This window comes from Mycolicibacterium vaccae NBRC 14118 = CIP 105934 (assembly GCF_001552715.1).
GTDB classification, from domain to species: domain Bacteria; phylum Actinomycetota; class Actinomycetes; order Mycobacteriales; family Mycobacteriaceae; genus Mycobacterium; species Mycobacterium vaccae.
Genome location: NZ_BCRS01000033.1, coordinates 1 through 40,458, shown reverse-complemented (window position 1 = coordinate 40,458; position 40,458 = coordinate 1). Strand labels below are relative to the sequence as shown.

Annotated in this window: 37 protein-coding genes and 1 pseudogene; 18 read left to right on the top strand and 20 right to left on the bottom strand. The window is 68.4% G+C overall.

The genetic code is table 11. From position 1 onward, the window contains the following. From MVA01S_RS09135 to MVA01S_RS30320, 3 genes are all read left to right on the top strand, one after another. Nucleotides 1–1,130: ATP-dependent DNA ligase (locus tag MVA01S_RS09135; RefSeq protein WP_060941580.1), on the top strand; the 1,130-nt coding region annotated here is incomplete at its 5' end. Between the two features lie 113 nt (nucleotides 1,131–1,243). Beyond that, nucleotides 1,244–3,550, top strand: coding sequence for a carbon starvation CstA family protein (locus MVA01S_RS09130; protein WP_003928779.1), 2,307 nt, complete (start codon nucleotides 1,244–1,246; stop codon nucleotides 3,548–3,550). Then, a complete protein-coding gene (locus tag MVA01S_RS30320; RefSeq protein ID WP_003928780.1) occupies nucleotides 3,550–3,687 on the top strand; it encodes a YbdD/YjiX family protein in 138 nt (45 codons plus the stop codon). Before MVA01S_RS09130 ends, MVA01S_RS30320 begins: the two co-directional genes overlap by 1 nt. A 79-nt stretch (nucleotides 3,688–3,766) precedes the next feature. On the opposite strand, the gene MVA01S_RS09125 is transcribed toward MVA01S_RS30320, so the two are convergent. Both MVA01S_RS09125 and MVA01S_RS09120 read right to left on the bottom strand, forming a co-directional pair. After that, nucleotides 3,767–5,005 (bottom strand): cytochrome P450, encoded by a 1,239-nt coding sequence (locus MVA01S_RS09125; protein ID WP_003928781.1) that lies wholly within the window; start codon nucleotides 5,003–5,005, stop codon nucleotides 3,767–3,769. Between the two features lie 14 nt (nucleotides 5,006–5,019). Further along, the gene (locus tag MVA01S_RS09120) at nucleotides 5,020–6,051 is read right to left on the bottom strand and encodes an LLM class F420-dependent oxidoreductase (protein ID WP_003928782.1); all 1,032 of its coding nucleotides are present in this window, start codon (nucleotides 6,049–6,051) and stop codon (nucleotides 5,020–5,022) included. Nucleotides 6,052–6,129: 78 nt separating this feature from the next. On the opposite strand from MVA01S_RS09120, the gene MVA01S_RS09115 reads away from it, so the two are divergent. Then, on the top strand, nucleotides 6,130–7,626 hold the full coding sequence (locus MVA01S_RS09115) for an acyl-CoA carboxylase subunit beta (RefSeq protein WP_003928783.1): 1,497 nt from the start codon (nucleotides 6,130–6,132) through the stop codon (nucleotides 7,624–7,626). A gap of 55 nt (nucleotides 7,627–7,681) precedes the next feature. Here MVA01S_RS09115 and MVA01S_RS09110 read toward each other — a convergent pair whose 3' ends face one another. The 3 genes from MVA01S_RS09110 to MVA01S_RS09100 are packed head-to-tail and all read right to left on the bottom strand — an operon-like array spanning nucleotide 7,682 to nucleotide 10,190. After that, a complete protein-coding gene (locus MVA01S_RS09110) occupies nucleotides 7,682–8,725 on the bottom strand; it encodes a TIGR03857 family LLM class F420-dependent oxidoreductase (protein WP_003928784.1) in 1,044 nt (347 codons plus the stop codon). Beyond that, nucleotides 8,722–9,096, bottom strand: a complete 375-nt coding sequence (locus tag MVA01S_RS09105; RefSeq protein WP_003928785.1) for a nuclear transport factor 2 family protein — start codon at nucleotides 9,094–9,096, stop codon at nucleotides 8,722–8,724. The genes MVA01S_RS09110 and MVA01S_RS09105 overlap by 4 nt, the downstream gene beginning before the upstream one ends. Beyond that, nucleotides 9,093–10,190: a phosphotransferase gene (locus MVA01S_RS09100; protein ID WP_003928786.1), complete on the bottom strand. Its 1,098-nt coding sequence runs from the start codon at nucleotides 10,188–10,190 to the stop codon at nucleotides 9,093–9,095. Before MVA01S_RS09100 ends, MVA01S_RS09105 begins: the two co-directional genes overlap by 4 nt. Before the next feature lie 67 nt (nucleotides 10,191–10,257). Here MVA01S_RS09100 and MVA01S_RS09095 point away from each other — a divergent pair, with 67 nt between their 5' ends. Further along, nucleotides 10,258–10,872: a TetR/AcrR family transcriptional regulator gene (locus MVA01S_RS09095; protein ID WP_040540093.1), complete on the top strand. Its 615-nt coding sequence runs from the start codon at nucleotides 10,258–10,260 to the stop codon at nucleotides 10,870–10,872. On the opposite strand, the gene MVA01S_RS09090 is transcribed toward MVA01S_RS09095, so the two are convergent. Beyond that, nucleotides 10,869–11,987 (bottom strand): alpha/beta fold hydrolase, encoded by a 1,119-nt coding sequence (locus MVA01S_RS09090; protein ID WP_003928788.1) that lies wholly within the window; start codon nucleotides 11,985–11,987, stop codon nucleotides 10,869–10,871. The genes MVA01S_RS09095 and MVA01S_RS09090 overlap by 4 nt on opposite strands. Then, nucleotides 11,984–13,612 (bottom strand): flavin-containing monooxygenase, encoded by a 1,629-nt coding sequence (locus MVA01S_RS09085; RefSeq protein WP_003928789.1) that lies wholly within the window; start codon nucleotides 13,610–13,612, stop codon nucleotides 11,984–11,986. The genes MVA01S_RS09090 and MVA01S_RS09085 overlap by 4 nt, the downstream gene beginning before the upstream one ends. 117 nt (nucleotides 13,613–13,729) lie before the next feature. Between MVA01S_RS09085 and MVA01S_RS09080 the strand changes: the two genes are divergently transcribed. From MVA01S_RS09080 to MVA01S_RS09070, 3 genes are all read left to right on the top strand, one after another. After that, nucleotides 13,730–14,752 (top strand): aromatic ring-hydroxylating oxygenase subunit alpha, encoded by a 1,023-nt coding sequence (locus MVA01S_RS09080; RefSeq protein ID WP_040540201.1) that lies wholly within the window; start codon nucleotides 13,730–13,732, stop codon nucleotides 14,750–14,752. Next, complete coding sequence (locus MVA01S_RS09075; protein WP_003928791.1) at nucleotides 14,749–15,363, top strand: cysteine hydrolase family protein; 615 nt, start codon at nucleotides 14,749–14,751, stop codon at nucleotides 15,361–15,363. Before MVA01S_RS09080 ends, MVA01S_RS09075 begins: the two co-directional genes overlap by 4 nt. A gap of 69 nt (nucleotides 15,364–15,432) precedes the next feature. Continuing rightward, on the top strand, nucleotides 15,433–17,085 hold the full coding sequence (locus MVA01S_RS09070; RefSeq protein ID WP_003928792.1) for a medium-chain acyl-CoA ligase Mig: 1,653 nt from the start codon (nucleotides 15,433–15,435) through the stop codon (nucleotides 17,083–17,085). Here the strand turns inward: MVA01S_RS09070 and MVA01S_RS09065 are convergent. Beyond that, nucleotides 17,072–18,553 carry a coniferyl aldehyde dehydrogenase gene (locus tag MVA01S_RS09065; RefSeq protein WP_003928793.1) on the bottom strand — a complete coding sequence of 494 codons (1,482 nt, stop codon included), beginning with the start codon at nucleotides 18,551–18,553 and terminating at the stop codon, nucleotides 17,072–17,074. The two genes, MVA01S_RS09070 and MVA01S_RS09065, sit on opposite strands and share 14 nt — an antisense overlap. Nucleotides 18,554–18,677: 124 nt before the next feature. Here MVA01S_RS09065 and MVA01S_RS09060 point away from each other — a divergent pair, with 124 nt between their 5' ends. Both MVA01S_RS09060 and MVA01S_RS09055 read left to right on the top strand, forming a co-directional pair. Then, nucleotides 18,678–19,487, top strand: coding sequence for a 3-alpha-hydroxysteroid 3-dehydrogenase (locus tag MVA01S_RS09060; protein ID WP_003928794.1), 810 nt, complete (start codon nucleotides 18,678–18,680; stop codon nucleotides 19,485–19,487). Between the two features lie 43 nt (nucleotides 19,488–19,530). Then, the gene (locus tag MVA01S_RS09055) at nucleotides 19,531–20,709 is read left to right on the top strand and encodes a cytochrome P450 (RefSeq protein ID WP_040540207.1); all 1,179 of its coding nucleotides are present in this window, start codon (nucleotides 19,531–19,533) and stop codon (nucleotides 20,707–20,709) included. Between the two features lie 59 nt (nucleotides 20,710–20,768). On the opposite strand, the gene MVA01S_RS09050 is transcribed toward MVA01S_RS09055, so the two are convergent. Then, complete coding sequence (locus tag MVA01S_RS09050) at nucleotides 20,769–22,232, bottom strand: aldehyde dehydrogenase family protein (protein ID WP_086006019.1); 1,464 nt, start codon at nucleotides 22,230–22,232, stop codon at nucleotides 20,769–20,771. Nucleotides 22,233–22,437: 205 nt separating this feature from the next. Between MVA01S_RS09050 and MVA01S_RS09045 the strand changes: the two genes are divergently transcribed. Continuing rightward, on the top strand, nucleotides 22,438–23,652 hold the full coding sequence (locus MVA01S_RS09045; protein ID WP_003928797.1) for a CaiB/BaiF CoA transferase family protein: 1,215 nt from the start codon (nucleotides 22,438–22,440) through the stop codon (nucleotides 23,650–23,652). Between the two features lie 108 nt (nucleotides 23,653–23,760). After that, nucleotides 23,761–24,135, top strand: a complete 375-nt coding sequence (locus MVA01S_RS09040; RefSeq protein ID WP_003928798.1) for an NYN domain-containing protein — start codon at nucleotides 23,761–23,763, stop codon at nucleotides 24,133–24,135. A gap of 3 nt (nucleotides 24,136–24,138) precedes the next feature. Here MVA01S_RS09040 and MVA01S_RS09035 read toward each other — a convergent pair whose 3' ends face one another. Beyond that, nucleotides 24,139–25,362 carry a cytochrome P450 gene (locus MVA01S_RS09035; RefSeq protein ID WP_003928799.1) on the bottom strand — a complete coding sequence of 408 codons (1,224 nt, stop codon included), beginning with the start codon at nucleotides 25,360–25,362 and terminating at the stop codon, nucleotides 24,139–24,141. An 88-nt stretch (nucleotides 25,363–25,450) separates the two neighbouring features. On the opposite strand from MVA01S_RS09035, the gene MVA01S_RS09030 reads away from it, so the two are divergent. The 5 genes and pseudogenes from MVA01S_RS09030 (at nucleotide 25,451) to MVA01S_RS09010 (ending at nucleotide 28,928) form a co-directional block, all read left to right on the top strand. After that, a complete protein-coding gene (locus MVA01S_RS09030) occupies nucleotides 25,451–26,260 on the top strand; it encodes a thioesterase family protein (RefSeq protein ID WP_040540210.1) in 810 nt (269 codons plus the stop codon). Nucleotides 26,261–26,286: 26 nt separating this feature from the next. Then, nucleotides 26,287–27,432: a thiolase family protein gene (locus MVA01S_RS09025; protein WP_003928801.1), complete on the top strand. Its 1,146-nt coding sequence runs from the start codon at nucleotides 26,287–26,289 to the stop codon at nucleotides 27,430–27,432. Nucleotides 27,433–27,500: 68 nt separating this feature from the next. Beyond that, the gene (locus MVA01S_RS09020) at nucleotides 27,501–28,127 is read left to right on the top strand and encodes a TetR/AcrR family transcriptional regulator (RefSeq protein WP_040540097.1); all 627 of its coding nucleotides are present in this window, start codon (nucleotides 27,501–27,503) and stop codon (nucleotides 28,125–28,127) included. Nucleotides 28,128–28,294: 167 nt separating this feature from the next. Further along, nucleotides 28,295–28,537, top strand: a pseudogene (locus tag MVA01S_RS30315) (phosphotransferase); the annotation flags it as partial. Between the two features lie 13 nt (nucleotides 28,538–28,550). After that, a complete protein-coding gene (locus MVA01S_RS09010) occupies nucleotides 28,551–28,928 on the top strand; it encodes a hypothetical protein (RefSeq protein WP_003928804.1) in 378 nt (125 codons plus the stop codon). Here the strand turns inward: MVA01S_RS09010 and MVA01S_RS09005 are convergent. From MVA01S_RS09005 to MVA01S_RS08970, 8 genes are all read right to left on the bottom strand, one after another. Beyond that, on the bottom strand, nucleotides 28,898–30,091 hold the full coding sequence (locus MVA01S_RS09005) for an acyl-CoA dehydrogenase family protein (RefSeq protein WP_003928805.1): 1,194 nt from the start codon (nucleotides 30,089–30,091) through the stop codon (nucleotides 28,898–28,900). The genes MVA01S_RS09010 and MVA01S_RS09005 overlap by 31 nt on opposite strands. A gap of 3 nt (nucleotides 30,092–30,094) precedes the next feature. Next, nucleotides 30,095–31,135 carry an acyl-CoA dehydrogenase family protein gene (locus tag MVA01S_RS09000; protein WP_003928806.1) on the bottom strand — a complete coding sequence of 347 codons (1,041 nt, stop codon included), beginning with the start codon at nucleotides 31,133–31,135 and terminating at the stop codon, nucleotides 30,095–30,097. Between the two features lie 2 nt (nucleotides 31,136–31,137). Further along, nucleotides 31,138–32,025 (bottom strand): amidohydrolase family protein, encoded by an 888-nt coding sequence (locus tag MVA01S_RS08995; protein ID WP_435405963.1) that lies wholly within the window; start codon nucleotides 32,023–32,025, stop codon nucleotides 31,138–31,140. Further along, complete coding sequence (locus MVA01S_RS08990; protein WP_003928808.1) at nucleotides 31,974–33,599, bottom strand: acyl-CoA synthetase; 1,626 nt, start codon at nucleotides 33,597–33,599, stop codon at nucleotides 31,974–31,976. Before MVA01S_RS08990 ends, MVA01S_RS08995 begins: the two co-directional genes overlap by 52 nt. A 2-nt stretch (nucleotides 33,600–33,601) precedes the next feature. Further along, entirely contained in the window at nucleotides 33,602–34,852 is a 1,251-nt protein-coding gene (locus MVA01S_RS08985; protein WP_003928809.1) for an amidohydrolase family protein, read from the bottom strand. After that, nucleotides 34,849–35,688, bottom strand: a complete 840-nt coding sequence (locus tag MVA01S_RS08980; RefSeq protein WP_040540212.1) for an enoyl-CoA hydratase — start codon at nucleotides 35,686–35,688, stop codon at nucleotides 34,849–34,851. Before MVA01S_RS08980 ends, MVA01S_RS08985 begins: the two co-directional genes overlap by 4 nt. Nucleotides 35,689–35,860: 172 nt before the next feature. After that, complete coding sequence (locus tag MVA01S_RS08975) at nucleotides 35,861–36,658, bottom strand: SDR family NAD(P)-dependent oxidoreductase (protein ID WP_003928811.1); 798 nt, start codon at nucleotides 36,656–36,658, stop codon at nucleotides 35,861–35,863. A 32-nt stretch (nucleotides 36,659–36,690) separates the two neighbouring features. Further along, nucleotides 36,691–37,452, bottom strand: coding sequence for a crotonase/enoyl-CoA hydratase family protein (locus MVA01S_RS08970; protein WP_003928812.1), 762 nt, complete (start codon nucleotides 37,450–37,452; stop codon nucleotides 36,691–36,693). A 255-nt stretch (nucleotides 37,453–37,707) separates the two neighbouring features. On the opposite strand from MVA01S_RS08970, the gene MVA01S_RS08965 reads away from it, so the two are divergent. Next, on the top strand, nucleotides 37,708–38,466 hold the full coding sequence (locus tag MVA01S_RS08965) for a TetR/AcrR family transcriptional regulator (RefSeq protein WP_003928813.1): 759 nt from the start codon (nucleotides 37,708–37,710) through the stop codon (nucleotides 38,464–38,466). Nucleotides 38,467–38,573: 107 nt separating this feature from the next. Here MVA01S_RS08965 and MVA01S_RS08960 read toward each other — a convergent pair whose 3' ends face one another. Further along, nucleotides 38,574–39,749, bottom strand: coding sequence for a thiolase family protein (locus MVA01S_RS08960; protein ID WP_003928814.1), 1,176 nt, complete (start codon nucleotides 39,747–39,749; stop codon nucleotides 38,574–38,576). Nucleotides 39,750–39,826: 77 nt separating this feature from the next. Beyond that, a partial coding sequence (locus MVA01S_RS08955; protein ID WP_169801750.1) for an enoyl-CoA hydratase/isomerase family protein occupies nucleotides 39,827–40,458 on the bottom strand: 632 nt, incomplete at its 5' end.

Here is a 40,458-nt window from a genome sequence, read left to right as displayed (position 1 = left end):
CCGCCGCGGTGCGCCGCGCCGCGATGCTGGGCGGGGACCTGCCCTCGGTGGCCGCCGCGGCCGTCGCCGACGGTGAGCCCGCGCTGCAACAGTTCACCCTGCAGGTGGGCCGGCCGGTGGGCCCGATGCTGGCGCAGACGGCCTCCGGTGTCGCCGACGCCCTCGACCGCCTCGGCGGGCCCGCGCTGTTCGAGGCCAAACTCGACGGCGCACGCGTGCAGATCCACCGCCGCGGCGACACGGTGTCGATCTTCACCCGCAGCCTCGACGACGTGACCGCCCGGCTGCCGGAGGTCGTCGACGCGACGCTGGCGCTCCCGGTCACCGACCTGATCGCCGACGCCGAGGCGATCGCACTGCGCCCCGATGGCCGTCCGCACCGCTTCCAGGTCACCGCGTCGCGCTTCGGCCGCCGCGGCGGCACGCCGGACCCGATGCAGCAGCGCCTGTCGGTGTTCTTCTTCGATCTGCTGCACGCCGACGGTGTCGACCTGCTCGACCTGCCCTCCCGCGAGCGCATCGCCAGGCTCGACGCGACCGTGCCTGCCGCCCAGCGTGTCGACCGGCTGGAGACCTCCGACCCCGCCGCGGCGCAGGCCTTCCTCGAGGCGACGCTGGCCGCGGGTCACGAAGGCGTGATGGCCAAGTCCCCGTCGGCGCCGTACGAGGCCGGGCGGCGCGGTGCCGGCTGGCTCAAGGTCAAGCCCGTGCACACCCTCGATCTCGTGGTGCTCGCCGTGGAATGGGGTTCGGGGCGGCGCACCGGCAAGCTGTCCAACATTCATCTCGGCGCGCGTGATCCGGCCACCGGCGGCTTCGTGATGCTCGGCAAGACGTTCAAGGGCATGACCGACGAGATGCTGACGTGGCAGACGGGGCGGTTCCTGGAACTGGCCGACGGAGCGGCGCCGGCCGCGACATCAGATCGAAGCCCCACAGATCAGTACGTCGTGACGGTGCGGCCCGAGCAGGTCGTCGAGATCGCATTCGACGGAATCCAGACGTCGTCGCGCTACCCGGGCGGGATGGCGCTGCGGTTCGCCCGTGTGCTTCGATACCGCGACGACAAGACCGCCGCAGAGGCCGACACGATCGACACCGTGCGCGAAATCTACGATCGCGGAAGCTGAGGTCCCAAACGGGGGTTTCCCCACATGTGCGCTCCGTCCGGTGCCAGTATCGAGACGAGGCATGGATCCAGGGCAGAAACGCAGTCGAGCCGACGAAGGAACCGGGAGACACCGTGGCCACACCCACCGCCGCACCATCGGAACGCGTCGAAGAGACCGATGGGGACATCACCTACATCCGGACGGACAAGGACCTGCCGCCTGTCGCGATCATCGACAGATCACCGATCACCGTCAAGCACCGGATCATCTTCGCCGTCGTCGCTGTGCTCGGCGCCATCGCCTGGGCGATGATCGCGTTCTTCCGCGGAGAGACGGTCAACGCGGTCTGGTTCGTCGTTGCCGCGGTCTGCACCTACGTCATCGGTTTCCGGTTCTACGCCCGGCTCATCGAGATGAAGATCGTCCGCCCGCGCGACGACAACGCCACGCCGGCAGAGGTTTTCGAGAACGGCACCGACTACATGCCGACCGACCGGCGGGTGCTCTTCGGTCACCACTTCGCCGCGATCGCCGGGGCGGGACCGCTGGTGGGCCCGGTGCTGGCCACCCAGATGGGTTATCTGCCGGGCGCGATCTGGATCATCATCGGCGCCGTGGTCGCCGGCTGCGTGCAGGACTACCTGGTGATGTCGATCTCGGTGCGGCGGCGCGGGCGGTCCCTGGGGCAGATGGCGCGCGACGAACTCGGTGTCGTGGGCGGTGCCGCCGCGATCATCGGCGTGCTGGTCATCATGGTGATCCTGCTGGCGGTGCTGGCGCTGGTGGTGGTCGGCGCGCTCGCCGAAAGTCCCTGGGGCGTCTTCTCCATCGCGATGACGATCCCGATCGCGATCTTCATGGGCCTGTACCTGAGGTACCTGCGGCCGGGCCGCGTCTCGGAGGTCTCGCTGATCGGCGTGGCACTGCTGCTGCTTGCGGTCGTCGCGGGCGGCTGGGTCGCCGACACCGCTTGGGGCGTCGAGTGGTTCACGCTGTCGAAGGTGACGCTGTCGTGGTGCATCATCCTCTACGGCCTGGCCGCGTCGGTGCTGCCGGTGTGGCTGCTGCTGGCCCCCCGCGACTACCTGTCGACGTTCATGAAAGTCGGCACGATCGCGCTGCTGGCGATCGGCATCCTGCTGGCCCGGCCGGTGATGGAGGCGCCGGCGATCTCGTCGTTCGCCGCCAGCGGCACGGGGCCGGTGTTCGCCGGTTCGCTGTTCCCGTTCCTGTTCATCACCATCGCCTGCGGTGCGCTGTCGGGATTCCATGCGCTGATCTCCTCGGGCACCACGCCCAAGCTGCTGGAGAAGGAGAGCCAGATGCGGCTCATCGGCTACGGCGGCATGCTGACCGAGTCGTTCGTGGCGATCATGGCGCTGATCACCGCCGCGATCCTCAACCAGCACCTGTACTTCGCGATGAACGCCCCCGCCGCCTCGACGGGAACCACCGCCCAGAGCGCGGCCGACTACGTCAACGGCCTGGGCCTGTCCGGTGCGCCGATCACCGCCCAGGAGATCACCGATGCCGCCGCGGGCGTCGGTGAGGAATCCATCGTGTCCCGCACCGGTGGCGCCCCGACGCTGGCGTTCGGCATGTCCGAGGTGCTGCACCAGGTCTTCGGCGGCGCAAGCCTCAAGGCGTTCTGGTACCACTTCGCGATCATGTTCGAGGCGCTGTTCATCCTCACCACGGTCGACGCCGGTACCCGGGTGGCCCGGTTCATGTTGTCTGACGGCCTGAGCAACCTCGGCGGTCCGTTCAAGAAGCTGCGCAACCCCAGCTGGCGGGTCGGTGCGTGGATCTGCAGTGTGGTGGTCGTCGCCGCGTGGGGCAGCATCCTGCTGATGGGGGTGACCGACCCGCTGGGCGGCATCAACACGCTGTTCCCGCTGTTCGGTATCGCCAACCAGCTGCTGGCGGCCATCGCGCTGACCGTGGTGACGGTCGTGGTGATCAAGCGCGGATTGTTGAAATGGGCCTGGATACCCGGGATTCCGCTGCTGTGGGATCTGGTGGTGACCATGACGGCCTCCTGGCAGAAGATCTTCTCCGGGGATCCCAAGGTCGGTTACTGGACGCAGCATTTCCAGTACCGCAACGCCCGTGACGGCGGCGCGACGAGTTTCGGTGCGGCCAAGGACGCCGGTCAGCTCGACGCCGTCATCCGCAACACGTTCATCCAGGGCACGCTGTCGATCATCTTCGCGGTGCTGGTGATCGTCGTGGTCACCGCCGGAGTGATCGTGGCGCTCAAGGCGATTCGCGGCAACGCGGGCCCGACGAGCGAGGACGACCCGATACCGTCGCGGATCTTCGCCCCGTCCGGCATGGTCATGACCCCGGCAGAGAAGGAGGTGCAGAAGCAATGGGACGCATTACCGCAAGTACACGGGCGGCCCTCGGTCAGCTCGGCTGGTACTGCAAATCCTTGATGGGCGACAACCATTACCAGCGTTACCTGGACCATCACGCCCGCACCCACCCCGGTGAACCGCCGATGTCCGAACGCGAGTACTGGCGGCACCGGCATGCGGCGGCCGACGCCAATCCGGGAGCCCGTTGCTGCTGACGCCTTCTTTCGCGCCGAAACCGCATTCCACGCGGCCAGAACCCGCCGGCGGCCGCGTGGAATGCACGTTCGGCGGACCTCAGCGGGTCAGCGTGTACCGGATCGGGAGGTGCTTGAGCCCACCGACGAAGATCGTGGCGATGTGCTCGGGCCGCCCGGCCAGCTCGACCGAGGTCAGCCGCGGCAGCAGCTCGGCGAAGAAGCTGCTGATCTCCATGCGTGCCAGCGCCGCCCCCAGGCAGAAGTGCACGCCGTAACCGAACGCGACGTGCTTGTTCGGGTCACGCCCGACGTCGAACCGGAACGGATCGGTGAACACATCCTCGTCCCGGTTGCCCGACGGGTAGGACAGCAGCACCGACTCCCCCGCCGCGATCGGCACACCGCGAACCACGGTGTCCTGCTGCGCCGTTCGCATGAACTCCTTGACCGGGGTGACCCAGCGGATCATCTCCTCGACCGCCAGCGGCAGCAGCTCGCGGTTCTGCTGGAGCCGCTGCAGCTGGTCCGGGTTCTCGATCAGCGCCTGTAGGCCACCCGAGATGGTGGCGCTGGTGGTGTCGTGACCGGCGGTGGCCACGATCAGGTAGTAGGACACCGTGTCGATGTCGGACAGCGGTTCCCCGTCGATCCGGGCGTTGGCGATCGCCGAGGCCAGATCCTCGGTGGGGTGGGCGCGTCGCGCGGCGGTGATCTCGTTGAAATAGTTGAACATGTCGAACAGTGCCAGCCCGCGCTCCTCCATGCTCGCCCCGCGCTGCAGTTCGGCGTCGTCGTTGCCGAACAGTTCCTGGGTGTAGGTCAGCATCCGCGGGAAATCGGACTCCGGGATGCCGAGCAGCGACATGATCACGTACAGCGGGAAGTTCACCGCGACCTCCTGAACGAAGTCGCATTCGCCACCGCGGTCGTACATCTGATCGACGAAGGTCTTCGCGAGCTCGTCGACCCGGACTTTCAACGCGCGCATGGCTTTCGGCCGGAACCAGTCGGCGCCGATCGCCCGGACCTTGCGGTGCTGGGGATCGTCGAGGTGGATCAGGGTGCTGATGCCCATCGACTCGTGCTGGGCGTCACCTTCGGCGGTCGTCAGCACCGGTCGCGGCGAGTTGGTGAACACCGCGTTGTCTCGTTCGATCGCCATGATGTCGGCGTGCTTGGTGATCGCCCAGAACGGGTTGTACCCCGGGGCCTCCACCCACGACACCGGCGCGTTGCGGCGCAGGTGCGTCATCGCCGCGTGCAGTCGGGTTTCGTCGGCGTACGCGCTGGGATCGGCGAAGACCCCGGCCGCTCCGTCGGCGATTCGAACAGTCATCGGTGTCTCCTTCGTCATGCGCCGTTGCGCAGATCGGTGACCAGGTCGACGACCGTCGCCTCGTCGATGGACGGCGGAAAGCCCACCAGCACACGGTCGATCAGTCCGTCGCAGCGCGCCCGGATCTTGTCGGCCAGGTCGTCGACCGGTGCGACGACCGCGAACTCTTCGAGGATGGCGTCGTCGATGAGGGACCCCATCGAGTCCCACTCACCGGCACGGGAGAGCCGGTGCAGCTCGCCGTGCAACTCGCCCCAGCCGTGCAGGTCCAGCACACTGCGGTAGGCCGGCGTGGACGCGTAGAACGCGATCTGCTTACGGGTGGCCGCCGCCGCGTCGGCCATCTGGCGCTCATCCTGGCCCGTGACGACGAACAGCGGGCAGGCCACTTCGACGTCACCCCGGGTGCGTCCGGCCCGCTCGATGCCGCGCGTCAACGTCGGGATGGTGACCTCGCGGACGTAACGCTGCGTCGAGAAGGCATGCGCGAGAAGGCCGTCGGCCACCTCACCACACATCTCGGTCATCCGGTCCCCGACCGCGGCGACGAACACCTTGGGATCGCCGTGCGGCTGCCTGGGCGGGACGAACATCGGCGTCATCAGCGTGTGCCGGTAGAACTCGCCGACGAAATCCAATCGGGTGCCGTCGCCCCAGCACCCCCAGATCGCGTGCAGCGCCAGCACGAACTCCCGCATCCGGGCGACGGGTCGGCCCCACGGCATGCTGAACCGCTTCTCGATGTGCGGTTTGATCTGCGACCCGAGACCCAGGATGAACCGGCCCTGCGAGTAGTCCTGCAGATCCCAGCCGATCTGGGCCACGGTCATCGGGTTGCGTGCGAACGCCACCGCGATGCTGGTGCCGAGCTCGATGGAGTGGGTGTGCTCGGCCGCCAAGGTCAGCGGCAGGAACGGATCGTGGTTGATCTCGGCCGTCCAGCAACCGTCGTAGCCCCGCTGTTCCAGCGTCCTCGCCGCGGCGGGAACGTGGGACAGTTGACTGACGACGGCAGCGTCCACCTTCAGGCCGCCTTCAGCACCCATGTTGAACGAAGCTACAGTAAGCAATTCAGTAAGGTCAACGTTGCGAACCGCGTGCCGCCGGAGGACAGGAGTCTGCGCATGGCCAGTGCCGAGGATTGGCAGGACACTCTCGCCGAGCTCGCCCGCAGGCGCGGGGTGTCCACGTCCATGGGCGGCGAGGACCGCCTGGCCAAGCACCACGGCAAAGGCAAACTGGACGCCCGCGGCCGCCTCGGGCACCTGCTGGACAAGGGCTCGTTCCGGGAGTTCGGCACGCTGGTCGGCGGCGACATCGCCGCCGACGGCATCGTCACCGGGTCGGGCCTGATCGACGGCAGGCCGGTGCTCGTCGGCGCCGAGGACTTCACCACGCTGGCCGGCAGCATCGGGCCCGGCGGCAACGCCAAGCGGTACCGGCTCGCCGAGCTGGCACTGCGGGATCGGGTACCGCTGGTGATGCTGTTGGAGGGCGCGGGATTCCGGCCCAGCGGGGAGCATTACGGGCGCGCACCGACCGACCTGCTGGCCCAGGCCCGCTGCTCGGGCCTGGTGCCCACGGTCAGCGGGCTTTTCGGGCCGTCGGCCGGGCACGGCGCGCTGGTCGCGCCGGTCTGCGACTGGACGATCATGACCCCCCAGGGTGCGATCTTCACCGCGGGCCCGCCGGTGGTGAAAGAGTCCACCGGCGAGGAGATCTCGAAGGAGGACCTCGGCGGGCCGTCGGTCGCGCTGGCCAGCGGGGTGATCCACAACCTCGGGCGAGACGATGCCGCGGTGCTCGACGACATCCGCCGGTACCTGGCGTACTTCCCGTCCAGCGCGTGGTCCTACCCGCCCTCGCTTCCGGGGGGCCCGGCGACCGCGCGCCGGTCGACGCCGGAACTGCTGGACATCGTGCCGCGCGGCAACCGCCAGGTCTATGACATGCGCGCAGTGCTCGACGTGGTCTTCGACGACACCGACTGGTTCGAGGTACAACCCAGGTTCGGAAAGGCCATGATCACCGCGCTCGCCCACCTCGGCGGGCATCCGGTGGCGGTGGTTGCCAACCAGCCCAAGGTGCTGGCCGGCTCCATCGACGCCGATGCCGCCGACAAGGCAGCGCATTTCATCATGGTCGCCGATGCGTTCCACCTGCCGATCGTGTTCCTGGCCGACAACCCGGGGATGCTGCCCGGCAGCCGCTCGGAGAAGACCGGCGTACTGCGCAGCGGCGCCCGCATGTTCGCCGCCCAGACCACCGCGACCACGCTGAAACTGCATGTGACACTGCGCAAGGCGTACGGCTTCGGGTCGATGGTGATGTCGCTGCTGGGCTTCGACAACCAGAGCGCGACGTTCGCCTACCCGGGCGCGACCATGGGCGCGATGAGCGCGGCGGCGCTGAGCCGGGCCTCGCACGCGAGCGAGGACATCGAGGCCAAGCTGCGTCAGGCCGAGGTGGATGCGTCGTTCCGGTCGGCGGGGCACCTCGGCTTCGACGACCTGATCCACCCGCAGGAGACGCGCGACGTGCTGCTCGACGCGCTCGAGCGGGGTCTCCACAGCCGCCAGGCCGCCGCCGAACCGGTGACCCGCACGGCGATCACCCCCTAGCCCCCTGCGGATCCGGCGCGCACAGGCACCCTCGGTGTCGCATAGCGCGCCGGATTCACCCCATCGCGCGGTAGGCGGCGACGACCGGGGCCAGTTCGTCGGGCGTGGCGCCGTGCATGATCACCGCGTCCGCGCCATAGTCGAACTCCTTGCGCACCCGCGCCGCGCACTGCTCCGCCGATCCGGTGGCGGCAGGCTCGAGCCATTCGTCGGGGATCAGCGTGGCGATGTGTTCGATCTGCTCGGCGGTGGCCTTGTGGTCGATACCGCCGCCGACGGACTGGACCACCTTGTCGTCCCGGAACCGTTGCAGCACAGCTGGATCCCACCCGTTGGTGGTGACCAGCAGGTCGCCGTACCCCTGCAGGTAGGTGGCCAGCCGGGCCACGGTCTTCTTCAGCCGCAGCTCCTCGGGCAGGTGGTCGCCGACGGTCGCGAAACACGACCACACGCGCACCGAGGCCGGATCCCGGCCGGCCTGCTCGGCGGCGTCCTTGACCGTCTTGACCGCACGCTGCAGTGTTTCGGGGGTGAAGTAGGTGTGCAGGATGACGTCGTCGAACTCCCGGCCGCCCAGCGCGAGGGTCTGCGGTCCGAACGCGACGATGGCCAGCCGGATATCCTCCCGGAAGTCCGGGTCGAGGAACAGCACCGGATACTTGCCCAGGGGCCCGTCGTGGTTGAAGATCAGCTCGCCGTGCCAGAGCTTGCGCATCACCTGCGCGAAGTCCTCCATCTGCGCGGTGGTCACCGCGGGTATCCCGAACGCGCTGTAGATCGCGCCGATCCCGCGGCCGATGCCGAGTGTGAACCGGCCGCCGGAGAGCCGGTGCATCGTGGTCGCCCACGAGCCCGTGATCAGCGGATGGCGGGTGTTGTGGTTGGTGGCCGCGGTCGCGATCTGCATGCGATTGGTCACCGCCAGCGCCGCCCCCGTCAACGACGACGCTTCCTTGACGTTCCACCGTTCGGAGATGAACCCCGTCCCGAAGCCCAGTTCCTCACCACGGCGGGCCTCGTCCATCAGCGTGGCGGGACCCTCACCCCCGGCGCCGGCCAGCAGGTAGTAGCCCAGTTCATCCAGCGTCGCACCCGTCATGACCAAATCCCTTGCTTGTAGCCGCAATTCCAGACTTCGGTGATCCTGCCATCGACGACGCGGAAGATCTCCATACTGCTGATCGTCGTCTCGGTGCCGTCCTTGAGAGTCATCGGCGACTGGTACACGATCGCCACGTGCTCTCCGTCGTCGCCGGCGACCACGAGGTTGAGGTCGAAACGGATGGCCGAGAACATGTCCCAGTGATCGACGATGCGGGCCACCGCCTGCTCGTGGGTCAGGGTGGACGACTCCCCCACGTCGTGGCGGATCACACTGTCGCCCATCAACTCCTCGGCGAGTGCGAAGTCCCGTTGATTCCAGACCACCAGGTTGTACTGCTCGACCACCTCACGGGCGGATCGGGTCACGCGAAGACCTCCGTCGCGTCGATGTCGTCCACCGCGGCGACGGCGCGGGCAGTCAGTTCCAGACACAGCGCCCGCGAGCGTTCCGGCAAGGTGTCCCAGCCGATCAGCGTGATGACCGGGAGCATCATCAGATAGGCCACCGCGAACCGGTAGTGCCGCCAGGCGTCGTCGAAGCCGTAGGAGGTGAGGCCGCGGTCCCGCAACGCCCCGAGGTACTCCCGCACCAGCGACTGGTCATGGCCCCGTCGCACCGCGGTGGGCAGACCCTGGCTGACCAGGTAGCCGATGTCCGCGGCGCCGCAACCCACCGACGCGAACTGGAAGTCGACGATCTTGAGCCGGTCGCCGTCGAAGAACATGTTGTCGGCCCGGATGTCGCCGTGCAGCAGCATCGAGTGCTCGGTCAGCGCCGACAGCGCCTGGGGTGCCGACTCGGCAAACCGCTCGGCGAACCGCGCCACCCGGCGCGGGACGGCAGCGCCGGACCTGTCGCGGTACACCTGCCACCCCGGCCCGAACGCAGGCACCAGCAGTTCCCGGACCACCGGTGTGGACAGACTCGGAAAACTCTGCAGCGCAGAGCAGTTGACGGGATCGGCCGACCAGGCGTGCAGAGCGGCCAGGTTCGCGATGGCCAGCCGGGTCCGGTCCATCGACAAGCCGGCGAGATGGTCGGCGTTGTCCCAGTCGCGCAGGTCTTGCAGCAGCAGCACGAAATCGACCGAGTGCTCGGCGATCCGCGCGGCATAGACCCGCGGCGTGTCCATCGGCGCGCGGCCGGCCACGTCGCGGTAGAACCTGAGTTCGCGCCGGTAGCCGTCCAGCAGTTCCATCGCGCCGCGGGCCTCGGATTCGGCGGGCAGCTTGGCGATCAGGGTCGCGGGCACGTCGTCACCGGTGAGGTGCAGGCGGTAGAGCAGCGACGAGAACCCGGAGTCCTCGGCGATCCGCTCGGCGCGGACGTCGGTGACCAGAGCCGTGCGCGGCAGCCCGGCATCGGTGTGCAGGACATCGGTCAGCCACTGCGGCGTCAGGCCCGCGACGCTGCCCGGCACCGCGGTCGCGTTGCCCGCGTCGGTCGTTCCCGAAGTCACCGTTGACCTCCCACAGTTATTTGACGCCGCGCAACTAAGTTAGAGGTCGGGCGATTAACATGCAAGGGTGCCTTCCCCCGCCAGAGGGTTGACCCAGCCTCAGCGCCTTGAGCTTTCGGCTCACCGGCTGCTCCGGGCCGCCGTCGCGCTGATCGGCGAGAAAGGCTGGGAGGCAACGACGGCGGCGGAGATCGGCCAGCGCGCCGGCTACAGCCGGGCGATGGTGCACGCCCGCTACGGCAGCAAGGACGCGCTGCTGGAGACGTTGTTCGCCGTCGAGTACGAGAAGAAGTTGAGCCCGGCACCTGATCCCGGCTCCGACGGGATGACGCAGGCCCTCGCACACGTCGACCGGATCGCGTTGCTGTACGCCGAGGACCCGGACCTGTGCCGCGCGGTCTTCGTGCTGACCTTCGAGGCGGCCAAGAAGACGTCACGGGCCCACCCGTACATCCGCATGTGGCTGGAACGTGCGGCCGGCACCGTGGAAGCGGGGCTGCGCCACGGCGTCACCGACGGATCCGTGCGAGAGGATGTCGATATCGCCCGGGCGGTCAACGATTTCGGCTCCGCCGTGCTGGGCGCGGCCTATCAGTGGATCATGCAGGCCTACCCGTACGAGTTCGCCGACGAGCTCGCCTACGCGCGGGCGCGCCTCGTCGGCGCCTACGGCGCAGGCTAGCCGGAACCCGGGCGTGTCCGCGCGACGACGGACCGCAGGAACTCCTCCGACGCCTTCTGCACCCCGCCGGCGAACAGGTGCCCGACGTGGCTGCCGCGATGCCAGTGCAGCCGCCCTCCCCACCGGTCGTGCAGCGCGAGCGCGGGTTCCCTGCGGGCCATCTGGTCGTGCCAGGCGCCGACGATCAGGCGGCGCTCGGGCGGCGCGGTGGGTGCGACGGCGTGGTAGTCGACCGCGGCGGCCGCCTGCTCGGCGGCCGTCGACCGCAGCACCGCAGCGGTGTCGGCCACCGAGGGTCCCCAGCGACCCAGGTGGGCGGCGATCATCGCGTTCAGCCCGGAGATCGGGGTGTACACCGCGACCCCGTCGACCGTCTCCAGATGCGAAACCAGCCCTGCCACCGGGCTTCCCATCGACACCCCGGCCACCACAACGGACTCGGCCCTGGGTCGCAGCCATCGCACCAGTGCACGTACCTCCGAGACGGCCCGCATCATCCCCGCGATGTTGGCCAGCGGATCCATGTTCGGGTACTCCGGCCACACGTCGCGCCGGACTCCGCATCCCGGTTGTACGGGAAGCGCGACGTTGAACCCCAACTCGTCGTGCAGGTGGCGTGCCCGCGACACGAGCAGGTCGACGGGCTGCCCCTGTCCGGCGCCGTGCACCCACACCAGCCAGGGCCTGCCGGCCTCGCCGGAACGGCACAGGTGCACGACGGCCTGCGCCTGCCCGCCGAATGCGGCCAGGGATGCGGGCAGTGCGGGGTCGTGGTCGAAGCGCAGTTGCTCGTAGACCTGTCGGCCGAACCGGCGGCGTCGACAGGCCTGCACCCGCAGCGGCGCCGGGTCGGCGTGGGCACCGCGCACCCCCAGCATCGACAGTTCGGCCGCCGCGGCCGCGCACGAGTCCACCGACCGTTGCGGCTTGGGCGGCGGCGCGGTCAGCGTCATCCCGGTCAGCGCCAGCTCGTCGAGGACGACCTCGCTCAACTGTCGGATCCCCAGGAGCGACAACGGGTTCCACCCGGTGTCGGAAGCCACCGCGGAATGGGCCCGGGGCACCACGCCGGCCAGGTCCCCGGCGATCCGCACGATCCGTTCGGCCGGCCTCACGTCAGTGCGAACCCGCGGTAATCGGCCTGCGCGATCTCGTCGCACCGCCGGCGGTACTCGGGGATTCCCGCGGTGTAACCCATGTACATGCGCTTCTTGCCGGGCACATTGCCGCCGTTGTACCAGGAGTTGCACGACGGGTGCACGAGGACGGTGGTCGCCACCAGCGCGGTGGCCTCCTCGATCCACTCCTGCTGCGCCTCCGGCAGCGCCTCGATGGTGCGGTAGCCGTGCGCGCGCAGGTAGCTCACGCAGGCGCCGATCCACTCGACGTTCTGTTCCAGCGCGGCAACGAAGTTCGACGCAGCCGCGGGGCTGCCGGGCCCCTGCACGGTGAACAGGTTCGGGAAGCCGGCGACCGCCAGCCCGAGGTAGCTCAACGGCCCCTCCTCGGCCCAGAACCGCCCGAGTGACGCGCCGCCCCGGCCCCGAACGTCGATCCGGCTCAGCGCCCCGGTCATCGCGTCGAAGCCCGTCGCGTAGACGAGCACGTCGAGTGCGTGCAGCCCGCCCCGGGTCTCCAGCCCGCGGGGCCGCACGGCCACGATCGGGTCCTCGCGCAGGTCGACCAGCGAGACGTTGTCGCGGTTGAAGGTCTGGTAGTAGCCCTGGTCGATGATGGGCCGCTTGCACGCGAACGGATGACTCGGTGTCAGCGCCCTGGCCGTGTCGGGGTCGTCGACGATACGCGCGACCGCTTCGCCGTAGAGTTCGGCCGCCATCCGGTTGGCGTCGATGTCGAAGAAGAGGTCGCCCCAGTCGAGGGCGCCCATGATGCCGCGTTCCTCGACGGCCCGCGTCCGCTCCTCGCGGGACGCGGACTTCAGCGGAGGCTTGACCAGCATCTCCAGCAGCACCGAGAACGCGCTCAGCCGCGCCGCGCCCACCGGGTGCTCGCGCTGAGCGGCGCGGATCTCGGGATAGCGGGCCTTGAGCGCGTCGAGCTCGCCCGGCGCGAAAGCGCGCACCTCCCACGGCAGCGTGTAAGCGGGCGAACGCTGAAAGACCGTGAGCTGTCCGGCTTCCCGGGCCACCTCCGGGATGAGCTGAACCCCGGTGGAACCGGTGCCGATCACCCCGACGCGCAGGCCGGCCAGGTCCACGCCGTCGGCCGGCCAGCGGCTGGTGAACAGCGATCTGCCTGCGAAGGTGTCCATCCCGGGGATCGACGGTTCCAGCGGCACCGACAGGATCCCGGTGGCGGCGACGAGGAACGGCGCGACGAACGACTCCCCCGCCGAGGTCCGCACGGCCCACTCGGCGGTGTGCTCGTCGAACGTCATCGCGACCACGTCCCTCCCGAACGCGATGTCCCGCCGCAGGTCGAGCCGGTCGGCCACGAAGTTCAGGTACGCCTCGATCTCGGGCTGGGTCGGCATCGTCTCCGTCCAGACCCATTCCTGCTGGATCTCGTCGGAGAAGCTGTAGGAGTACTCGATGCTCTCGATGTCGCAGCGCGCGCCGGGATAGCGGTTGAACAGCCAGGTGCCGCCGACGCCGTGGGCCCGTTCCAGGACGCGCACCCGGAGTCCGCGCTCGCGCAGATGGTGCAGCGCGTAGAGGCCGGAGAAGCCGGCGCCGACGACGATCGCGTCGAACCGGGCAGCGCCATCGTCGATCGTCACGGTTCCTCCGGGCTCAGGATACTGTTGCTGTTACAGTATCGACGTCTACAGGAGCGCGTGGGGGATCCGGCCGATCCGCTGCCGCGACCTCCGTTCGTGACACCGGAGGGAGTCGTGATGAAAGTCCCGTTCACCTGGAAGGTCACCGGGTGGTTCATGATCGGCTGGTCCGCGGAGTACGAGGTCGGTGACGTCAAGGCGCTCAGGTACTTCGGTGAGGATCTGGCCGCATACCGGGACGAGTCGGGCCGGTTGCACGTCCTGGAGGCGCACTGCAAGCACCTCGGCGCCCACATCGGCCACGGCGGCAAGGTCGTCGGCGACTGCGTCGAATGCCCGTTCCACGGCTGGCGGTGGGGGCCCGACGGCGCCAACACCTACATCCCCTACCAGCCGGACCGCCCCAACCGCGGACTGAGGTTGCGGTCCTACCCGGTCAAGGAGCAGTACGGCTGCATCTTCATGTGGCACCAGCCCCAGGGCGAGGACCCGCAGTGGGAGCTGCCCGACATCTTCTGGAAGTTCCCGCAGTTCGACACCGACGCGAACGCCTACTACCGGCCGTATCCGGAGTTCTCCAGCCGCGCGGACGCCATTCCCGTCCACCCGCAGATCGTCGCCGAGAACGGCCCGGACAGCTCGCATTTCCGGTACGTGCACGGTGCCACCGTGACCCCGGTGTGCCTGCACTGGGAGCACGTCGACGAGGAGTGGCGGTTCCTGACCGGCTGGCCCGACGCGCGCAGCGAGGACCCCGACGTGATGGCACTGAAGATCCACAGCCACTTCTCCGGCCTCGGCTTCGCGATGAGCGCGTTCGAGGGATCGTCGAACCACCGACTGATCTTCGCCTGCACGCCGGTCGACGACGAGGTCTCGGACATGTTCTATTCGATCTGGTGGCCGAAGCTGCCCGGCGAGACGTCGGACGTGCCGCCACCCGAGGTGATCGAGAAGGTCCAGCGGCAGTTCCTCAAGACCGTCTGGGAGGACTGCGACATCTGGCGCTATCAGAAGTACGTGGAGAACCCCCCGCTGGCCAAGATCGACGCGAAACCGTACATGGCGATGCGCAAATGGGCGCTACGGTTCTACGAGGTTCCCGCCGAGGTACCGCCCGCCGGCGCGACCACCGCATGAGGATTCCGCTCGCCGAGCTCGTCGCCCCCGCCCACACCGCAGTGGTGACGCAGGAGTGCCAGGGCGCGGTGGTGGGACCCGACGCCGGGCTGGCCGTGCTGGCCGGCGAGGCGCGCCGGGAGGCGCTGCCCAACATCGCGCGCCTGCTGCCTGCGGCCAGGAGCGCGGGCACGTCGGTGGTGCACTGCCTGGTGCAGCGGCGCGCCGACGGGCGCGGAGCCAATCGCAACGCCAAGCTCTTCGCACTCGGCGCGTCCGGGGTGGACCTCACCCCGGGCAGCCCCGGCACCTTGCCGGTTCCCGAGGTCGGGCTGCAGCCGACGGATCTCGTGCTGCACCGCTGGCACGGCGTGGGACCGATGGGCGGCACCGACCTCGACGCCATCCTGCGCAACCTCGACGTGCGGACCATCGTGGCCGTCGGCGTGTCGGTGAACGTCGCGATCATCAACCTGGTGATGGACGCCGTCAATGCCGGCTACCGGGTGGTCCTGCCCCGCGACGCCGTCGCCGGAATACCGACGGAGTACGCGACCGCGGTCATCGACAACACGCTGTCGCTGCTGGCAACGGTGACCACCACCGACGAACTGCTCGACGCGTGGCGGTGACCCGACGATGGGCATACAACTTTTGGACAACTGTCCACTCGATCGGGGCTTCCGTCTAGAGTCGCTCGCATGACCGAGTCGATTCAGTTCACCGTCCCGGCCGCCGCCGATGCCGTCACCGCCGTGATCGGCGATCGCGAGTTCATCGTCCAGGGCGATCGCCGCTACACCTACGCGCAGGTCGTCGCGCGCGCCAACCGGCTCGGCGCCTACCTGCATGCGCAGGGGTTGGGCTGCCACACCGAGCGATCCGAGCTGCCCGGCCATGAGGTCGGCCAGGATCTGCTGGGCATCTACGCCCACAACGGACCCGAGTACGTCGAAGGCATGCTGGGCGCGTGGCGGGCCCGGGTGGCCCCGTTCAACGTGAACTACCGCTACGTCAAGAGCGAGCTGCAGTATCTGCTGGCCGACTCCGGCGCCACCGCGCTGCTCTACCACGCCGCGTTCGCCCCCCGGCTTGCCGAGGTGCTTCCCGGGCTGCCCGACCTCAGGGTCCTGATCCAGATCGCCGACGACTCCGCCAACGAACTGTTGCCCGGCGCAGTCGATTACGAGTCGATCGTGGCCGAGGGCCCGTCCGATCCGCCACCCGTGGAACCGTCCGCCGACGATCTGTACGTGCTCTACACCGGCGGCACCACCGGCATGCCCAAGGGCGTGTTGTGGCGCCAGCACGACATCTTCATGGCCTCCTTCGGCGGCCGCAGTCTCTATACCGGCGAGCTGATCTCGTCGCTGGACGACGTCGCACAGCGGTGCGCCGAATCCCCGGGCAGCACGCTGATGGTGCTGCCGCCGCTGATGCACGGCGCCGCGCAGTGGGCGGTCTTCACCGCGATGAACACCGGCCAGACCGTGGTGTTCTCGCCGATCACCAGCCACCTCGACGTCGACGACGTGATCGCCACCATCGAGCGCGAGAAGGTTCTCGCGGTCACCGTGGTCGGTGACGCGATGGCCCGCCCGCTGGCCGAGGCGTTCGAGCGCACCGGTGCGGACCTGTCGTCGCTGGCCGTGGTCGCCAACGGCGGCGCGCAGTTGACCCCGACCGCCAAGCAGCGCCTGATCGACGCCAAGCAGAACCTGATCGTCGTCGACGGCGTCGGGTCCTCCGAGACCGGCGCCCAGATGACGCACATGTCGGCTCCAGGAGCGGTGTCGACGGGCCGGTTCACCGCAGGGCCGGACACCTTCGTCGCCGCCGAGGACCTCGGGTCGATCCTGGAACCGGGCCACGACGACATGGGCTGGCTGGCCCAGCGCGGCTATGTGCCGCTGGGCTACAAGGGCGACGCCGCCAAGACCGCGGCGACGTTCCCCGTCATCGACGGCGTGCGCTACTCGGTGCCCGGCGACCGGGCCCGCCATCTCGCCGACGGGGCGATCGAACTGCTCGGCCGCGATTCGGTCACCATCAACTCCGGCGGCGAGAAGATCTTCGCCGAGGAGGTCGAGTCCGCGATCGCGTCGCATCCCGCGGTCGCCGACGTCGTGGTGGCGGGACGGCCCAGCGAACGCTGGGGCCAGGAGGTGGTTGCCGTGGTGGCGCTCGCCGACGGCGCGAGCGTCTCCGCCGAGGAACTGGTCGAGCACGCCTCGACGGTGGTCGCCCGGTACAAGCTGCCCAAGGCGGTGGTGTTCCGTCCGGTGATCGAGCGCAGCCCGGCCGGCAAGGCCGACTACCGGTGGGCGCGCGAGCAGGCCGTCAGCGGTTCCTGAGCCGCCTGCGCGTCCGGCGCTGCACCAGCCGCAGCGCCAGCGTGGTGGTCATCGTCGTCGAGCGGGTGAACGGTGGCGCCGCGCGGCCGGTGACGGTGAACGGCAGATCGCTGCCCACCACCGTGCGGTAGTGGCTGAACGCGTCGAACCCCGCCTTGCCGTGGTAGGCGCCCATGCCGCTGCGCCCGACGCCGCCGAACGGTGCCGCCGACGGGATCATCTGTGCGGCAAAGTCATTGCGCGCGACGCCACCGCTGCGGGTGCGTTCGACGAACCACCGGAAGTCGGCGTCGTCGGGACCGAACCAGTAGGCCACCAGCGGCGCCGGGCGCGCGTTGACGTAGTCGACGACGTCGGCGAGGCGTTCGTAGGGCCGGACGGCGAGCACCGGACCGAACGTCTCCTCGTCGGCGATCCGCATGCCGTCGTCCACGTCGAGCAGCAGCGTCGGCGCGATCTTGCGCGTCCGGCGGTCGGGAAGGGACTCGTGCGGCGGCGCCACCGATTCGACCCTCGCGCCCTTGGCGCGGGCGTCCTCGATCAGGCCGACGACGCGGTCGAAGTTGGCCTCGTTGACCGACGAGCAGTAGTCGTCGTTGTCCACGATCGAGCTGAACATGCCGCGCAGAGTGTCCCGGGCGATCGCGACGAACTTCTCCACCCGATCGGCCGGGACGAACACGTAATCCGGGCACACGCACACCTGGCCGCCGTTGATCATGCGGCCCTGCGCGATTCGCCCGGCCGCGCGCTCGACATCGGCGGCGGGCCCGACCACCACCGGGTTCTTGCCGCCGAGTTCCAGGGTCACCGGCACCAGATTGGCTGCGGCCGCCCGTTGCACCAGCGCCCCGACGTCCGGAGACCCGGTGAAGAACAGGTGGTCGAACGGCAGTGCCGCGAAATCCGCGGCGACGTCGGCGCCACCGGTGATCACCGCGAGTTCGGCGGCGTCGAAGTACGCGGGTGCGACGGCCGCCATCAGGTCCGCGGTGCGGGGCGTCACCTCCGACATCTTGATCATCGCCCGGTTGCCTGCGGCGAACGCCGCCACGGCGGGCAGCACCACCAGGTTCAGCGGGAAGTTCCACGGGCCGATGATCCCGACGACCCCGAGCGGTGACGGCCGCACTTCGGCCCGCAGGCCGAGCGGACGGGCCGGGCGCATCAGCTTGGCGGGCTTCATCCATTGCCGCACATGGGCTCTGGTGTGTTCGATCACCGAGATCATGCCCATGATCTCGGTGAACAGCGATCCGGCGCGCGGCCGGGTGCCGAAGTCCGCGGTCATCGCGTCGACGAAGTCGTCGGCGTTGTCGAGAACCAGAGCCAGCATCCGGTCGATGCGGTTGCGCCGCAGCGCCGCATCCGGTGGTCCGTCGGCGATGAACGCCGCCCGCTGCCGTTCGAGGATCGCCGACATCGGTTCCTGCCGGCTGGCGGTCATGCCGCCCAGCAGCACTGCCATGCGCGACTCCTCTGTCCGACACCGCCTGCGGTATCGGCAACGGTAACACCCGCTGCGGCATTGTCGACCGCGGTACAGTCATGCTTACTGTCGTTATTACGGGACGTGACGGGAAGCGGTGCGCATGCAGGCGGACAAGCGCAGGATCGTCGTCGTCGGAGCAGGTTCCGGCATCGGCGCGGCCGTGGCCGCGCACTTCCACCACAGCGGTGACCACGTGCTGGCCGTCGATCTGCGCCCCAATGACACACCGGCTTCGGCGCATGCACAGTGCGATCTGCGCGACCCGCACAGCATCGCCGCACTGCTGGACGGCCTGGGAACCGGGTGGGACGTGCTCGCGCACGTGGCCGGCGTCCCCGGCACCGCTCCGGCTGACGATGTACTGACGGTCAACTACCTGGGCATGCGCCTGATGGTCGAGGGCATGCTGCCGCGTATGCGCCGCGGCGGTGCAGTGGTGGCCGTCGCGTCGATCGCCGGAATCGGCTGGGAGCAGCGCCTCGACGAACTCTCCGAACTGCTCGCCGCCACCGACGCCGAGGCCGTCGCCGCCTGGCAGGCCCGCCAGGACCCGTCCTATCCGGTGTACACGTCGTCCAAACAGGCGGTGATCCTCTACGCCAAGCGGTTGGCCGGTTCGGCGCTGTCCCGCTACGGGGTTCGGGTCAACACCGTCAGCCCCGGGCCGGTGCAGACCCCGATCCTGGCCGATTTCGAGCAGACGATGGGCAAGGAGATCCTCGACATGCTGCGCGACACCTACGGCAGGCACGGCACCGTCGAGGACGTCGTGCCCGTCATCGCGTTCCTGGCCTCCGACGCCGCGCAGTGGATCAACGGTCAGGACCTGCACGTGGATTCGGGGTTCGTCACGGCGATGACGGCCGGTGCGCCGATCGCGCTGGAGGCACTGTACACAGCATTACCGTAAGGATTACAGTACCTTCGTGGAGACGGATGCGCAGGACCTCGCGATGGACGAGCCGATCGATCTGCGCGATCCCTATCCGATGTTCGCGCGCCGCAGGGCCGAGGGCGGGGTCTTCCGCGGATCGGTGATGGACTGGTCGAAGACACCGGACTCACTGCGTCCCGAAAAGCTCTATGCCGCGGTGTCGTTCGACGCGGTCAACAGGGTGTTCCGCGACGGCAAGGTGTTCAACTCCAAGATCTACGACTCCACCATCGGGCTGTTCATCGGCCCGACCATCCTGGCCATGGAGGGCAGGACCCACTGGGATCACCGCAACCTCGTCTCCGCGGCGTTCAAGACCAGATCCCTGGCGCGGTGGGAGCCCGAGATCGTGCGGCCCGTCGTCAACGGCCTGATCGACGAGATCATCGAGCGCGGCAGGGCAGACCTGATCCGCGACTTCACCCTGGAGTTTCCCACCCGGGTGATCTCCCGGCTGCTCGGCCTGCCCGAGGAGGACCTGCCGTGGTTCCGTCGGCGCGCGGTCGAGCTGATCAGCTACACCGTCAAGCACAAGAGAGCGTTCGAGGCGTCCGCTGCGTTGAAGGACTATTTCCTCGGTCAGATCGACCGGCGCCGGTCCGCCCCCACCGAGGACATCATCGGCGACCTGGTGTCCGCCGAGATCGACGGCGAACGCCTCACCAACGAGGCCATCTACTCGTTTCTGCGTCTGCTGCTGCCCGCCGGCCTGGAGACCACGTTCCGCTCGTCGGGCAATCTGCTCTACCTGCTGCTCACCCACCGCGACCAGTTCGACGCCGTCAACGCCGACCCCGCTTTGATCGAACCGGCCATCGAGGAGGGGCTGCGCTACGAGACACCGCTGACGACCGTGCAGCGCTTCGCCACCGAGGACACCGAGATCGACGGCGTGCAGATCCCGGCCGGTGCGGTGATCGACGTGTGCATCGGGTCGGCCAACCGCGACGAGGCCCGGTGGGAGCGGTCCGAGGAGTTCGACATCTTCCGGAAAAGGATGCCGCACCTGTCTTTTGCCGCCGGCGAGCACACCTGCATGGGTCTGCACCTGGCCCGCATGGAGACTCGGGTCGCCCTCGAGACGCTACTGACCCGGCTGACCGACATCGAGCTGCTCACCGACGACGACCCGCACATCCACGGTCAGCCGTTCCGCTCCCCGACCGCCCTGCCGGTCACCTTCACCCCCGCGGAATAGCATTCCGGGTCGCGAAGCAGGCTCTCATCACAGCCCTGGTTTCACGCTCGCGGAGATGATCAGCTCTGGCGTCGCTCGCGCCGGGCGATGGTCTTGGTTTCCAGGTACTGCTTGAAACCCTCGATGCCGCACTGCCTTCCGACACCGCTGCTCTTGTAGCCGCCGAACGGGGCGTCGGCGCCGTAGAACATGCCGCCGTTGACTCCGAAAGCGCCGGTGCGCACGCGCCGGGCGATGTTCATCCCCCGCTCGGCCGACCGCGACATCACCGCACCGGCGAGGCCGAAGGCGCTGTCGTTGGCGATGCGCACCGCGTCGTCGTCATCATCGAAAGGCAGCAGCACCAGAACCGGTCCGAACACTTCCTGCTGCGCGATCGCGGCGCTGTTGTCGACGCCGGTGATCACCGTCGGCGCGACGAAGTGCCCGCCGGCCAGATGCTCGGGCAGTCCCTGCACCTCTCCCCCGCCGGCAATGATCTCCGCGCCGTCGCGGCGCGCGCCCTCGATCGCGGCGAGCACCCGGTCCTTCTGCGTGGCGCTGATCACCGGCCCGACGAGCGTGCCCGGGTCGACCGGATCCCCAACGGGCAGAAGCTGATACGCGGCGGTGATGTCGACGACGGCCTGCTCGTACAGCGACCGGTGGATCAGCATCCGGGTCGTTGCGGCGCAGGCCTGCCCGGCGTGCACGCAGACACCCATGGCTGTCGGGACGATCACCGCCGGGTTCGCGTCGTCGAGCACGATGGCCGCCGACTTGCCGCCGAGCTCGAGGAACATGCGCTTCATCGTGTCCGCGCCCTGGCGCATCAGCAGCTTGCCGACCGCGGTCGACCCGGTGAACGACATCAGGTCCACCCGCGGGTCGGTACCCAGCAGGCCGGCGACGCCGTTCGAGGGTGTCGTCACGACGTTGACCACACCCGGCGGGATGTCGGTCTTCTCGGCGATCAGGCGTCCCAGCCGGGTCGCATTCCACGGGGTGTGCGGGTCCGGCTTGAGGACGACGGTGTTGCCCGCCGCCAGCGCCGGGCCGAGCTTGTTGAGGATGACCTCGATCGGAAAGTTCGACGGTGTCACTGCGGCGACGACACCGACCGCCTCCTTGACGACGGTCCGGATGTTGCGCTCGCCGAACAGACCGCCGCCGTCGAGCACGCGTTCCCATTCGAAGGTCTCGATCAGTTGCGCCGGGTAGCGCAACGCTTCGGCGAGCGGCCAGTCCAGCTGCGCGGATTCGGTCGTCATCACCGGGCAGCCGACCTCGGCGACGAGTTCGGTTCGCAACTCGTCCTTTTCGGACTCGATCGCTGCCTGCAACTGGTCCAGGCACCGCCTGCGCAGGTCCCGGTTGGTCGACCAGTCGGTCGTGTCGAATGCCGTGCGCGCCGCGGCGATCGCGCGGTTCATGTCCTCGCCGCCCGCCGCGGCCGTCACCCCCAGCACGGTGCCGGTCGCGGGGCTGTGGTTGTCGAACCGCGCCCCGGAAGCCGCCTCGACGAGATCACCCGCGATCAGCATGCGGGGCTCGGCACGCTGTGCCGCGCGCCTGCCCCACTCCACACTGGTCTGGGTACCGTCGACCGTCCCGGCCCGCGCTTCGCTCACTTGGCACCTCCGCGGCCACCGCTCCCGGATATTCAACGGTAAACATTACAGTATTGGCGCTCCGCTAGACTCCCCCGAAAGACACCGTCGTCGGAAGGGATCGCACTTGATCAAGGTGATGGAGGGCGTCCGCGTCCTCGAGGTTGCGCAGTTCACGTTCGTTCCCGCGGCAGGCGCAATCCTCGCCGACTGGGGCGCCGACGTCATCAAGGTCGAGCACCCGGTGCGCGGTGACACCCAACGTGGCTTCATCAACATGGGTGGCTTCCAGTTGGACCCCAACCGTCATCCACTGATCGAGCATCCCAACCGCGGCAAGCGCAGCGTCGGTATCGACGTCTCCACCCCCGAAGGCCAGGAGGTGCTCTACGAGATCGCCAAGACCGCCGACGTCTTCCTGACCAACTACATGCCCGCGCAGCGGCAGAAGAACAAGTTCGACATCGAGCACATCCGCGCGGTGAATCCGGACATCATCTACGCCCGCGGCAGCGCCTACGGTGACAAGGGCCCCGAGCGCGACACCGGCGGCTTCGACGGCACCGCGTTCTGGACCCGCAGCGGCGTCGGGCACGCGCTGACGCCGGAGGAGATCGGCGGCGCGCTGTCCCAGGGCATTCCGGCGTTCGGCGACTCGATCGGCGGGATGAACATCGCCGGCGGGATCTCGGCGGCGCTGTTCCACCGCGAGCGCACCGGCGAGGCGGTCGAACTGGACGTGTCGCTGCTCAGCACCGCCTGGTGGGCGGCCGGCGCGAGCGTGACCCAGGGCATGGAGACCGGCGAGACCATGCGCTCGCTGATGCCGGACTCCGCAAGCCCGTCGGTCAACCCGTTCCTCGGTAACTACCTCACGTCCGACGGCGGCACCATCAACCTGTGCATCGTCAGCCCGACCGGCTACATCCGCGACGCGTTCGAGCATCTCGGTCTGCCCGAGCTCGCCGACGACCCGCGGTTCAGTGAGGTCATGCCCCTGATCGAGAATGCCCCGGCCGCAGTCGAACTCATCGCCGACTCGATCCGCAGCAAGCCCTTCGACTACTGGCGCCGGCATCTGAAGACGATGAGGGGCCAGTGGGCGCCGTTCCAGAGCCTGGTCGATCTGGGCAGCGACGAGCAGGCGCTGGCCAACGACATGGTCGTCGAGGTCGAGGCCAGTGACGGCGGGGAACCGTTCAAGGTGGTGCGCGGGCCGGTGCAGTTCAACCACGAGCCGCTGCAGACCACCCGCGCGCCGCAGGCCTCCGAGCACACCGAGATCGTGCTGATGGAACTGGGGATGGACTGGGACCGCATCGAGGCGCTCAAGGACAAGGGCGCGATCGCCTGACCGCTTCCCCGCCGAAATCGCATTCCACGCGGTATTTTTCGCGATCTGGCCGCGTGGAATGCACGTTCGGCGCCTCCAGCCGGGTACTACTTCGCTAGTCTGCCCACAATGCGCTGGATCGTCGACGGGATGAACGTGATCGGCTGCCGCCCCGACGGGTGGTGGCGCAACCGGCACCGGGCGATGGCCACGCTGGTGCAGAACCTTGAGCGATGGGCGGTCGCCGACGACGCCGACGTGACGGTGGTGTTCGAGCGCCCGCCGTCGCCACCGATCGAATCCGCAGTGGTGACGGTGGCGAGCGCGCCCGCCCCGGCGCCGAATTCCGCCGACGACGAGATCGTCCGGATGATCCGCGCCGACGCGCACCCGGAACAGATCCGGGTCGCGACGTCCGACCGGGCCCTGGCCGAGCGCGTCGGCGCGCTGGAGGCGACGGTCTTTCCGGCCGAGCGGTTGCGCGACCTGATCGATCCGCGCTGAGAGTTACCGCAGGACCCGGACCGGCACGTGGGACCACCCGGACACGTTCTGCATGCTCACCCGCCGGCACCCGGACCAGTCCACTTCGTAGCGCGGCATGAAGTCCAGCAGCTTGTCGAGCGCGATCGAGGTCTCCAGCCGGGCCAGCGCCGCACCGAGGCAACTGTGGATGCCGTAGCCGAAGCCCAGGTTCTGGGCCTCGGCACGGTCACGGTCGATGTCGAACACGTCCGGGGCGGTCCACGCGTCCGGGTCGCGGTTGGCCGATGCGCCCAGCAGGAAGACCGGCGCTCCTGCCGGGATCGTGACGCCGTGCAGCGTGACGTCACGGGTGGACCGGCGCACGTTGTACTGCACCGGTGAGTCATAGCGCAGCAGCTCCTCGATCGCCACGCCGATCCTGCCCCGGTCCTCACACAGCCGGCGCCACTGGCCGGGATGATGCGCGAACGTCACCGCGGCGCTGCCGACCAGCTTCGTCACCGTCTCGGCGCCGGCGCCGCCGAGCAACGTGGCGAAGCCGGCGATCTCGGAGTCCCTGAGCCGGTCGACGGTTCCGTCCTCGCGGGTCACCTCGGCGGCGATCAGCGCGCTGATCATGTCGTCGCGCGGCTCCTCCCGCCGCTGCTTGATCAGTTCGTAGTACATCAGCCAGGTTTCGGCCATCGCCTGCATGCCGGACTCCGACATGTCGATCTGTCCCGGCTCGCGGTGCAGCGACTCGTCGATCCACAACCGGACCTGCTGGCGGTACTTCTCCGGCACGCCCAGCATCTGGGTGATCACGTCGACCGGGAAGTACACCGAGAAGTCCTGCACCACGTCGAACTCGCGGCCCTGCACCGCACCGAGGAACCGCTCGACCGTCTGCGACACCATCGCACGCAGCGCCTCCATCGCCCGCGGGGTGAAGACCTTGTTGACCAGGCTGCGCATCGCGCGGTGTTCGGGTGGGTCGATCGAGATGAGCATCTTCGCCGGCACCTTCTCGCCCCGGCGGACCATGCCGAGATCCACCCCGTAGGCCGACGAATACGTCGCGAAATCCTTCAGCCCGGCGGCGACGTCGGCATGTCTGCTCAGTGCGTAGAACTCGTGGGTGGCGTTGTAGTACACGGGAGCCTCGGCACGGAGTCGCGGATACGCGGTGTGCGGGTCGCGGTAGAACTCCGCACTGAACGGATCGAAGACCACGCCGGGGTCCTGCGCCTCCACCACGGCCACCATCGCCTCCTGTAAGCCATCCAGTTGTGCTTTCGGTAAAAGTCACCTTATCCTGCTGATGGCCGCCGCAGGATGCGAGACAGGACGGGACGTGACCGACGCCTACTACGACCTCGTCGATGCCGACGACGTCCACGGCGAGAGGTTCACCGCCTCCGACCACGTGGTGAGCACCTGGGGCGCCGACATGCAGAACGCCGCCCCGGTGTCGGCGCTGCTGGTCCGGGCGGCCGAACGCTGTGCGCCCCGCGACGACGCACGACTGAGCCGAGTCGTCGTCGACCTGCTGGGCCCGGTGCCGGCGGCCGGCGATCTGTGGGTGCACGCCTGCCTCCGGCGTCCCGGCCGCCAGATCGAGTTGATCGACGCCGAGATGCTCGCGGCGGGACCGGACGGGACGCCCAGGCCGGTCGCGATCGCGTCGGCGTGGCGGTTCCAGCGATCCGAGACCGTGCCGCTGCCGCACTCCCCCGCCGAGCCCATGCGGCCGGTCTGCGAGGGTCGGAGCAGGACGCCCGACGACGGCACCGACCGCACCTACATCCAGAGTCTGGACTGGCGCTGGCTCAACGACATCCTGCACAGCGAGCAGGCCGAATGCTGGGCCACGCCGCTGGTCGACCTCGTCGCCGGCGAGGAGATGACGCCCGTGCAGCGACTGTTCACCGTCGCCGACATCGCCAACGGCATGGGCAGTCGGCTCGACACCGCTGAGTTCACGTTCCTCAACACCGATCTGGCCGTGCACATCAATCGACTTCCGGTGGGCCCGTGGATCGGCGTCCGGGCCGAAAACCACTACGGCGCCGACGGAGTCGGCGTGTCGCGCGGAATGTTGTTCGACGAGCACGGTCCGGTGGCGGCCATCCAACAGGCCCAGCTGGTGCGTCCACGCCGGTAACCGGTCATCGGGAAAGGAACCACACGATGCACGACGTCGCGATCATCGGGGTCGGACTGCACCCGTTCGGCAGGTTCGAGGGCAAGACCGCGATGCAGATGGGTGTCGACGCGATCACCGCGGCGGTCAGCGACGCGGGCCTGTCCTGGAACGACATCCAGTTCGGCGTCGGCGGCAGCTGGACCGTGGCCAACCCCGACGCCATCGTCGGCATGGTCGGGCTCTCCGGCATCCCGTTCACCAATGTGTTCAACGCCTGCGCCACCGCGGCCAGCGTCACCAAGGCGTGTGCTGATGGAATCCGGTTGGGCGACTATGACATCGGCATCGCGGTCGGCCTGGACAAGCATCCGCGTGGCGCGTTCACCGAGGACCCCGGCCTGGTCGGGATGCCCAGCTGGTATGCGGAGAACGGCCAGTACCTGACCACGCAGTTCTTCGGCATGAAGGCCAACCGCTATCTGCACGAACACGGCGTCAGTCATCGCACGCTGGCCAAGGTGGTCAACAAGAACCTGCGCAACGGGGCGTTGAATCCCAACGCGTTCCGCCGCAAGCCGATGGACGAGGACGCCATCCTGAACTCTCCGATGCTGAATTACCCGCTGACCCAGTACATGTTCTGCTCTCCCGACGAAGGCGCCGCGGCGGTCGTGATGTGCCGGGCCGACCTCGCGCACCGCTACACCGACAAGCCGGTCTTCGTCCGCGCGGTGGAGGTGCGCACCCGCAGGTACGGCGCCTACGAGGTGAACACGACGTTCGCCCCGGTCGACGAGGATGTCGCCCCGACCGTCTACGCGTCGCGCGCCGCGTTCGAGAAGGCGGGCATCGCACCGTCCGACGTCGACGTGATCCAGCTGCAGGACACCGACGCCGGCGCCGAGATCATCCACATGGCCGAGGCCGGTTTCTGCGCCGACGGCGAGCAGGAGAAGCTGATCGCCGACGGTGCCACCGAGATCGGCGGGTCGATGCCGGTCAACACCGACGGCGGCCTGCTCGCCAACGGTGAGCCCATCGGCGCGTCCGGCCTGCGCCAGGTCCACGAGATCGTGCGCCAGCTGCGCGGGCAGGCAGGCGACCGGCAGATCCCCGGCGAACCGAAGGTCGGCTTCGCCCAGCTCTACGGCGCCCCCGGCACCGCGGGGGCGACGATCCTCACCACATGAGTCGTCCGCTGACCTCGCGCGCGGAAACCGGGCGGTCCGAATCGCGCCGTCGTGGCACGATCGACGTCATGACGTCGTCACGGATTCGCCGGTGGGGTGAGGCCAGGGCGCAACTCGACGACGACGTCGCCCGCAACCTCCTGCTGGACGCCGCGGAACGGTGTGTCATCCGCTGCGGGGGAACTCAGATCCGGATGACCGAGGTGGCCGACGAAGCGGGGGTGGCACGCTCGACGGCCTACCGCTATTACCCGAACCGCGATGAGGTACTGCTGGCCTTGGTGCTGCGACGCATCGAGCGCGCCCACGGTCGCTGGTTGGGCGCGCTGCGCCGGCCGACCGATGCGGCGGCCAGCATCCGCCAACTGGTTCTCAATCCGGTCGCCGCCGTGGATGACGGAGATCCCGTCAACCTCGCCTTGTATGCCGGCGACAGTTCGGCGCTCGCGCCGGTGCTCGAACACGGCGCGGAGGCCATCGCCGCGGTGCTGGCTGAGCAGCTCGGTCCGCTGTTCGCGCAGTGGAAGACCGACGGACAGATTCACGCCGATCTCGATCTGGTCGAGACGGTCCAGTGGATGTCGGCCACCACGTCGTTCCTGCTGACCGCGCAATGGCGGCACCGGCCCCTGTCGGCGAAGCGCCGATTCGTGGACCGCTATCTCGTCCGAGCGCTCGTCGTCGATTCCCACTGACCGCATCTCCGGCGCTCCCGTAATCGGACGTTCCTATCAAAATGCCCTATCTCGGCACCAAAGCTTCCCGTTGCGTTCATAATTCAGGCGGTCATGCCGACACCATCGGCCGGACGATCCGAGAGTCGCGGTGGCGCGAGCAAGGAGAAGCATGGGCTATTCGGCCGCCGACGAGTCGTTCCACGCTGGTGCACGGTGATGCCAAGCCGGGCAACTTCGCCTTCACCGACGGGCAGGTGAGCGCGGTCTTCGACCGGGAGATGACCACGGTCGGTGATCCGCTGACCGATATCGGCCGGCTCACCGGGGTCGGACTGACCGAGCTCGGCATCGACGAAAAGCTCGACGACGGACCGGCTCTGCCCAGCCAGGAGCGCATCGACGCGATCCTGTCGGCCGGGCAGCAGTAGCGAAGGAGACACGATGTCACGTTCCACCACGATCCAGCGTGGGATCGGTGCCACCATGGCCGTGTTCGGTGCGCTGGCCACCGCCGCCCCCGACCGCTTCACGCAGGGTCCGGTCACCGCGCACAGCGAGAACCTGACACGGATGTGGGCGCTTCGTGAGGTTGCGCTGGGGGCGATCCTGATGGCCACCAGCGCCACCCCGGCCCGACGACCGGTGCTGCTGGCTCTGACGGGTCTGGCAGCGGCCGAATGCGTCGTCAACGCCGGCGCGGCCGCGCTGAGCCCGTCGCAGCGCGTGGCGTCGGTGGCCGGTGCCGCGACGTTCGGCGCCGCGGGGGCCTACGCGTGGGCGACGGCCCGTCAGGATGCTTTCCGGGCCGGCGGCGAGTAGTTCGGCTTGCCCAGGCCCAGCACGTACTGGGCGATCATGTTGCGGAACACCTCCAGCGTGCCGCCGTAGATACCGACGAGCGGAGCGAACCGGTACACGTACTCCGCGGCGCCGTCGTCGGCGGCACCGTCGGTGCCCAGCGGCAGCGCCGACGCCGCCCCCATGATGTCCATCAAATCGGGTGAGATGTCACGCATGGTCTGGGCCAGCGCGACACGGCCGAAGATGCTCGGCGCCGACAGGGACGCCTCCAGGCGGGCGACACTGCGACCCAGCCGGTAGGCGACGGCGCCGTCATCGATCAACCTGCCGCCGTTGGGATCTGCGACGGTCGACTTCTGCGCGGCCTTGTCGACCGCGCCGGCCATGAACATGGCCTGGTGCATCATGATGGACACGTCGGCCAGTCCGTCGTCCGCGGCGGCGACGTCGCCGTGCTCGGCGTTGAGTGGTTCGCGGACCACCGTCCACCCGCCGTTGACCTCGCCCAGTCGGTAGCGGTCGTCGATCCGCACATCGCTGTAGTAGACGATGTTGGTACGGTCGCCGTCGACGGTGCGGATGCCCTGGATCTCGATGCCGGCGGTGTCCAGCGGCACCAGGAACATGGTGAGGCTCTTGTGTTTCGGCGCGCTCGGATCGGTGTTGGTGATCAGGAAGACGTACTGGCAGTTGTGGGCACCGGTGGTGAACATCTTGGAACCGTTGATCACCCACTGGTCGCCGTCACGCACGGCGCGGGTCTTGCACGTCGCGACGTCGGAGCCGCCCTCGGGTTCGGTGTAGCCCAGGCACAGCCGCACATGCCCGCTGTAGACCCGCGGCAGCACTTCGGCTTTGAGCTCGGGCGACCCGAACTTCTCCACCGACTTGGTGATCATCGCCGTGGTCCCCGACGTCACCCACGGCACGTGCGCGCGACGCTTCTCCAGCTCCCAGATCCTGCGCTCCACCCGAGTGAAGGGGCGCTCGGTGGCCGGGTTCCAGTCACGGTCGAGGTAACCGGCGGCCCCGAGCGCCAGATGCACACCCTCGTCGAAGTTGTCACCGGTCTCACGGTCGCGCCGGATGACGTCCTCGGTGACGATCTCACGCAGAAACGACCGTACCTCGTCCTGGAACTTCTGCTCGTCCTCGGTCAGGTCCACCCGTGAGAAATCCATTGTCTAGCTCCGTCCTTCGCGTTCGGCCACAATCCGGGCGAGGTATTTGGCGACCGCCCCCGGGTCTCCCCCGGCGACCGCCCAGCCCCTGGCCCGCACCAGGTAGGCCGTCGCCGCGGCCTCCGCTGACACGCCGAGCCCGCCCTGGACATGGACGGCCATGGTGGCGGCCTTGGCGGCCTCCTCGGCCATGAACACGAACACCGACGGCGCCAGCTCACGGCGCTCGTCGGGTTCGTTGTCGAAGAACCAGGCGGCCCGCCTCGCGAGGTTACGGCCGGACTGCACCGTGATCGCGATGTTCGCCAGCGGGTGCGAGATCGCCTGCAGTGTGGAGATCGGCACGCCCAGCGTGTAGCGGGTCTTGGCGAACTCGGCGGCGATCGTCATGGTCTCCTCGACGAGGCCGACCAAGGCGGCGCCGGTCAGCAGGCGCCATTCGTCGAGCGCACGTTGGTATTCGGCCAGTGCCCCGCTGCCACTGCCCAGCACGGTACGACTGTCCGCGGCCGCGGGATCCACCCACGCCATCGGCAGCTTTCCGATGTTGTCGACCCGCGCGGGCCGCGTCGAAAAGCTCAGCCGGACCACGTCGTCACCGTCGCGGACCACGAGGTGGTCGGCGACCGACCCCGCCGGGATCAGCCTGACCCCGGATCCGTTGTCCTGCTGGGGGTCCAGGGCCACGATCTGACGACCGTCGACGATCTCGGTGTCGACACCGCCCAGACGCGCCAGCAGCCGGGCCGCGCAGACGTGGTCGATCCACGGTACCGGCGCCAGGGACCGGCCGATCTCCTCGGCCACCAACGTCAGGTCCACGAGCGTGGCGCCGTCGCCACCGACGGATTCGGGCAGCGCCATCGTCGTCGCGCCCATCGCGCACAACCGTTCCCAGAGGTTCTTGTCGAAGCCGGACTCCTCGGCTGCGCGCACCGTCTCGATGGTGCAGCGGGTCGCGAAGAAATCCTTGTAGGCGGCCTGCAGGGCCTGATGGTCCTCGGACAGGCTGTAGTCCAGCCTGCGCAGCTCGTACCGGTCCACGGTCAGGTCTCCTGTTCTGGGGTGCCGAAGAAGAACTCGGCGGCGTTGTTGTACAGGTAGTTGTCGAGCACGTCTGCCGGCAGATCGAGAGCGAGCGCCTCGGGCACCACGCGGCTCTGCTTGAGCACCGGCCAGTCCGAGGCGAAGATCACCTTGTTCTTTCCGCGGGTGCGCATGAAGTGCAACAGGCTGTCGGGCAGGCGCTTCGGCGACCACGCCGACGTCATGATCCGCAGGTTCGGGTACTTGATCAGCAGCCGGATCGCGACGTCCCACCAAGGGTCGGCACCGTGGATCATGCACAGCTTCAGTTCGGGGAAGCGCACGCACACCCGGTCCAGGTGGATCGGGTTCTGCACCTCACCCGGGATCGGCGGACCCGGCAGGCCGGTGTTGACGCACAGCGGGAGTCCGAGTTCGGCACATTTGGTGTAGAGCGGGTAGTACACCGCGTCGCTGGGCGGGTACATCCCGTCGCCCCAGAAGCTCGGCCCCACAGCGGTGTACGCCACCGGTAGGTCGGCGACGACGGACGAGAGCTCGCGCAACGACGGCATCGGCCGCAACAGATTGACCCCGCCGATCGCCAGCGCGAACTTGTCGGGGCGCTCCTCGACGAACTTTCGGGCCGTGACCGACGGCTTGACCAGGTTGTCCATCAGGATGGCCTTCTCCACCCCGTGCTCGGCCATCTCGTCGAGCAGTGCGGGCAGTTCGACCTGGTCGTACAGCGACTTCGGACCCTTGAAGTAGTCGTCGCGCACCTTGAGCATGAACTCGGGTTGTCTGGCCGTCTCACCGAAGTGCACGTTGACCAGGCAGTCGAGCACTCGTCGCGTCACGGCCGAGTTCCCGCCTGGTTGCGTTGTGTCACTTGGCTCTTCGCCCATCGGTAGTCGGCCTTTCCGTTCCCCAGCCGTCGCACGTTGTCGACGAAGAGGATCTCTTTCGGGGCTTTGAAACGGGCCAGCGCCGAGGTGCACGCGTCCCGCAGAGCCGAGGGGTCGACGTCGGTGTCCGGTTGTTTCTGGATCAGCGCGACGACCTCCTGCCCCCAACGCTCACTGTCGCGGCCCACCACCAACGCGTCGACCACGCCGGGCTGCGCGCGCAGCACCTCCTCGACCTCCTCGACGAACACCTTCTCCCCGCCGGTGTTGACGACCAGCGAGTCGCGCCCGTACAGGCGCAGGGTGCCGTCGGCCTCCAGTGACGCACGGTCCCCGGAGATCACCACGCGCCGTCCGTCGACCTCCGGGAAGGTGCGTCGGGTTCCTTCGGCGTCGTCGAAGTATCCCAACGGGATTCGGCCGCTGCGCGCCACCCAACCGACCTCTTCGGCGCCCGGTTCGAGGAACCCGGTGCGGTCCTCGGACAGCAGCACCACCCCGTCGCGTCGCTCGAAGGTGTCCTTGCGGTCGTCGCGCTGGCTACGGCCGAACGCCATGTTCCCGGTCTCCGAGGAGCCGTAACCGTTGATCAGCGTGATCTGCGGAAGGAGTTCGAGCAGCGCGTCCTGATGGCGCTGGTTGGTCGCTGCTCCTCCGGTGCCGATCGCGAACAGGGACGACAGATCGTAGGGGTGACGGCGCAGTTCGTCGATCAGTGGTCCTGCGTAGGCATCGCCGACCATGGTCATCAGGCCCACCTTCTCCCGCTCCGCGGTGGCCAGCACTGCCGCGGGGTCGAGTGTCGGCTTGTCGTAGAGGATCACGGTCTGGCCGTTGAGCAGCCCGGCGAACGCGGTCCACATGCCTGCGGCGTGCATCAGCGGGGACACCGCGAACCACGGCGGCCCGGCGTGCCGCACCTTGTCGTGGATCTCGCTGACCGACTCGTGGTCGGCGCCGTTCATCGAGATCACGTAGGTGTCGGACTGCCGCCACATCACGCCTTTGGGCCGGCCCGTCGTCCCGCCGGTGCAGATCATCATCACGTCGTCCGGCGACGGTGTCACCGGACGGCCGGGCTCATCCCGGGCCAGCACGTCGTCGAGGTCGACCGCCCCGGTCAGTTCCGGTGCCCCGCTGCCGTCGTCGACGGAGATCATCAGATCGATGCCCTCGCGGGGCAGCACGTCGGCGAACTTCGCGCCGAGCGACCGGTGGACGATGACCGCCCGCGGCCGCAGGTACCTCAGCAGCTCGTCGACCTCGCGCGGTGTGTAGTTGAAGTTCACGTTGACGGGCACGGCACGTGCCTTCAGCGCGCCGATCACCATGTCCGGGTACAGGTCGTTGTGCATGATCAGCGCCACCCGGTCCTGCCCGCACTCCCAGCCCTGCAGCGCTTCCCGTTCCCGGTGCGCACCGATTCCGTTGGCGGTCAGGAAGTTCGCCAGCCGGCGGGTGCGTTCGGCGGTCTGCGCATAGGTGCTTCTGCGGTTTCCGCACACCGTCATCAACCGGTCCGGTACCGCGTCGGCGATGGCGTCGACAACCGCGCCGATGGTCCACTCGCCCACGGTCAGGCCGGGCTGATGTGTGCGCCGAGAAGGGTGAGTGCGTTGTCCCGCATGACTTTTCGGGTGTCCTCGGCGCTGAACTCCGGGAACTGCGGAATGTCGGCGGTGAATGCCATCGGATCCGCCAGCCCTTCACCGTGCGGCCAGTCCGAGCCGAACAAAATCTTGTCCACCCCGATGGTCTCGGCGAGCAGCTTGACATCGTCCTCGTAGTACGGCGCGATCCAGACGTTGTTCCTGAGCTGTTCGACCGGGTCTTCCTTGTAGTGGTACGGCGCGGTATTGGCCGACTTCTTGAGCCGTTTGATCAGGCGGTAGACGAAATAGGAGCCGTTCTCGATGCTCGCCACCTTGAGCTTGGGATGGCGGGTGAACACCTGGTGCACGATCATCGAGGCCATCGCGTCGTGGATGGCACGGTCGTCGAGCAGCACCTGGTCGAGCGGGTCCTTCTTCCCGAACCCCTCGAACGTCGCCTTGCCGCCCCACAGCGCCGCGATCGCGAGGTAGCCGCTGTCGGAAAGATGGAACACCACCGGAACACCGGCCTCGGCCAGCCGCGCCCACACCGGATCGTGGACCGGGTCACCCAGCGAGCGGGGCTTGACCACACCCGGGACCGGCGCCGGGCGGACACAGACGATCTTGGCGCCGCGGCTCAACACGAACTCGACCTCGTCGACGGCCTTGGCCGGGTCGGCCAGCGAGATGATCGGCGCCGACAGGAAGCGGTGGTCGGGGCGGTCGAAACCCCAGTCCTCGTCGAGCCACAGGTTGAACGCGTGCACCGAGGCCATGGTGGCGTCGATGTCGTGCTTGAGCGCTTCCTCCACCCCGCAGGCGAACGTCGGCAGCATGAACACCGTCTCGAGGTTCTGGTTGTCGAGGATCTTCACCCGCGCATCGCGATTCTGATACTCGGGGTGATCGCCGAGTCGGTCGACCTTCATCAGCGACGCCGGGTCGACACCCTCCGGGATCTCGCCGCGGAACAGAAGATCCAGGCATCCCGGCTCGATGATCGGATCGAACGTCGGGTTCGGGATGAAGTGGTTGACGACGCCACCCATGACCGCGAACGTGCGCTTACCCTCGGTCAGCATCTGCACACCCCGGCGCTTGAACTCCTTGGGCAGATGCCGGGTGAACGAGTCGATCGGCTCGTAGTAGTGGTTGTCGACGTCGATCGCCTGGTAGTCAAGGGGCTTGGGTGCAGGCGCAGTCCGCTGCGCTTCCTGCTGCGGGGCTGTCATGGCGTCTCCTCCTTGAGCGGTGGGAAGCGGGGCGGTCTCTTCTCGAAGAAGGCGGTGATGCCTTCGATGAAATCGGGGCGACGCATCGACTCGTGCATCAGTTTCTCCGCTTCGGCGCTCGCGTCGTGCAGGTTTCGCGAAGCATCGCGGTACAGCTGGCTTTTCATCACCGCCAGCGAGCTCGGAGCGCAGTTCCGCGCGATGTCCTCCGCGTAGGCCAGCGTGTGCGCCATCAGCTCCTCGGGCGCCACGACGTCCTTGACCAGGCCGAGTTCCCTGGCCTCCTCGGCGTAGAACGTGCGACCGGACAGCAGAAGATCCGTCGCGGCGCCCCAGCCGGCCAGCCGGGGCAGGATCCAGGAGATGCCGTACTCGGCGATCAGGCCGCGCCGACTGAACGCGGTGGTGAACTTGGCGCCCGCTGCGGCGAACCGGACGTCGCACATCAGCGCCTGCGTCAGACCGATGCCCGCGCACGCACCGTTGATCGCGGCGATCAACGGCTTGCGCATCCCCGTGACGAAGTGGGGATGACGTTCGCCGACCAGCTGGGACACGTCCGTGTCGCCCGACGACTCGGAGGCCCCGCGGATCGCGTCGAGATCACCCATGTCGGCGCCGGCACAGAACGCCCGGCCCTTTCCGGTGAGCACGATGACGCGGACGTCCGGGTCGGCCTCGGCGCGGTCGAGGCAACGGTAGAACGCGCCGGCGAGCCCGCCGCCCCAGGCGTTCATGCGCTCGGGCCGGTTGAGGGTCAGCACCGCGACACCGCTGTCACCACGTTCGAACAGGACCGGATCGGTGCTGTCGGCGGTGCGATCGACAGCGCTCACCGACATACCTCCCCAGCTCGACAGATGCTCATACTGTACACCTATCGGTAGCGGCTTCCGCAAGGTCCGGACACCCCCGCGCACCGACGGTCACCGGAGGGTGGTCAGAGCTCCGAAAACCATTGCACACCAGGCCTTCACCCCGAATCGGGCGACCGCTGTCGCCGCGTTCTCAGGTGAAGTCGCTACCGCCGTCGACGTTGATGTTGGCACCGGTCATGTACGAGTTGCGCCGAGACGCCAGAAACGCGACCACCGGCCCGATCTCGCTCGGCATCCCGGCCCGCGGCAGGTGCGCCGGATGGCCGAAGTGTTCGTCGATGGCAGCCATCAGCGCGTACGGGTCGGTGCCGTCCACACCGACCGAATCGGCCCAGCCGACCAGCGCCTCGGACGCGATGCTGCCGGGTGAGACCACGTTGACCAGAATCTCGTCGCGTGCCAGCAGCAGCGACAGGTTCTTCGAGATGCTGGTGACCATCGCCTTGGCCGCGGTGTACGCCGGCAGGATCACGCTCTGGCGCTGAGTCGAGTGGGCGGAGAAGTTCACGATGCGCGCCCACTCGGCCGCGCGCAGCAACGGCAACGCCGCGCGTACGCAGTGCACCATGCCCATCGCGCCCTCGTCGACGGCCTGACGCCAGTCAGCGTCGGTCAGCTCGTCGAAGGTGCCGCGCACCGACGGCCCGACGGCGTTGACCAGAATGTTCAGCTCGCCGTTCCAGCGCCGGCCCAGCTCGGCGAAAGCGCTTCGGACCGCGGCGTCGTCGCCGATGTCGGCCACCACCGCGACGGCGTCCGGGCTGCCGCGGTCACGCAGTTGGGCGGCGGCGGCCTCGAGCACGCTCCGGGTACGTCCGATCAGCGCAACGCGTGCGCCGTCGTCGGCGAAACAGTGCGCCGCGGCCAGACCCATGCCGCGGCCGCCGCCGACGACGACCGCGGTGGCGCCGCGCAGGCCCAGGTCCATTCAGAAGCACCCGTGCAGCCGCACCGACCCGCTCAGGTCCCCGTCCAGTTCGGCTTGCGCTTCTCGGCGAACGCCGTCGCGCCCTCCATCGCGTCCTTGGACGAGAAGACCGGGAAGACGATCTCGCCCTGCTTCTTCCACATCTCGGCCTCGCTCCAGTCCGCCGACTTCACGATGACCTCCTTGGTCACCGCGACCGCAAGCGGGCCGTTGGCGGTGATCCGCTCGGCGAGCGCCAGCGCGCCGTCGAGTGCCTCGCCCGGTTCGGTCAGCACGTTGACGAAGCCCCACTGCGACGCCTCCTCGGCGGTGAAGCTGTCGCCGGTCAGCGCGAGCTCGAGGGCCTTCTGGTACGGGATGCGCTTCTGCAGCCGCAGCAGTCCACCGCCGGCCGCCACCAGACCGCGCTTGACCTCGGGGATGCCGAACTTCGCGTTCTTGGCGGCCACGATCAGATCGGTCGCCAGCACGATCTCGGTGCCACCGGCCAGCGCGTAGCCCTCGACGGCGGCGATCACCGGCTTGCGCGGCGGGCGCTCGGTGAAGCCGATCCCGCGGCCCTCGATGGCCGGCACCTCACCGGCCATGAACGCCTTCAGGTCCATACCGGCACAGAAGTTTCCGCCGGCGCCGGTGATGATCGCCACCGACAGCTCCGGGGTGGCGTCGAGTTCGTCCATCGCATCGGCCAGCCCCTGCGCCACCGCCAGGTTGAAGGCGTTGCGCGCCTCCGGACGGTTGATGGTGATGATCAGCACCCGGTCCCGGCGTTCCAGAAGAACTTCGTCAGCCACTTGTCGCCCTTCGCCTTTCGCGCGGGGTTGTCCCCGCATATCGCTGGAAAACCTTACTATAGGACTTACAGTAGAAGGGCGGAACGGGCGCGCGACGTTCCGGCCGCGGCGCAGGCGGTAAGGTCGCTGCACACGGCGGTGCGGTCCCCTGGCGGCAAAGGCGCAGGCCAGCCTACCCACCGCCGACTGGTACGACCACCACCCCGGCCCGGGGAGCTGCTCCGTGCAGCATTGAAGCGATGGAGGTGCCCGACAGTGGCCAAGCAGGCGACCGCGGAGAAGCGTCAACGACGCGAGCGCGGATCCATCAATCCCGACGACATCATCAAGGGCGCCTTCGAACTCGCCGAACAGGTCGGCATCGACAACCTGAGCATGCCGCTGCTGGGTAAGCACCTCGGCGTCGGCGTCACGAGCATCTACTGGTACTTCCGCAAGAAGGACGATCTGCTCAACGCGATGACTGATCGTGCGCTGCGGCAGTACGCGTTCGCGACGCCGTACGTGGAGGCCAAGGACTGGCGTGAGACGCTGGCCAACCATGCCCGGTCGATGCGGCAGACGTTCAACGGCAACCCCATTCTGTGCGATCTGATCCTCATCCGCTCGGCGCTGAGCCCGCGGGCCGCGAAGCTCGGTGTGCAGGAGGTGGAGAAAGCGATCAGCAGCCTGGTCGAAGCCGGTCTGTCACCCGAAGAGGCCTTCGACACCTATTCGGCGATGTCGGTCCACGTCCGCGGTTCGGTGGTGCTGCAGCGTCTCCGCGAGAAGAACCTCGCCGGCGAGGACAGCCACGGAGACATCGACGACACGATGACGATCGATCCGGCCACCGCCCCACTGCTGGCCGCGGTGACCCAGCAGGGCCACCACCTCAGCGCGTCCGACGACCGCAACTTCGAGTTCGGACTGACGTGCATCCTCGACCACGCCGAGCGGCTCATCGAGCAGAACGCCAAGCCGGCCCGCAAGCCGGCGAAAGCGTCGAAGGCCACCGCCGCCCGCAAGCGCTGAGCCCACTCGCCGGGCCCACCTCGCACCCACTTCTCGCCGAACGTGCATTCCACGCGGTCTTTTCGCGTGATTCCGCGCGCGGAATGCACGTTCGGCGCAAGTAAGTGTCAGACCTCGATGACGACGCCGCCGCCCTGGCCGCCGCCGGCGCACATCGCGGCCACCCCGATACCGCCGCCGCGGCGCTGCAGCTCGTAGATCAGCGTGGTGATCATCCGGGCGCCCGACGCCGCGATCGGATGCCCGAGGCTGCAGCCGCTGCCGGAGAAGTTGACCAGTTCCTCGTCGATGCCGTACTCACGGACCGCGGCGATCGGCACGGACGCGAACGCCTCGTTGATCTCCCACAGCGTCACGTCGGACGGCTTGAGGCCGGCCTTGTCCAGCACCCGGCCGATCACCTTGACACCGCCCAGACCCGTGTCGCGCGGGGCCACGCCCACCGCACCCCACGCCCGGACCTTGGCCATCACGGTCAGGTTGTTGGCGGCCGCGTAGTCGGCCTCGACCAGCGCCACACCGGCCGCCGCGTCGTTGGTGCCGCTGCTGTTGCCCGCGGTGATCGAGAAGCCCTCGATCTCGGGGTGCAGCACCTTCAGGCCGGCCAGTTTCTCGACCGTGGTGTCGCGGCGCGGGTGCTCGTCGACGCTGAAGTCGATCACCGAACCGTCGAACTGCTCGACCTTCAGCGGCACGATCTCGTCGAGGAACTTGCCGGCATCCTGAGCCGCCACAGCGCGCTGGTGGGACCGCGCGGCCCAGGCGTCCATGTCCTCACGGGTGATACCCGCGGCCTGCGCGGTGTTCCAGCCGACGGTGATCGACATGTCCTTGGCCGGGGCATCCGGGGTCTCGACGTGCGTGGGCGGCATCCACCGCTCCTCGAACTTCAGCTCGGGGCCGGGGATGCGCCAATTGGTCAGCGGGGTCATCGACAGCGACTGCACACCGCCGGCGATCATCACCCGCTCCATGCCGCAGCCGATCTGCGCCGCGGCGTTGCCGATCGCGGTCAGGCTTCCGGCGCAGTGCCGGTTCACCGACTGCCCCGGCACGTGCTGCAGGCCCACGGCGTCCGCCGCGTACCGCGCGAGATCACCGCCGCCGTAATGGGATTCGGCGAAGATGATGTCGTCGATGTCGGCCGGATCGACTCCCGAGCGGCGGACGACCTCGGGCAGCACCGTGGTGATCAGCGTCTCGGGCGGGGTGTTGACGAGTGTGCCCTTGAACGAGCGGCCGATGGCCGTCCTGGCAGCACCGACGATGACGGGTGTTGGCATGCTCTGACCTCGGTTTCGTTACAGAAAGACGTTACAAAACTAACAGATACTGTAGCCCTGAACACGCGTGAGACGAGTCACTCCGGCTCAGGGACGAAGAAGTGCTCGTCACGCAGCCGGAACGCCTCCCTCGTGCCGTGCCGGGCGCGGGTCTTGACGAAGTTGAACTCACCGTCGGCGAACTGCAGGTTCGTCCCGTACGCGTGGAACAGGTAACTTGCGACCTCTTCACCCTGGTAGGCCTGGCTCTGCTCGACCAGGCGGAACGCCTCCTTGGCGATGACGACACCGTCGGCGGGCATCTTCGCGGCCTTCTCGGCCCAGTACCGCGCCCGCGCCGGCACCGATGCGGCGTCGCAGGTGTCGGTGAAGACGCCCAGGTGCTCGACCTCTGACGCCCTGATCACGTCCCCGGTCAGCAGCAGCCGCCTGGCCAGCACCGGACCCAGACGGTGGAAGAACATGTGCAGGCTGCCCAGCGCCGGACCCAGAAACCGGGTGGCCGGCATCCCGATCCTGGTATCGCGGGCGATCACCGAGATGTCGGTCATCAACGCCATCTCGAAGCCACCGCCGAGCGCATACCCGCTGATCTCGCCGACCGTGACCTTCGGAAAGCCCATCAGATTGTGGTAGAAGCCGAACGACTTGCGGTCCACCGTCAACCGGCGCCGCTGGCTGGGCCGCCGCGAGCGCTCATCACCTGATT

Coding starts and splice junctions, on each gene's coding strand:
- MVA01S_RS09050 (WP_086006019.1), bottom strand. CDS start 22,232: ATGCTGATCGCGGGTGATCTCGTCGAGGCGGCTTCCGGGGCGCGGTTC.
- MVA01S_RS09120 (WP_003928782.1), bottom strand. CDS start 6,051: ATGGGTGCTGAAGGCGGCCTGAAGGTGGACGCTGCCGTCGTCAGTCAA.
- MVA01S_RS08985 (WP_003928809.1), bottom strand. CDS start 34,852: ATGACAGCCCCGCAGCAGGAAGCGCAGCGGACTGCGCCTGCACCCAAG.
- MVA01S_RS09110 (WP_003928784.1), bottom strand. CDS start 8,725: ATGACGGGTGCGACGCTGGATGAACTGGGCTACTACCTGCTGGCCGGC.
- MVA01S_RS09115 (WP_003928783.1), top strand. CDS start 6,130: ATGGCCAGTGCCGAGGATTGGCAGGACACTCTCGCCGAGCTCGCCCGC.
- MVA01S_RS09080 (WP_040540201.1), top strand. CDS start 13,730: ATGAAAGTCCCGTTCACCTGGAAGGTCACCGGGTGGTTCATGATCGGC.
- MVA01S_RS09010 (WP_003928804.1), top strand. CDS start 28,551: ATGTCACGTTCCACCACGATCCAGCGTGGGATCGGTGCCACCATGGCC.
- MVA01S_RS09035 (WP_003928799.1), bottom strand. CDS start 25,362: ATGGTGGCCGTGGTGGAGGCGCAGGACCCCGGCGTGGTCTTCGATCCG.
- MVA01S_RS09020 (WP_040540097.1), top strand. CDS start 27,501: ATGACGTCGTCACGGATTCGCCGGTGGGGTGAGGCCAGGGCGCAACTC.
- MVA01S_RS08960 (WP_003928814.1), bottom strand. CDS start 39,749: ATGCCAACACCCGTCATCGTCGGTGCTGCCAGGACGGCCATCGGCCGC.
- MVA01S_RS08975 (WP_003928811.1), bottom strand. CDS start 36,658: ATGGACCTGGGCCTGCGCGGCGCCACCGCGGTCGTCGTCGGCGGCGGC.
- MVA01S_RS09125 (WP_003928781.1), bottom strand. CDS start 5,005: ATGACTGTTCGAATCGCCGACGGAGCGGCCGGGGTCTTCGCCGATCCC.
- MVA01S_RS09075 (WP_003928791.1), top strand. CDS start 14,749: ATGAGGATTCCGCTCGCCGAGCTCGTCGCCCCCGCCCACACCGCAGTG.
- MVA01S_RS09005 (WP_003928805.1), bottom strand. CDS start 30,091: ATGGATTTCTCACGGGTGGACCTGACCGAGGACGAGCAGAAGTTCCAG.
- MVA01S_RS09060 (WP_003928794.1), top strand. CDS start 18,678: ATGCAGGCGGACAAGCGCAGGATCGTCGTCGTCGGAGCAGGTTCCGGC.
- MVA01S_RS09065 (WP_003928793.1), bottom strand. CDS start 18,553: ATGGCAGTGCTGCTGGGCGGCATGACCGCCAGCCGGCAGGAACCGATG.
- MVA01S_RS30320 (WP_003928780.1), top strand. CDS start 3,550: ATGGGCGACAACCATTACCAGCGTTACCTGGACCATCACGCCCGCACC.
- MVA01S_RS09045 (WP_003928797.1), top strand. CDS start 22,438: ATGGAGGGCGTCCGCGTCCTCGAGGTTGCGCAGTTCACGTTCGTTCCC.
- MVA01S_RS08995 (WP_435405963.1), bottom strand. CDS start 32,025: ATGGGCGAAGAGCCAAGTGACACAACGCAACCAGGCGGGAACTCGGCC.
- MVA01S_RS09070 (WP_003928792.1), top strand. CDS start 15,433: ATGACCGAGTCGATTCAGTTCACCGTCCCGGCCGCCGCCGATGCCGTC.
- MVA01S_RS09040 (WP_003928798.1), top strand. CDS start 23,761: ATGCGCTGGATCGTCGACGGGATGAACGTGATCGGCTGCCGCCCCGAC.
- MVA01S_RS09055 (WP_040540207.1), top strand. CDS start 19,531: ATGGACGAGCCGATCGATCTGCGCGATCCCTATCCGATGTTCGCGCGC.
- MVA01S_RS09025 (WP_003928801.1), top strand. CDS start 26,287: ATGCACGACGTCGCGATCATCGGGGTCGGACTGCACCCGTTCGGCAGG.